Source organism: Novosphingobium sp. BL-A-41-Hi4B-X5A (genome assembly GCF_055521705.1).
This window is the reverse complement of record NZ_JBVFVT010000004.1, coordinates 57672-112562: the sequence shown is the minus strand read 5'-3', so window position 1 is coordinate 112562 and position 54891 is coordinate 57672. Positions and strand designations below refer to the sequence as shown.

At 63.0% G+C, this 54891-nt stretch carries 55 protein-coding genes and 1 pseudogene (2 of these 56 running past the window's edge); 36 read left to right on the top strand and 20 right to left on the bottom strand.

What is annotated here, in order from left to right:
- Positions 1-328, bottom strand: partial view of an AAA family ATPase gene (locus ACZ1JY_RS21155; protein WP_011906626.1) — the beginning only. The gene continues 878 nt to the left of window position 1, outside the view; 328 of the gene's 1206 nt are visible here — the first part of the coding sequence; the start codon lies at positions 326-328; its stop codon lies off the left edge, out of view.
- Positions 329-881: 553 nt separating this feature from the next.
- Between ACZ1JY_RS21155 and ACZ1JY_RS21150 the strand changes: the two genes are divergently transcribed.
- The gene (locus ACZ1JY_RS21150) at positions 882-2186 is read left to right on the top strand and encodes a replication protein RepA (RefSeq protein ID WP_010890897.1); all 1305 of its coding nucleotides are present in this window, start codon (positions 882-884) and stop codon (positions 2184-2186) included.
- Positions 2187-2379: 193 nt separating this feature from the next.
- On the opposite strand, the gene ACZ1JY_RS21145 is transcribed toward ACZ1JY_RS21150, so the two are convergent.
- Entirely contained in the window at positions 2380-2523 is a 144-nt protein-coding gene (locus ACZ1JY_RS21145) for a hypothetical protein (protein ID WP_156135851.1), read from the bottom strand.
- Here ACZ1JY_RS21145 and ACZ1JY_RS21140 point away from each other — a divergent pair.
- On the top strand, positions 2470-3102 hold the full coding sequence (locus ACZ1JY_RS21140; RefSeq protein WP_439822786.1) for a DUF7146 domain-containing protein: 633 nt from the start codon (positions 2470-2472) through the stop codon (positions 3100-3102). The two genes, ACZ1JY_RS21145 and ACZ1JY_RS21140, sit on opposite strands and share 54 nt — an antisense overlap.
- Positions 3103-3115: 13 nt before the next feature.
- Here the strand turns inward: ACZ1JY_RS21140 and ACZ1JY_RS21135 are convergent, their stop codons facing one another.
- Positions 3116-4051 carry an IS110 family RNA-guided transposase gene (locus ACZ1JY_RS21135; protein WP_465129402.1) on the bottom strand — a complete coding sequence of 312 codons (936 nt, stop codon included), beginning with the start codon at positions 4049-4051 and terminating at the stop codon, positions 3116-3118.
- Positions 4052-4304: 253 nt separating this feature from the next.
- Between ACZ1JY_RS21135 and ACZ1JY_RS21130 the strand changes: the two genes are divergently transcribed.
- Positions 4305-8534, top strand: coding sequence for a strawberry notch-like NTP hydrolase domain-containing protein (locus ACZ1JY_RS21130; protein ID WP_427468402.1), 4230 nt, complete (start codon positions 4305-4307; stop codon positions 8532-8534).
- Here ACZ1JY_RS21130 and ACZ1JY_RS21125 read toward each other — a convergent pair.
- The 3 genes from ACZ1JY_RS21125 to ACZ1JY_RS21115 form a co-directional block, all read right to left on the bottom strand.
- Positions 8521-9660: a Fic family protein gene (locus tag ACZ1JY_RS21125; protein ID WP_010890900.1), complete on the bottom strand. Its 1140-nt coding sequence runs from the start codon at positions 9658-9660 to the stop codon at positions 8521-8523. The two genes, ACZ1JY_RS21130 and ACZ1JY_RS21125, sit on opposite strands and share 14 nt — an antisense overlap.
- A 236-nt stretch (positions 9661-9896) precedes the next feature.
- Positions 9897-10487 (bottom strand): PIN domain-containing protein, encoded by a 591-nt coding sequence (locus ACZ1JY_RS21120; protein WP_010890901.1) that lies wholly within the window; start codon positions 10485-10487, stop codon positions 9897-9899.
- Between the two features lie 12 nt (positions 10488-10499).
- Positions 10500-10958: a helix-turn-helix domain-containing protein gene (locus ACZ1JY_RS21115; RefSeq protein WP_010890902.1), complete on the bottom strand. Its 459-nt coding sequence runs from the start codon at positions 10956-10958 to the stop codon at positions 10500-10502.
- Positions 10959-11163: 205 nt separating this feature from the next.
- Here ACZ1JY_RS21115 and ACZ1JY_RS21110 point away from each other — a divergent pair, with 205 nt between their 5' ends.
- The 13 genes and pseudogenes from ACZ1JY_RS21110 (at position 11164) to ACZ1JY_RS21050 (ending at position 26639) form a co-directional block, all read left to right on the top strand.
- A complete protein-coding gene (locus ACZ1JY_RS21110) occupies positions 11164-13236 on the top strand; it encodes a ParB/RepB/Spo0J family partition protein (protein ID WP_011906625.1) in 2073 nt (690 codons plus the stop codon).
- 72 nt (positions 13237-13308) lie between these two features.
- Entirely contained in the window at positions 13309-14976 is a 1668-nt protein-coding gene (locus tag ACZ1JY_RS21105) for an ATP-binding protein (protein WP_010890904.1), read from the top strand.
- Complete coding sequence (locus ACZ1JY_RS21100; RefSeq protein ID WP_427468403.1) at positions 14973-15704, top strand: ArdC family protein; 732 nt, start codon at positions 14973-14975, stop codon at positions 15702-15704. The genes ACZ1JY_RS21105 and ACZ1JY_RS21100 overlap by 4 nt, the downstream gene beginning before the upstream one ends.
- 154 nt (positions 15705-15858) lie before the next feature.
- Positions 15859-17250 (top strand): tyrosine-type recombinase/integrase, encoded by a 1392-nt coding sequence (locus ACZ1JY_RS21095; protein WP_010890908.1) that lies wholly within the window; start codon positions 15859-15861, stop codon positions 17248-17250.
- Positions 17247-19034 (top strand): hypothetical protein, encoded by a 1788-nt coding sequence (locus ACZ1JY_RS21090; RefSeq protein ID WP_010890909.1) that lies wholly within the window; start codon positions 17247-17249, stop codon positions 19032-19034. The genes ACZ1JY_RS21095 and ACZ1JY_RS21090 overlap by 4 nt, the downstream gene beginning before the upstream one ends.
- Entirely contained in the window at positions 19031-21256 is a 2226-nt protein-coding gene (locus ACZ1JY_RS21085) for a site-specific integrase (protein WP_427468534.1), read from the top strand. The genes ACZ1JY_RS21090 and ACZ1JY_RS21085 overlap by 4 nt, the downstream gene beginning before the upstream one ends.
- Before the next feature lie 44 nt (positions 21257-21300).
- Positions 21301-22203, top strand: coding sequence for an ArdC family protein (locus ACZ1JY_RS21080; protein ID WP_010890911.1), 903 nt, complete (start codon positions 21301-21303; stop codon positions 22201-22203).
- Positions 22204-22259: 56 nt separating this feature from the next.
- Positions 22260-22472: pseudogene (locus ACZ1JY_RS21075) on the top strand (zincin-like metallopeptidase domain-containing protein); the annotation flags it as partial.
- Positions 22473-22559: 87 nt separating this feature from the next.
- Positions 22560-23216: a hypothetical protein gene (locus tag ACZ1JY_RS21070; RefSeq protein WP_010890913.1), complete on the top strand. Its 657-nt coding sequence runs from the start codon at positions 22560-22562 to the stop codon at positions 23214-23216.
- An 11-nt stretch (positions 23217-23227) separates the two neighbouring features.
- Positions 23228-23515, top strand: coding sequence for a hypothetical protein (locus ACZ1JY_RS21065; protein WP_010890914.1), 288 nt, complete (start codon positions 23228-23230; stop codon positions 23513-23515).
- Between the two features lie 584 nt (positions 23516-24099).
- Positions 24100-25941: a reverse transcriptase domain-containing protein gene (locus ACZ1JY_RS21060; protein WP_011906624.1), complete on the top strand. Its 1842-nt coding sequence runs from the start codon at positions 24100-24102 to the stop codon at positions 25939-25941.
- 113 nt (positions 25942-26054) lie between these two features.
- The gene (locus tag ACZ1JY_RS21055) at positions 26055-26381 is read left to right on the top strand and encodes a DUF6927 domain-containing protein (protein WP_169495391.1); all 327 of its coding nucleotides are present in this window, start codon (positions 26055-26057) and stop codon (positions 26379-26381) included.
- Positions 26382-26405: 24 nt separating this feature from the next.
- Complete coding sequence (locus tag ACZ1JY_RS21050; protein ID WP_124811518.1) at positions 26406-26639, top strand: hypothetical protein; 234 nt, start codon at positions 26406-26408, stop codon at positions 26637-26639.
- Here ACZ1JY_RS21050 and ACZ1JY_RS21045 read toward each other — a convergent pair.
- A complete protein-coding gene (locus ACZ1JY_RS21045; protein ID WP_169495392.1) occupies positions 26633-27121 on the bottom strand; it encodes a hypothetical protein in 489 nt (162 codons plus the stop codon). The two genes, ACZ1JY_RS21050 and ACZ1JY_RS21045, sit on opposite strands and share 7 nt — an antisense overlap.
- A 108-nt stretch (positions 27122-27229) precedes the next feature.
- Here ACZ1JY_RS21045 and ACZ1JY_RS21040 point away from each other — a divergent pair, with 108 nt between their 5' ends.
- Together ACZ1JY_RS21040 and ACZ1JY_RS21035 are read left to right on the top strand one after the other, a co-directional pair.
- Complete coding sequence (locus ACZ1JY_RS21040; protein WP_169495393.1) at positions 27230-27637, top strand: DUF3768 domain-containing protein; 408 nt, start codon at positions 27230-27232, stop codon at positions 27635-27637.
- 4 nt (positions 27638-27641) lie between these two features.
- Positions 27642-27959: a hypothetical protein gene (locus ACZ1JY_RS21035; RefSeq protein ID WP_169495394.1), complete on the top strand. Its 318-nt coding sequence runs from the start codon at positions 27642-27644 to the stop codon at positions 27957-27959.
- Between the two features lie 71 nt (positions 27960-28030).
- On the opposite strand, the gene ACZ1JY_RS21030 is transcribed toward ACZ1JY_RS21035, so the two are convergent.
- The 3 genes from ACZ1JY_RS21030 to ACZ1JY_RS21020 form a co-directional block, all read right to left on the bottom strand.
- Entirely contained in the window at positions 28031-29533 is a 1503-nt protein-coding gene (locus tag ACZ1JY_RS21030) for a hypothetical protein (RefSeq protein ID WP_169495395.1), read from the bottom strand.
- A 63-nt stretch (positions 29534-29596) separates the two neighbouring features.
- Positions 29597-30223: a hypothetical protein gene (locus tag ACZ1JY_RS21025; RefSeq protein WP_169495396.1), complete on the bottom strand. Its 627-nt coding sequence runs from the start codon at positions 30221-30223 to the stop codon at positions 29597-29599.
- 92 nt (positions 30224-30315) lie between these two features.
- On the bottom strand, positions 30316-31602 hold the full coding sequence (locus tag ACZ1JY_RS21020; protein WP_427468425.1) for a YiiX/YebB-like N1pC/P60 family cysteine hydrolase: 1287 nt from the start codon (positions 31600-31602) through the stop codon (positions 30316-30318).
- Between ACZ1JY_RS21020 and ACZ1JY_RS21015 the strand changes: the two genes are divergently transcribed.
- Positions 31568-33019 carry a hypothetical protein gene (locus ACZ1JY_RS21015; RefSeq protein ID WP_206069775.1) on the top strand — a complete coding sequence of 484 codons (1452 nt, stop codon included), beginning with the start codon at positions 31568-31570 and terminating at the stop codon, positions 33017-33019. The two genes, ACZ1JY_RS21020 and ACZ1JY_RS21015, sit on opposite strands and share 35 nt — an antisense overlap.
- A 128-nt stretch (positions 33020-33147) precedes the next feature.
- Here ACZ1JY_RS21015 and ACZ1JY_RS21010 read toward each other — a convergent pair whose 3' ends face one another.
- Positions 33148-35673 (bottom strand): S8 family peptidase, encoded by a 2526-nt coding sequence (locus tag ACZ1JY_RS21010; RefSeq protein WP_169495398.1) that lies wholly within the window; start codon positions 35671-35673, stop codon positions 33148-33150.
- 6 nt (positions 35674-35679) lie between these two features.
- A complete protein-coding gene (locus ACZ1JY_RS21005; RefSeq protein ID WP_169495399.1) occupies positions 35680-36888 on the bottom strand; it encodes an AAA family ATPase in 1209 nt (402 codons plus the stop codon).
- 340 nt (positions 36889-37228) lie between these two features.
- On the opposite strand from ACZ1JY_RS21005, the gene ACZ1JY_RS21000 reads away from it, so the two are divergent.
- Positions 37229-37747, top strand: coding sequence for a DUF736 domain-containing protein (locus tag ACZ1JY_RS21000; protein WP_169495400.1), 519 nt, complete (start codon positions 37229-37231; stop codon positions 37745-37747).
- A gap of 162 nt (positions 37748-37909) precedes the next feature.
- Positions 37910-38266 (top strand): hypothetical protein, encoded by a 357-nt coding sequence (locus ACZ1JY_RS20995; protein ID WP_039336887.1) that lies wholly within the window; start codon positions 37910-37912, stop codon positions 38264-38266.
- An 11-nt stretch (positions 38267-38277) separates the two neighbouring features.
- On the opposite strand, the gene ACZ1JY_RS20990 is transcribed toward ACZ1JY_RS20995, so the two are convergent.
- Positions 38278-38469: a DUF6771 family protein gene (locus ACZ1JY_RS20990; RefSeq protein ID WP_039336886.1), complete on the bottom strand. Its 192-nt coding sequence runs from the start codon at positions 38467-38469 to the stop codon at positions 38278-38280.
- 97 nt (positions 38470-38566) lie between these two features.
- On the opposite strand from ACZ1JY_RS20990, the gene ACZ1JY_RS20985 reads away from it, so the two are divergent.
- The 6 genes from ACZ1JY_RS20985 (at position 38567) to ACZ1JY_RS20960 (ending at position 41670) form a co-directional block, all read left to right on the top strand.
- Positions 38567-39187, top strand: coding sequence for an SOS response-associated peptidase (locus tag ACZ1JY_RS20985; RefSeq protein WP_039336885.1), 621 nt, complete (start codon positions 38567-38569; stop codon positions 39185-39187).
- 53 nt (positions 39188-39240) lie between these two features.
- Positions 39241-39705, top strand: a complete 465-nt coding sequence (locus ACZ1JY_RS20980; RefSeq protein ID WP_039336883.1) for a hypothetical protein — start codon at positions 39241-39243, stop codon at positions 39703-39705.
- Entirely contained in the window at positions 39692-40033 is a 342-nt protein-coding gene (locus ACZ1JY_RS20975; RefSeq protein ID WP_039336882.1) for a hypothetical protein, read from the top strand. The genes ACZ1JY_RS20980 and ACZ1JY_RS20975 overlap by 14 nt, the downstream gene beginning before the upstream one ends.
- Positions 40030-40521, top strand: coding sequence for a hypothetical protein (locus ACZ1JY_RS20970; RefSeq protein ID WP_039336880.1), 492 nt, complete (start codon positions 40030-40032; stop codon positions 40519-40521). Before ACZ1JY_RS20975 ends, ACZ1JY_RS20970 begins: the two co-directional genes overlap by 4 nt.
- A 45-nt stretch (positions 40522-40566) precedes the next feature.
- Positions 40567-41079, top strand: coding sequence for a hypothetical protein (locus tag ACZ1JY_RS20965; RefSeq protein ID WP_039336877.1), 513 nt, complete (start codon positions 40567-40569; stop codon positions 41077-41079).
- A gap of 87 nt (positions 41080-41166) precedes the next feature.
- Positions 41167-41670 (top strand): hypothetical protein, encoded by a 504-nt coding sequence (locus ACZ1JY_RS20960; protein WP_039336874.1) that lies wholly within the window; start codon positions 41167-41169, stop codon positions 41668-41670.
- Between the two features lie 6 nt (positions 41671-41676).
- Here ACZ1JY_RS20960 and ACZ1JY_RS20955 read toward each other — a convergent pair whose 3' ends face one another.
- Positions 41677-42909, bottom strand: coding sequence for a DUF1173 domain-containing protein (locus ACZ1JY_RS20955; protein WP_039336873.1), 1233 nt, complete (start codon positions 42907-42909; stop codon positions 41677-41679).
- 224 nt (positions 42910-43133) lie between these two features.
- On the opposite strand from ACZ1JY_RS20955, the gene ACZ1JY_RS20950 reads away from it, so the two are divergent.
- Positions 43134-43973 carry a DUF3800 domain-containing protein gene (locus ACZ1JY_RS20950; protein ID WP_465131598.1) on the top strand — a complete coding sequence of 280 codons (840 nt, stop codon included), beginning with the start codon at positions 43134-43136 and terminating at the stop codon, positions 43971-43973.
- A 133-nt stretch (positions 43974-44106) separates the two neighbouring features.
- Positions 44107-44796 carry a pentapeptide repeat-containing protein gene (locus ACZ1JY_RS20945; RefSeq protein ID WP_465131597.1) on the top strand — a complete coding sequence of 230 codons (690 nt, stop codon included), beginning with the start codon at positions 44107-44109 and terminating at the stop codon, positions 44794-44796.
- Positions 44797-44818: 22 nt separating this feature from the next.
- On the opposite strand, the gene ACZ1JY_RS20940 is transcribed toward ACZ1JY_RS20945, so the two are convergent.
- Positions 44819-45007 carry a hypothetical protein gene (locus tag ACZ1JY_RS20940; RefSeq protein ID WP_169495387.1) on the bottom strand — a complete coding sequence of 63 codons (189 nt, stop codon included), beginning with the start codon at positions 45005-45007 and terminating at the stop codon, positions 44819-44821.
- Positions 45008-45320: 313 nt separating this feature from the next.
- Between ACZ1JY_RS20940 and ACZ1JY_RS20935 the strand changes: the two genes are divergently transcribed.
- From ACZ1JY_RS20935 to ACZ1JY_RS20920, 4 genes are all read left to right on the top strand, one after another.
- On the top strand, positions 45321-45665 hold the full coding sequence (locus tag ACZ1JY_RS20935; protein ID WP_169495401.1) for a thermonuclease family protein: 345 nt from the start codon (positions 45321-45323) through the stop codon (positions 45663-45665).
- Positions 45666-46144: 479 nt separating this feature from the next.
- A complete protein-coding gene (locus ACZ1JY_RS20930) occupies positions 46145-46480 on the top strand; it encodes a single-stranded DNA-binding protein (RefSeq protein WP_169495402.1) in 336 nt (111 codons plus the stop codon).
- A 499-nt stretch (positions 46481-46979) separates the two neighbouring features.
- A complete protein-coding gene (locus ACZ1JY_RS20925; protein ID WP_169495403.1) occupies positions 46980-47537 on the top strand; it encodes a hypothetical protein in 558 nt (185 codons plus the stop codon).
- Between the two features lie 117 nt (positions 47538-47654).
- Positions 47655-48170, top strand: a complete 516-nt coding sequence (locus tag ACZ1JY_RS20920; RefSeq protein ID WP_039336863.1) for a Ros/MucR family transcriptional regulator — start codon at positions 47655-47657, stop codon at positions 48168-48170.
- 210 nt (positions 48171-48380) lie between these two features.
- Here ACZ1JY_RS20920 and ACZ1JY_RS20915 read toward each other — a convergent pair whose 3' ends face one another.
- The 3 genes from ACZ1JY_RS20915 to ACZ1JY_RS20905 are packed head-to-tail and all read right to left on the bottom strand — an operon-like array spanning position 48381 to position 52194.
- Positions 48381-48860 carry a hypothetical protein gene (locus tag ACZ1JY_RS20915; RefSeq protein WP_011445585.1) on the bottom strand — a complete coding sequence of 160 codons (480 nt, stop codon included), beginning with the start codon at positions 48858-48860 and terminating at the stop codon, positions 48381-48383.
- Positions 48857-50989 carry a tyrosine-type recombinase/integrase gene (locus ACZ1JY_RS20910; protein ID WP_010890943.1) on the bottom strand — a complete coding sequence of 711 codons (2133 nt, stop codon included), beginning with the start codon at positions 50987-50989 and terminating at the stop codon, positions 48857-48859. The genes ACZ1JY_RS20915 and ACZ1JY_RS20910 overlap by 4 nt, the downstream gene beginning before the upstream one ends.
- Positions 50980-52194: a tyrosine-type recombinase/integrase gene (locus ACZ1JY_RS20905; protein WP_010890944.1), complete on the bottom strand. Its 1215-nt coding sequence runs from the start codon at positions 52192-52194 to the stop codon at positions 50980-50982. The genes ACZ1JY_RS20910 and ACZ1JY_RS20905 overlap by 10 nt, the downstream gene beginning before the upstream one ends.
- A 233-nt stretch (positions 52195-52427) precedes the next feature.
- On the opposite strand from ACZ1JY_RS20905, the gene ACZ1JY_RS20900 reads away from it, so the two are divergent.
- The 3 genes from ACZ1JY_RS20900 to ACZ1JY_RS20890 are packed head-to-tail and all read left to right on the top strand — an operon-like array spanning position 52428 to position 53947.
- On the top strand, positions 52428-52673 hold the full coding sequence (locus tag ACZ1JY_RS20900) for an AbrB/MazE/SpoVT family DNA-binding domain-containing protein (protein ID WP_010890945.1): 246 nt from the start codon (positions 52428-52430) through the stop codon (positions 52671-52673).
- Positions 52670-53059 (top strand): type II toxin-antitoxin system VapC family toxin, encoded by a 390-nt coding sequence (locus ACZ1JY_RS20895; RefSeq protein ID WP_010890946.1) that lies wholly within the window; start codon positions 52670-52672, stop codon positions 53057-53059. Before ACZ1JY_RS20900 ends, ACZ1JY_RS20895 begins: the two co-directional genes overlap by 4 nt.
- Before the next feature lie 15 nt (positions 53060-53074).
- Positions 53075-53947 (top strand): hypothetical protein, encoded by an 873-nt coding sequence (locus ACZ1JY_RS20890; RefSeq protein WP_465131594.1) that lies wholly within the window; start codon positions 53075-53077, stop codon positions 53945-53947.
- Positions 53948-53959: 12 nt separating this feature from the next.
- On the opposite strand, the gene ACZ1JY_RS20885 is transcribed toward ACZ1JY_RS20890, so the two are convergent.
- Positions 53960-54235 carry a hypothetical protein gene (locus ACZ1JY_RS20885; RefSeq protein WP_010890948.1) on the bottom strand — a complete coding sequence of 92 codons (276 nt, stop codon included), beginning with the start codon at positions 54233-54235 and terminating at the stop codon, positions 53960-53962.
- A 19-nt stretch (positions 54236-54254) separates the two neighbouring features.
- Positions 54255-54891, bottom strand: partial view of a Fic family protein gene (locus tag ACZ1JY_RS20880; protein ID WP_010890949.1) — the 3' end only. 851 nt of this gene lie beyond the right edge of the window; 637 of the gene's 1488 nt are visible here — the last part of the coding sequence; its start codon lies off the right edge, out of view — the gene reads right to left on this strand; it ends in the stop codon at positions 54255-54257.

Genomic DNA, 54891 nt, shown 5'->3' with positions numbered 1-54891 from the left:
TTGGTTCTCGCCAGGGGCGAGTTCCGAAAACGGCGCGCATTTGATCGAGCTCTTCCAAGGTGTACTGGACCCGATGGCCGGACGCAGTTCGATCGCGTTGCGGCAGTCGCCCATCGCGCTCGGCCTCACGGATTGCAGAGGCAGTTCGGCCGACGAGCGCGGCCGCCTTCGAGATTGAGTAGCACGGCCCGACCTTTTGGCCGGTCTCCGGATCCAGGGCTCCATCGCGAATACGCTTAAGGATGGTGAGGGCCTTTCGATGTAAGGTCCCCAAGCCGTCTTCCAGGAGTTCATCGGTTTGTGCGTCGAGCGCTGCTTCGCTGGCCATGGTCACCGCTTTGTGAGATTGAGCGGGCGAATTAGCACTCTTGGCAGTTTTGAGCAAACTTTGGCCACCAATCTTACAAAGTGACCGATGATCTCCGTGCTCTTTTCAGGCTAGCGCCGAATCAGAGGGGTAGGACGGATCGAAAAGTCACTGGTCGCCAGGGAGCAGGGAGTTCAATCTTGTGACGCGCATCGGCGGTCGCACAAGGACGTGTGTGCCTAGTTTGGCCCCCTGTGGACAATCACCGATGATCTCGGTGCAAACCGATGAATTCAGTGCATTTAAGCGATGATCTCGGTTCTCTTGAGACCGATGATCTCGGAGCCCATACCTACTAAAGGAATCTCCTAAGAAAATCCGATTCGCGAATCGTTTTTGAATTTTGGTCATTGGATTTTGTTGTGCGCCGACAAACCGCTCCGAGATCATCGGCGTGTTTGGAGGTTTCAGGCCCGGAAATCCGTCAAAACTGCCAATGGCCTTGCTTTCGAAGATCAAACCTGTTGATTAACGACCAACCCGGGGCTCCAATGAGTCGGGAAGGGACGGTTCAATGAGCGGAGACACACTGCGTCCAATCGGACATCAATACGCTCTAGCAATGCTAGGCGGTGGTGAAGAGCGAGTCAGGTCACTAGCGCAGTCTGCCGGCACTCAGCTGACCATGGATGCGTTTCTCAGGGTTCAGGATGAAGAGCCCGTACCGGCATTTCTGCATTCAGCGCTTTGCGCGATGTCCCTGCCCACGAAGCGGCCGAAGGATGATACGCAACCCATCCTTCGCGAAGACGGAAAGTATGCGCTGGCGATCAACCCCAGGCCCATATTGCAAACCGTCGATGGCAAGCCGACACTTCGAAGCCTCGGAGTACCGTATGGGGCCTATCCGCGCGTCGCGCTGATCTATCTGCTGTCGCAAGCAGTCACGAAGCGTTCGCGCGACGTCTACTTGGGTCGCAATTTCACTGAGTGGATGCGCCGTCTTGGCTATCAGACAGTTTCCTATGGACCTCGCGGTACCGCCAATTTGATGAGGGAGCAGGTGGACCGGCTGCTTGCCTGCGAATGGCAAATCCGCTGGGAGGGTAACGAGGGTGGGGACAACGCATTCGCTGTTCGGGATGTGAAGATTTCCAACGAGTACGCCGGATCGCTTGAGAAAAACGGCGCATTTGCGCGTGAAATTCGGATGTCAGAGGCATTCTACAGCCACCTGCTTGATCATGCCGTACCGCTTAACGAGGTCGCTATTCGAGAGCTCAAGGGCACCCCAACTGCGCTCGACCTCTATACCTACCTTGCGTATCGACTGCCACGGATCGGCAGTGACCGGGGGCAAGTAATCTCCTGGGATCAACTGGCCAAGCACTTGGGCAATGACGCCGACAGCAAGCGTTTCCGGCAAACCGTGCGAGAGACCATGCAGTTGGTTTCGGCGGTGTATCCCAACGCAGATGTCGATTTCAGCGGTCGCAAGGTGGTGTTGCGACCTTCGCCAGCCCCATTGGAGCGAAAGCTCGTCGGTCCGCACCTGCGTGTCATTGGTGCACCAGCGTTGGAAACCGCACCGAGATCATCGGTCCCGAAGATGGCTCGCACGCCCCTTCGCGAAACGAAGACCACCGAACCTCTGCAGCATTTTCCGGGCGGTAGCCTGACATACGGCGACCGAGAGACGAAGTTTCGGGCGATCGGTCTCGATAAAGGTAAGCCGTGGTGTGTTGATACCATGGCAAACGCTTTTCGTGCGGGCTTCCCTGGCATCAAGCAAGCGCGCACTGATGCCGAGTGGCTCAGGGTCTGGGAGGCCTTCGTTATCAAATATGCTGACCGGCGCGCTCAGGCAGGCGCAAACTGACCGATGATTTCCGAGCACATCGCCGACGGCTGATTCGCGTCGGGGGAGGGGAGTAGGGCTGAGCTGGGCGGTTATGCCCCTCATCAGCAATCACCCTACATCGGATCTCCGAACCCTCGTCGCCCGCCTAGGTGGCAAGTGGACGGGCTACACCGCGATGTGTCGTTGCCCGTCCCATGCAGACCGAACGCCGTCACTGGCGATCAGGCAAGGCGATCGCAGCATCCTCGTGACCTGCCATGCCGGTTGTGATGCTACCGATGTTCTTCGAGCGCTTCGCAGGATCGCCGACCTGCCAAGCGTTGGCCCCGCTGAGGTAGTTGGCAGACAGGCTCACCAGCCATCAGCCTTTCTTGCGATTTGGCAGGCAGCTCGTCAGATCGAGGGCACGCTGGCCGAGCGCTATGTCCGCGAAGTCCGCAACGTCTGGGCACCGCTTGAAGACCTGCGATTTCATCCGCGCTGTCCGAAAGGGCAGGGGAGGCTCGTTCAGTTTGAGCCAGCCTTGCTGGTCGCGATGCGCAAGGCGGGCGAGATCGTCGCGATCCAGCGGATATTCCTCGATCCAACGACGGCCCACTACACCGAGAAGCTCGTCCTCGGGCGAGCGATCGGCGCTGCCTGGACCAACGGACCACCGGGCAAAACGATTGGCCTCTGCGAGGGCTTCGAGACTGCCGCGGCATACACCTCACTGACCGGCATCCAGGCATGGGCCACCATGGGCGCCAAGCGCTTCCACCAGGTCGAGATCCCGGCCAGCGTTGAGCGCGTGTTCCTGCTTGCTGACAACGACCCTGAAGGCCGCCGCGCCGAAGCCCGTGCGCGGCAAGCATTGGCCCGACCGGGCCTTGCGATCAACACCGAGTGGCCACCGGGACGCATGAACGACTGGGCGCAGCTCCTGAAGCGCTGAGGGGAGCAACCGTCTATGTGGCAGCCCATTTCTGTTTGTTTCGGATCATGGCGTTGAGAGCTGTGATGAGTTTTCGCATGATCGCAACGAGGGCGACTTTTGCTGGTTTTCCGGCGTTTTTCAGATTGTGGTATGCGACGGCCATTGTGGTGTTGCGCCGACTTGCGACGAGGGCGGCCATATAGAGTGCATCGCGGGGAGGTTTGCGCCCTCCGGCGATGCGTCGCTTGCCCCTGAAGGCCCCGCTTTCGCAATCGAAAGGCGCGACGCCGACGAGCGATGCGGCCTGTCGGGCGCTCATTGCACCGAGTTCCGGCATGAACGCGAGGAGCGTTGCCGCGGTTGTCGGCCCGACGCCTGGCACCGAGCGCATGATTGCGTTGCGCTCGGCAAGTTCGGGGTGATCCGCGATCAGGCGTGCGATCTCTGCTTCAACCAGCGCGATCTCGGCTGACAGCCGTTTGATCCGCTGTGCAGCGATCCGCCTGAGCAGCGCGCTGGCAGTCTGCTCGGCCTGGTTGGCGCAGCGGGTGCGCTCCTCGCACAGCTGGCGGCGTGCCGTGACGAGTTCGCCGAGCATGGCGCGGGCAGGATCGTGGACCACCTCGCGCTGGGGCAGCGCAGCGCAGAAATGCGCGATCGCTGCAGCATCGATCCTGTCGTTCTTGGCCAGAATCCCGGCAGCGCGGGCGAACTGGCGCACGCGCATCGGGTTGACGCGTCGAGCGGGCAGGTCTGCCTCGCATAGAGCCGTCAGCAGAGCGCGTTCATAACCACCCGAAGCCTCGAAGCCGACTGCGTGGGGTCTGACGCGGCGAAGCCACCGGATCAAGGCTCGCAAGCCATCCCGGTCGTTGGCAAAAGCGCAGGCCTCATTCTGCGGCCACAGACAGACATCAAGCCGCGCCTTGCTGACATCGATACCGACAAATTGATCGTGCTGTGCCATATCTCCGTTCCCATCCTTGCGTGTGCGGGGTCAACGCCCCGTGCAACCGTTCGGGTTGATGAAGATCCGTCCGGGCCCAAGCTCCCCAGCGGGCTGCTACGACCAAGGGGGACACGGGCTCGCGAACGGGCGGGAGGCTCCGCTAGCGGAGCCTCCCGCAATCGCATCATGCACCATTTTCAAGATACAAGGGGGGCTGCAGGGGATGTGCCGCCGGTCGGCAGCAGACCTCACAATTCTCCCGGAGACCTCCATGACCGCTACGATCTCAGGCAGCAGCGCCATTCTCGGCGCTGCGCGAACGCTTGCTGCCAAGCTCCTGCTCGCCATTCCCATCGATCGAGCGGCTCTCACGGAGGCCATGACCGAGAGCTCGGGCGGCAACGATGCTGCGGGAGCCTGGACCCAGCGCGAGAGTTTCGAGGCGCTTGAGGTGGCGCTGGCCATGGCAATTCCGGAACTGGTCGGCCGAATGGACGCCGGTGCTGCCATCGGCACGCTCGAGGCGCTTGCTCGGGAATTACCGACCCACACGGTGCGCAGCGAAGACCAGATCGCTTTCCAGCAGTTTTCTACCCCGCCGGCGCTGGCGTGCCTTGCCGTCCATCTCGCGCGCCTCGGGTCCGAAGATATCTTCCTCGAACCGAGCGCCGGCACCGGGATCATCGCTGCGCTGGCAAGAGGCGCGGTGAAGCAGTTCCTTCTCAACGAACTCGAACCTACCCGCGCTGAGCTGCTCGAAGGCCTATTTCCGGGCTCTTCAGTCTATCGCCACGACGGCGCCAAGATTGCCGCGCTGCTCGCCGGGACCGCTCGGCCGAGCGTGATCGTGATGAACCCTCCGTTCTCGGTGTCGCAGTCGCGCGGCGAAGATCAGAACACAGCGGCACGGCACCTGCGCGCAGCACTCGACCATCTGTTGCCCGGCGGACGGGTGGTGGCGATCATGCCGGACTGGTTTGCTGAATCCGCACGAGGTGGCGAAGTCTATCGCCGTACTCTGGAAGGCGCACGGGTCGTCATGTCGCTGCGGCTCGACAAGGGCGGCTACGCCAAGCACGGCACCGGCATTGCGGTGCGGTTGCTGGTAATCGACAAGGTTCCGGGCGAGACCTCGGTTTCGACGATCAATCGAGCGTCCGTAAGCGAGCTGTTCGCGGCGCTAGGACCTATTCCTCCACGCGCTGCGCTGCGCGTGGCCAGTCCGGCTGCCGTGGTTCGGCCCAAACTCAGCTTGTTCCGATCGGTGAAAAGCGGCCCGGCGCGTCCGGTGATCGTGCGGGCACCGCAGACCAACGAGGTCAGGCCTGTCGCCTACCAAGTGCTCGAGGAGGCCGCGGCAATGGGCGAACAACGCGGGGTCTATGCCGACTATCGCCCCTCGCGCGTCGTCATCCCCGAAGCAGGTGAGCATCCGTCCCATCTGGTCGAATCCGCCGCCATGGCGTCAATCGCCGCGCCCAAGCCCGGCTACATTCCGTGCCTGCCCGAGCGGACGGTGACCGCGCGGTTGCTCTCGGCGGCCCAGCTCGAGACCGTGATCTACGCGGGCGAAGCCTGGAGCCGCGATCTCCACGGCCGCTTCAGCCAAACTGCTGGCGAGGTGGCGCTCAAGGAAGACCCCGAGGGTCAGCTCTACCGCACCGGCTTCTTCCTAGGCGACGGGACCGGAGCGGGGAAGGGGAGGCAGGCGGCGGCCTGCATTCTCGACCAATGGCTGAAGGGCAATCGTCGGCACATCTGGATCTCGAAGAACGCACCGTTGCTCGAGGATGCGCAGCGCGACTGGACCGCGATCGGCGGGCTGCCATCGGACATCATTGATCTCGCGCGCTGGAAGATCGGCGAGGAAATCACCGCGCCCGAGGGCATCCTGTTCGTCCCCTATGGAACCCTTCGCTCTGCCCGTGTCGAGGATACCCGGCTCGACCAGATTGTGCGCTGGGCCAGTCCCGCATTCGAAGGCGTGATCGTGTTCGACGAAGCCCATGAAATGGGCGGTGTCGCTGGCGGGGAGGGGGCTCTCGGTCAGAAACAGGGTTCGCTCCAGGGGATCGCTGGAGTGCTGCTGCAGAACACCCTGCCGCGCGCCCGCGTGCTTTACGCCTCGGCCACCGGTGCTTCGGACGTCAACAACCTCGCCTATGCGGTGCGGCTTGGCCTGTGGGGACCGGGCACGGCCTTTGCGAACCGCGAGCAGTTCATCTCCGAAATCCGCGACGGCGGCATTGCGGCGATGGAACTGGTGGCGCGCGACCTCAAGGCGTCGGGGCTCTATCTCGCCCGCGCGCTCAGCTTCGCCGGGATCGAGTACGACATCCTGCGCCACGACCTCAGCATCGACCAGATCGCGATCTATGACACCTATTGCGAGGCCTGGACGATCATCCACCAAAACCTTGAAGCCGCGCTTGAACTGACGGGCGTGGTCGACGGCCTCGAGAACCGCACGCTCAACAGCGGCGCCAAGGCGGCGGCGCGCAGTCGGTTCGAAGGCACCAAGCAGCGCTTCTTCGCGCAGGTGCTGCTCTCACTGAAGCTGCCTTCGATCTTCCCGGCGATCGACGAACACCTCGCCCAGGATGAAAGCGTGGTGGTGCAGCTGGTCAGCACGGCGGAATCGATCCTCAATCGGCGGCTTAATGAGCTCGATCCCGAGGAGCGCGAGGCGCTGGAATTGGACTTGTCGCCCCGCGAGGCCATCGTGGACTACCTCACCCGCGCTTTCCCGACCCGGCAGATGGAGGAATACGTCGACGAACTCGGCGACGTTCGCTCTCGGCCAATGTGGGACCAAGCCGGCAACCCGGTCCACAACCCGCAGGCCGAGGCCGCTCGCGAGCAGCTGATCGAGCATATCTGCGCGATGCCGCCGATCCCGACCGCGCTCGACGCTTTGCTAGAGCACTACGGGGTCAGCGCGGTGGCCGAAGTTACTGGGCGCTCCAAACGCCTGGTCCGCGATGGCAGCGGCCAGCAGCGCCTCGAAAGCCGCTCGCCGCGCACCAACCTTGCCGAAACCACCGCGTTCATGACGGGGGCAAAGCGTATCCTGGTGTTCTCCGATGCCGGCGGAACGGGCCGCAGCTACCATGCGAGCCTCGATGCCAAGAACCAGCAGCGCCGCGTGCATTTTCTGCTTGAGCCGGGCTGGCGAGCCGACCGCGCGATCCAGGGGCTTGGACGAACGCACCGCACCCACCAGGCCTGCCCGCCGCTGTTTCGGCCGGTCACCACCGACTGCAAAGGCGAAGCCCGGTTCACCAGCACGATCGCGCGGCGGCTCGATGCGCTCGGTGCGCTGACGCGCGGCCAGCGCCAGACCGGCGGGCAGGGGATGTTCGATGCCGCAGACAACCTCGAGAGCGCCTACGCCAAGCACGCGCTGCACGACTGGTACGGGCTGCTGGCCACCGGCAAACTCAAGAGCACGTCGCTGAAAGAATTCCAGGCCATGAGCGGGCTTGAACTCACCGACCAAGACGGAGTGCTGCGCGAGGACCTGCCGCCGATCCAGCGCTGGCTCAATCGCATCCTGGCAATGAAGATCGCCGTCCAGAATGCCATCTTCGACGAGTTCTTGACTCTGGTGGAGACGCGGGTGTCGGCGGCCAAGGAGGCCGGGACTTTCGATATCGGCGTCGAGACCGTCGCGGCCGAGACCTGCGAGGTGCTCTCCGACACGGTGATCCGTACCGATCCGGTGACGGGGGCGACCTCGCACCTCCTCGAACTGTCGCTGACCCAGCGGCGTAAGCTGCTCGCGCTCGAGCGCGTGCTGAAAATGGCCTCATACGAGAACAAGCCGCTGTTTCTGCGCAACGCCAAGTCGGGCAAGGTCGCGCTCGCGATCCCTGCGCCGTCGCACATGGACGAGGAGGGCGAGCTTATCCGCCGGTTCGAACTCGTCCGCCCGTTGCGCAGCGAATACATCCTTGCGGGCAGGCTGGACGAGACCGCCTGGGAGCCTGTCGCCCAGACCAAGTTCAGCGCGCTGTGGGAAGCAGAATACGCCGCTGACGAGAACCAGCTGGTGACCGAGACGGTGTTTCTTGCGACCGGGCTATTGCTGCCGATCTGGGGCGCGCTTCCTAAAGAGGACCTGACGGTCAACCGCATCGTCGACAAGTCCGGCGCCTCGTGGCTCGGTCGGCACGTCCATGACCTCTACGTCGATGCGACGCTCGAGAAGCTTGGCGTCTCGCGCAAAGCGCAGACTGACCCGGCCAAGATCGCCCAAGCCATTCTCGGTGGTGGCACGTGGAAGGCGCCGCATCCGCTGAACTTCACCGTTCGCACGTCCCGGGTGAACGGGGCGCGCCGGATCGAGATCGTCGGCGCCGAGGCGGCCCGCATCCCCGAGCTCAAGGCTATGGGCTGCTTCACCGAGATCATCGCCTACAAAACCCGGGTGTTCGTGCCAACCGACAAGGCCGAGGCCATTCTGCAGGCGATGACGGGCCCTGCGACTACGCCTGATTGACCGGCGGGTTTGTCCCGGCAACAGCATCGAGGATCAGGTGGTAACGGGTGGCCTTGAGCGTTCCCGTTTGCCCCATCGCGCCGAGCGCGACCAGCTCCTGAAGATCGCGGGTTGCCGTGGCCCGCGAGGTGTCGGCGATCGTGATGTAGTTGGCAGCACTGAGCCCGCCCTTGAACCCGTCGAGCCCCTCACGGAACATGCGCGCAATGACCTTCTCCTGCCGCGGGTTGAGCTTCCCCCGGTACCGGTCGTGGAACCGGGTCTTCTCCAGCAGGAAGTCGATCAGCGCCAGGCTGTGGGTCTGCGCATCAAGGACAGTCTCAGCCCAATAGGCGAGCCAGTCGGAGATCTCGTTGGACTTGTTCGCCGCTTCGAGTGCGTCGTAATAGGCCGAGCGCCGCCGCTGGATGGTCTGCGACAGCGCGATCAGGCTTGGCTGCCCGATTGCCTGCGACAGTGCCTTCTCCGCGATCGCGCGCCCGATACGGCCATTGCCGTCTTCGAACGGGTGAATGGTCACGAAGTAGAGGTGCGCGAGGCCAGACCGGGTTAGGCCGGGTAGGGGCGTAGCGCCGCCAGGGCCGGTAGCCGCGAACCATTCGAGAAACCGCGCCATTTCCGCCGCCATTTCGCGCGACGGTGGTGCCTCGAAATGGACGGTGGGCTTGTGCAAGGCTCCCGAGACGACCTGCATCGCATCTTCGTGCTCACGGTAACGGCCAACGACGTCGATGTCGCTGCGCCCACTCAGGACCAGGCGATGCCAGTCGCCCAAGACCTCTTCGGTCAGTGGAGCGGCGAAGTCCCGGAAGAGCGCCATCATCATTTCCGCGATGCCGCGTTCGGCAGGCGGGATCCGGCGGGCTTCGGTTTCGAGACCGAACTCGCGGCGCAGCGAAGACTGGACACTGTCGCGATTGAGCAGTTCGCCTTCGATCTGCGAGGTCTTCATCGCTTCGTCGGTCATGACGTCGAGCACGACGCTGGTGCGGTCCTCATCGCCGAGGTGCTTCACCACGCCGATCATGATCCCGGATTGCTGCAGGAAACGGGCCTCGTGCACGGCCAGGGCTTCGCTATTCCAGCGAAAATCAGGCCAGTCCGGCTGCTGCCAATTCCACTTCATGAGGCATTCGTTCCCGCTTTATAACTCACTCGATAGCTCATTATGAGGCATAAAGCCATGATTTATGCCTCACGGGGCGCTTGCCGCCGATTTCCGAGCGCAAGTGCTGGGGGCGCTTCACCGAGGCCTTGATCGGCGCAGGGGTGCCTTGAGCGCATTTAACATCAGCGATGTTAAATAGGACTGTGCTGTTAGACCGGCCTACCTCACGTCAGCGATCGAGACGCGAATGGACCTCAGATGGATTCGATGTGGTTGTTGAGCAGTGAGGCAGTGACGAATAGCCCATGCGCCTCTAGCGACCTCAGGTAGCCCTCTGCAGACATTTCCGGTCGCGTAAGCCGAGTGCGCAATGTTCGGATCGCGGCAACCGCCTTGCCTTCATCAAGAGCAATGGTGTCGGCGATGAACTCATCTGCAGTTCGTGCTTCGATGTTGAGCGGCGTCAGGACTGCCTCGGGGAAATCCGCGTTGTTCTCCGTGACCACCGCTTGGGCCTGTGTCTGGACGGCTGCCGCCAGCACATGTTCGTCGTTCGCATCGGGAAGACCGAAGGTCATCGACGCAAGCGAAGTGGGAGCCATTACCAGCGCTTCCGGGAAGGCGCGGTGCATGGCCCCGACCGAGCGCGCCGCGCGCGAGGCAGAATCTTCGATGCCGCGCTCGGCGAAAATCCTGCCCAGTGCGTTTTGCGTTTCATCGAGAATCCGCTGCGACCATCGCACCCGGAAGAACTCCGCTTCGGCCAGCGTGAGGAGCAGGTCCCGCCTAGGGGCGCTGACCAGTGTGCAGGCATCTACCAGAGCTGTGTAGCGATTGGCGAACATGGCGGCCGGAGATCAATAAAGGTCCGCGTCGCCCGAAAGCAGATCGTCCATAGCCTTGGCGCGCGTTTCATCACGCTTAGCCTTGTAGGCGAACACATCCTCTGCCTTGAGGCGACGATGCCTACCAACCATGCTATGGGGGATATCGCCCTTTTCGATCAGCTTGATGAGGTAGGGCCGCGAAATATTGAGCAGGTCCGCCGCTTGCTGTGTGGTCAGCATCTGCTGAATCGGAACGAGCGTGACGGCATCGCCGCTGCCAATGTGACGCAGCAATTCCAGGAACAGATCCGACATCGCCGGTGTGAGGGCGATTTCAACGGGTTTTCTGGTTTTCGGATCGGGCACGCGCAGCTTCGCCTCGCCGGCCTTCTGGGCGGCAAGAATTCGGCGAAGCTGGTTGGCGATCTGTCGGTCATCGGCCGAGGGCAGCCTGTTGCCAAAGGGCAAGGCGTTGGCTGGCAGGGTCATTGGCTCTCTCCGTGATGGCCATATTCACTATCGAATATTCGCAATAAACGCAACCAAATTCTCCGCTCCGGGTTCCGCAGCTCTGGCATATCGCCGTAAACCATGGGCCTGAAGTCCCGGGGCCGTTCCTGAAATGTCGAGGGGAGGGGGGCTGGAAGGGGTGAGCCGAAGGGCTCGGTCAATCCAGCTTTCAGGAGCACCCCCCATGAACGACATCGAGATGATCCCGCTTGGCAAGCTACGCTTGTCCGAGGCCAACGTCCGCAAGAATGACAGCAACCTCTTCATCGAGGAACTCGCCGCCAACATCGAGGCCAAGGGCCTCCTTCAGAACTTGATCGTGGCGCCAGCCAAGAAGCGGGGCATGTTTGATGTGACCGCCGGTGGTCGCCGCCTGCGAGCACTGAACTTTCTCCTCGAGGCGGGCAAGCTCGCCAAGGATCACCCCGTCGCCTGCCGCGTGCTCGACATCGATGCCGCCGAGCAGTCCGAACTCTCGCTGATCGAGAACGTCATCCGGCTCGACATGACCCCGACCGATGAAATCCGGGCCTACAAGCACTTCGTCAATGAGGGCAGCGACCTCGACGCGATTGCCAAGCGGTTTGGCCGCACCCGCCGGTTCATCGAAGGCCGCCTGCGCCTCGCCGACCTCGCTGATCCGATCTTCGCCGCACTCGAGGAAGGCAAGATCACCCTGGATGTCGCCAAGGCCTACGCAACGACCCCCAACCACGAACGCCAGATGCTGGTGTGGAACGAGCTCTCGAACTCCTGGCAGGGCAACCAGGCAGATTCCATCCGCCGGATGATCACCCACAGCGCGATCCGCTCGTCCTCGCCGATGGCGAAGCTCGCAAGCGAAGCAGATTACCTCGCCGCCGGCGGCAAGATCGAGCGCGACCTCTTCACCGAGGATGGCGGCGAGACCTGGATCGATGCCGAGATTGCCCAGCGCATCGCGGGCGAGAAGCTGCAGGCCTTCGCGACCCAGATCGCCGAAACCTCGGGTTACGCCTGGGTGCGGCCGATCCTCGAGACCCGCGTGACCTATGGCGCAACCGAAGACCTCCACCAGGTCCACCTCGAACCCGCACCGCTTTCTGACGAGGAACAGGCCGAAGCCGACCGCCTCATGGAGACGATCTCCGCGCTGGAAGCGGAAAGCGACGGCGTCGACGAGGACGATGAAGCGGCTGCCGCCGAATTCCAGGCCCGCTGGGACGCCGCAACCAATGCCTACGATGCGCTCCACGACAAACCGCCGGTGATCCCCGAGGAGATGAAGGCCAATGTCGGCTGCTTCGTCATCATCGGCGCCGACGGCGAACCGACCGTGGCCAGCGGCCTCTACAGCGACAAGCCGCTTGAGAAGCGCAAGGCGCGCGGCGGTGCAGATACGCAGGGCGGCGCAGACAGCGGGGCAGGGGAGGGCGCAGGCGCCGCCTCGGCACCCAAGCCGTTGTCGCAGAAGCTGGTCGAGGAACTCGCCGTCCAGCGCCGCGACATCCTCGCGATCAACCTCGCCTCCAACCCGGCGATCGCGCTCGACTACCTGATCTTCGCGATCGCGGATTCTCGCGCACTCTACAGCGCCCAGGCTCTCGGTACGACACTGCGCGCCCCGTCGCCCTCGCTCTATCTCACCAACTATCCTGAGAGCCCGGCGCACACGCTGATGGCCGACATGCGCGAGACGCTCGATCTTTCCTGGACCGAGCACCGCCGCACGGTCGACAGGTTCGCCGCGTTCAGTGCGCTCGACGATGATGCCAAGGCGAGCTGGCTTGCCTGGTGCATGGCCAAGACACTCGAAGCGAGCTTGGGCATCGACAAGAAAGTCGGCCAGTCCGGTCCCGAACCGATCGACCTCCACGATCACCTTGCGACGCTGATGGGGATCAATGTCGCCAGCCATTGGCGGCCGACCTCGGCCAACTACTTCGACCGCGTCAGCAAGCAGACGCTGCTCGCCCATGTCAGCGAAGTCGGCGGTCCAACCATGGCGGCGAGCTTCATGGGCTCGAAGAAGGGCGACCTCTCGGCGTCGTGCGAGAAACTGTTCGCCGGCGAGACCATCGTCGCGCCCGAGGTCAAGGAAGCTGCACTCGCCTGGGTACCCGAAGCGATGCGGTTCCGCGCCATCTCTCCCAGCGAGACCGACGACGAGCAGGCGCCGATCGAAGCTGGGGGCGAACCCGCGCCGGAAGGCGAGGGCGATGAACTGGAGGCCAGCGAAGATCAGGACGCCGAAGCGGCCGAGCCTGTCGACGCCTGATCCAGCCCCCACGAAGCAGCCGCAGGCCGATGCGCCTGCGGCTGCACGTCTCCCGCATACAGGACATGCCTAATGACCACGCTGACCAAATTGCGCGCCCGGGTTTCACCGCAAGCGATCACCAAGGTGACCCGTATCTTCAACGGGACCCTCGACGACATCTTCGCCGAACTCTTCCAGAACGCCCGGCGCGCCGGCGCCACACGCGTCGCGGTGACGGCCGAGCACCTGGACGATGCCTGCCTGATCACCGTCGATGACGACGGCGCAGGTATTGCTGATCCCATCGATCTCGTCTCGCTCGGCCAATCCGATTGGCCCGGTGAATGCCGGTCACGTGAGGACCCTGCCGGCATGGGCTTCTTCAGCCTCGCCGGGCTTGACACGGTGGTCAGTTCCACCAGTGCTGCTGGCTCGTTCTGGCTGGCGATCGCAGGTGATGCCTGGACCGGCGAGGCCGACATTGATGTGCTGCCGTGGGATGGTCCGCGCGGCACGGCAATCGCGTTCCACTTTCCGCCCGGACCGGATGGCAAGCTCGAGCGGACCGTTGAGGCAGCGGCGCGGTTCTTCCCCCTGCCGGTCACTTACAACGGCAAGGATATCGCCCGCGCCGACTTCCTCGCCGATGCCTACAAGATCATCGAGCGCGATGGCTTCCGGATCGGGGTGTTCCGCGACCGGCATTCGCCGCACGTCGCGACGCTCAATTTCCACGGGGTGACGCTCAAGCACGCGTTCCCGGTGATCAAGGAAGTCCACCACACCCAGTGGAGCGTCCAGGTCGATATCGTCGATGCCCCGGACCTTGTTCTCGTCCTGCCCGCCCGCAAGGAGATCTACCGCAATACCGCGCTCGACCATCTCGTCGCGCTGTGCCGCCGTGCGATCTTCTCGGTCATCTACGCCGAGCCGCTGCACAGGCTGAGTTTTGAGGACTGGCTCGAGGCACGGTTCTACTCCGACGATTTCCCTCAAGCGGCGCGGCAACTGCCGCTCTGGTCGCCGTCCACCGCCCGCGAAGACTATCGCCAGGTCCCGGCCTTCGCCGATCTCGAGCCGGGCGCGACCATCTACGATGACACGGACTCCTATGATTCCGTGACGTTCGGCCGCGCGCTCCGGCGCTCGAATGGCGGGGAACCACACAAGCTCGGCGGACCCGACCCCCGTGCGTTCCATGAGCCGATCACCAATTTCATCGGCTATCCGTGGTATGACGCCCTGTCCTGCTTCATCCGCACTGGCGAGTGCCTCACGCACGACGGCGATCAGGCGGCCGCGAGTGAGCCCGATGCCCTGACCCAGAGGCCGGACGCTATCCGGATCGAACTGACCGATCAGCACGGCAACCGCCTCGACGTCGAGACCGACTTCGTCATCCAGGAGGGCGACGATTCCTGGGGCGATCCCGACTGCGCGGTGATTGCAGTTACCCGGGGCTCGGAACTCGATCCGAACGATCTCACCGACCTCATCATCGATGCGGTGTTCTCGCCTTCGGACGATTCCGATGCCGACAGCTACGACACCCAGGAGACCCGCTTTCGCCACGACGCTGCCGTGCGGGCCCATGCCATCCTTGAAGGCGATGACGCCGCCATTCTCGCTGGCATCCGCATGGCCTTCGCCGACCGTGTTGCCTGGCGCATCCCGCATGGCCGCAAGCTGCAGCTGACCTGGTCGAGCAGCGGCAATGACCTCACCCTTGTCGTCGCGGGGGAGGGCGCCAACCAATGACTCGTCACCCCAAACCCGATGTCGCCCAGGTCATCACCGACCTGATCCTTGAGAAGATCGCCGCCGGTACCGCGCCGTGGCTCAAGCCTTGGTCTGCGACCACCACGCGGCCGCTGCGCCATAACGGACTTTCCTACACGGGGATCAACACCTTCTTCCTTTGGGCCGTCGCCGAGAGCCGCGGGTTCACAAGTCCCTATTGGATGACGTTTCGGCAGGCAGCCGAACTCGGGGCGCATGTCCGCAAGGGCGAGAGCGGCTCGTTTAGCGTGTTCTATGCCTCGGCGCGCAAAACCGACACCGATCGCCTGACCGGTGAGGCCACCGAGAAGACGATCCGGTTCATGAAGTGGAACCACGTCTTCAACGCGTCGCAGATCGATGGGCTGCCGGCGCACTACTACCCAGAGCCTCCCGATCCGACCGCGATCGGCGAGCTGTCGGTCGGAGTGCGCGATTTTCTCGATGCGATCCCGATCCGCGTCGTCCATGGCGGCGATAGCGCGCACTATTCGCCGGGGACCGATACGGTCACCCTGCCTAACCCTTCCGCGTTCCACTCGATCGAGGCCTACTTCTCGACCCGTTGCCATGAGCTTGGCCACGCCACCGGCGCTGCCAAGCGGCTCAACCGCCAGTTCGGCAAGCGCTTCGGCGACGATGCCTATGCCTTCGAAGAGATCGTGGCATTATCTGGACAGTCTGCACCGTGCCTGACGCACCATTGAATGGTATGTTCTTGGCACAACGCAGGGGGTCATCAGGCCGGATGAAGCGCTATCCATAAGCTGGCGTAGTCCGGCCTGATGGCCACCGTCCCGCAGACGCGCAACGTGCGCGATCTGGATTCGGGAGGGGGTCCGGGGGAGGGACTGGCAAGCTGTGGATACTTCAGAGACGCTGATCGTCATTCAGGAACGCCGGGCGGCGGATGGCCTGGACTCCTACATCCCGGTAATCCTGCGAGGTGGAGAGATCTACGATCCAGACCTCGACCGCTACTTCCTCGATCTGCCGTTGAACGGGGCGCGTTCGCGCCATTCGCTGCGCGCCCACGGTTATGATGTCCTGGTCTGGGTTCGCTTCCTCGCCTCCGCGCGCGGCAAGTCTGTCTGGCAAGCCGATACCGATGATGTCGGTGCGTATCATCGGGCACGTCGGCGTAGTGACGCTGAGTTCCGGGTTTCGGCGTCGACATGGAACCGGGCGATTGCCTCGCTCGACAAGCTTTATCGATGGGCCGAGCGGGAAGGCCTGATCGAGCGCACACCATTTACCCACCGTCAGGTCTGGCGAAGTTCGCACGGAGGGCGTCGAGCGGCCGTCACGGGCCGCAACGACGCCTATGAACGCGCGGCCCGTCGGTCCGATGTTCGCTTCATCGATCTCACCGATTACCGCGCCTTCCGCGAGGTCGGCCTGCGCGGCCTGACCGTAGAGGGAACCGAGCGTCCTGGAGCACGTGACCGCAATGGCGCGCGCAATGCGCTGTTCGCCGATCTGCTGGTCACCACCGGCCTGCGCCTCGAAGAGGCATCCTTTCTGCTCGCCGCCGAGATTCCGGTTGGCGGCGCCCGCGCGGAACGGCAGCGGCGGGTCGAACTTCCGGCGGCACTCACCAAGGGGGACAGGGGGCGTGGCATATTGCTGCCGCGCCGTTTGTTGCCGATGTTTGACGCCTATATTGCCGTGGAGCGAGCCGCAGCCGTCGCCAAGTTCGCAAGGCGCCGTGGCTGGGAAGCCATCGACCGCCCGATCTTCATACACCGCCCCTCATTCGGGCTGCGCGCATTGCAGCTGGTTGGCGGTGGCACGATGGATATGGAGGTCGTCACACCGGATGAACGCGCAAGGCTTGTTATTTGCGCTGACGATGGCACGCCCTGCGAAGCAGCGGTGCTCTGGCTGACCGAGGTCGGGCATCCGGTGCTTCCCAACTCGTGGGAAGCGATCTTCGCGCGGGCGAGCCGCCGCTCCATGGATGCCGGCATCCCCGTCCGGGTCAGCCCCCATCAGCTCAGGCATTCGTTCGCGGTCCACATGCTGGCCATGCTGATCCAGCGCCGCCTTGCCGAGGCGGCGGCACCGGTGGGCGCTATGGAAGGTTATCGCCAGTTGGTCGGCGATCCGCTTCAGCAAGTCCAGCGACTGCTCGGCCATTCAAGCCTCGCCACGACCTCGATCTATCTCGATCACCTCGCCACGCGTGCCGATACCATCGATGCGGCGGTCGAAGAACTGTTGGCACTCGTACCGGGCTATCTTCCATCATGACCGCTGCTCCACGCAAAGGGCGCAAGGTCAGTTTCGAGGCCGCCGCGACTGCGCCCGAGGCCGATCCATGGTCGCAGATCAGCACGCTGCGCTTCTTGATCGATCCGCCATACGGCGGCGAGTTGCTCGTGGATTTCACCAGCTTGCGGCCCCGTGGCCTGGCTCTCGCCTTTGCACGGGGCCTGTTCATGCTGGTCGCTCCGCGTGGCCCCATCATGGTGCGTTCGTCGATCAAGACATACGTCACACAGTTGCCGAGCTTCTTTGCCTATCTTGCCGGGACAGGCGACCGGATCAACGGCCCGGCAGACCTTCGCGCCGACCATATCGACGGGTTCGAGAGGTGGCTCGCCGCGAAGGGCAAGTCGCGCGTGCACGCGCCGACCTATGTCGCCAAGGTCGTCTCCGTCCTTCGCCGCATTGCGGCCGATGGTCCGGAGCTTGTCGATCCTGGCTTGCGGGAACGGCTGCGCTACATCAGCTCGCACCCCCACGTTCGCCCCCGTCCACGCGATGCCTACAGTCCGTATGTCGCTCGCCAACTCCGCGATGCGGCACGCGCCGATCTTGTTGCGATCGAGGCGCGCTTGCGGTCGGGGTCGCGTTTCGATGAGGTGCCGGAGATAGAAGGCGCTTACCGCCAAGCCCACGCTGCCATCGAAGCGCGCGGCGTGCTGCACCACCGTGATCCCGCATGTCAGAGTCTGTATAAGCTGCGGTGGATTCGCGAACTGAGCGGCGCAAGGTTCAACCTGGGCCTCCATGCTGCCCACTACCTTACTGCACGCGACGTCGTGCCGCTTCTCGTTCTGCTCTCGCTGGAGACGGGGCTTGAGCTGGAGTGCTGCAAGTCGCTCACCATCGATTGTTTGCGCAACGCTTCGGGCGGCACCGTCGATGTCGCCTACACCAAGCTTCGCGCCCACGGTGCCGAGCACAAGACCATCCGGGTCCGTGATGGCGGCTCATCGACACCGGGCGGCCTGATCCGGCGGATTATCGCACTCTCCGCCAAGGCCAGGGTGCATAATTCCAGCGACAACCTTTGGGTCTATTATCAGACCAACGAGATCACTGCTGGTATCCGCCATCCGCGCACGACGATCGACGCGTGGACGCTGCGTCACGGCATTGTCGATGACGCCGGTCGACCGCTACTCCTGCGCCTTTCGCAGCTACGCAAGACCCACAAGGCCCTGTGGTACCTCAAGACCGAAGGGCACATGGCCCGCTTCGCTGTTGGTCATACCGTCGAGATCGCGGCACGACACTACGCCGATATTCCGGCACTCAGACCGCTGCATGAGCAGGCCGTGGCGGACGCCCTCGAAGAAGCGCTGACCGGCCCGAGGATCCTTCCTCCTCCCGACGAGGAGCGTCTGCGCGGCGCGTTGGCGAGCCCCGCGCCGGATGATGAAGGCGTCTCGCGCGCACTTCTCGACGGCGAACAGGACGTCTGGCTTGCCAGCTGCGGCAACTTCTATTCCAGTCCCTTTGCATCTGCCGGTACCGCGTGCCCCACACCCTTCTGGGGTTGCCTCGATTGCCGCAACGCGGTCATCACCGCGCGCAAGCTGCCCGCCATCCTCGCGTTCCTCTCCTTCGTCGATGATCAGCGAGCCGGCCTGAGCGCGGCCGACTGGGCAGCCAAGTTCGGCCATGCCCGTGACCGGATTGTTCAGCAGATCCTGCCTGCCTTCGGCGACGACGTTGTGGCAAGGGCCCGGGTGCAGGTCGCGGCCGAACCTCCCACGGTCTATCTGCCGCCCGAGGCCCGCGCATGACGGCTCTTCAGCTTCTGGCGGAGGGCGGCGATGAACGTAATGCCCTCCCGGTGCTCCTGTCCGCACCGCTGCGCACCGGCTTCGATCGCGCGCATATCTCGCGATACGGCGATCCGGTCTGGGATCTGGCTCCCGGCGTGTTTCGCGACAACGCCCGGCGCTGCCATATCACGGTACATTTTGACGGTATCGACGACCCATCCATCGCCGATGCCCTGCGCCAGATTCTTCATGCGCGTCTCAATGTCGATCTACCCGGCCACCGTTCACGGCTTGAGCCGGCGGGGGTGCGCGGCGAGGCCAACCGGACCTTGCGCTTTTTCGACTTCGTGAAGGCAGAGCTGGGTCGTTTCGATCTCGGCCGGGTCGATCAGCCTTTGGCCGATCGGTACGCCCGCTCTTTGCGCCTTGCCGGGCTGCGTCCGGCTGCAGTCGCTACCCGGCTGCGCGTGATCTTCGACCTGCACGAGTTGCGCCACCATCTGACGACCGCACGCCTATCCTTTGAGCCATGGCCCGGCCGCAGCCCGTTTTCGGTGGCGGGAGCAAAGCATATCGCCGGAGAGAACCGGACGCCGCGCATTCCGGAAGCGATCATCACCCCGCTGCTCGCCTGGTCGCTGCGCTACGTGACCTGCTATGCAGATGACATCCTCGCCGCGCGGGCGGAACTCGATCGCCTCGAAGCAACGCGCGACCGTCTGGTTGCCGCTGAGGCGGGTCTTGATCATGCGGATCGACGGTCGCGGCAACGCCAACGCCTCAACACCTATATTGCCGCCTTGCGGCGACAACGGCGCGGGATTCCGATCTGGACCACCCCACACAACGGCACAACGCGGACAGATCTGCAAAGCAGCGAAGTCACGCCGCCGATCAACTACCACCTGATCCACCTCCATGCCGGCATCGATGCGCAGGCCGAACCTGCCATGCACCTTGGCCTCACCACCGGCGCGCCGGACCTCATTGCCGCCGTCATCGCAGAACTCGGCACCGAGATCGGCGGGATGGATACGCCCATTTCGGCCGATCCCGATACTGGCCTGCCCTGGCGCACCCGCTTCGATGCCAAGGTCCTGGCTCTCGAAGAGGTCATGCTGCAGTCGGCAGCCTACGTCGTTTGTGCCTATCTCTCAGGCATGCGGGACAGCGAGATCCAGGCGATGAAGCGGGGATGCCTGTCCGTCACCAGATCAGAAGACGGTGCGATCTTGCGGCATCGCATCAAGTCCACCGCTTACAAGGGCAAGCGCGGAGGCGGCGAGGAGACCGAGTGGGTCACGATCGCACCAGTTGCCGAAGCCATCGCCGTCCTCGAACGGCTTTCCGCGCGGGCGAGCCTAGCGCGCGGGACAACGACTTTGTGGCCGGTCCTCGCGCTTCGGGTAAACACCAAGACGCATGTTTCTGCGGAGATCGTCCGGCAACTCAACCGATTTCGCGATCATCTCAACGACCGGTTCGGAACGGCGCAGGCACCGATCATTCCTGCCGGCCCCAATGGCGCGCCCTGGCGTCTGACCACACGCCAGTTTCGCCGGACCATTGCCTGGCACATCGCCAACCGGCCCTTTGGAACGATTGCCGGCATGATCCAGTACAAGCACGCCAGCGTTGCGGCGTTCGAAGGCTATGCCGGCAGCAGCCGGTCCGGATTTCGGGGAGAGATCGAAGCCCAGCGCGCGCTTGGCCAGATCGACGATATCCTCGTCTACTTCGACGATCGGCAAGGTGGTGCGCGCCTTGGCGGACCTGCCGCGAACAGGATCGGAGCCGCACTCGATACTGCCGCCCACGAGTTGGCGCCGCTACCCGCCATGATTGCCGACCGGCCACGCCTACGGACGATGCTCGGCAGTCTCGCGCGGACATTGCATGTCGGCCCGCTGGCCGATTGCTTCTTTGATCCGGCAACTGCCCTGTGCCTCAACCGCATTTCGGAACCGGGTGCGACCGGCCCAATGATCGCCATGTGCGAGCCGGTCCGCTGCCCCAATGCCTGTATTGCCGAACGGCATCGCCCGGCCTGGCAGCGCGGAGCTGACGAGGCGCGGCTGTTGCTGCGCGAGAAGCGGCTTCCAGAACCGCAGCGGGTAACGCTTCAGGCCGAGGTGGCAAGGATTGAGCGTGTCCTCGAACAGATCGCGCCCAGTGCCGCCACACCTAGGACCGGTGTGGCAGGAGAGGGAGAGGAGGCCGGTTTTCGGGTGACGGGCTGAAGGTGCGGAAGAGAGTTTCCCTCCGCCCGTCGTGGAGACCCGCCATGTCCCGATCCCACCCTGTGACGCCGCGAGCCGACGTCTATTCGCGCATCACCACCGAGATTGTCTCTGCCATCGAAGCAGGCGCCGACGACTGGCGCATGCCTTGGCACCATGATGGCGCTGCCACGACCAGGCCGCAGAACGTCACCTCCCGCCGCCGCTATCGCGGTGTCAATGTGCTGGCGCTTTGGATTGCCGCTGAAGCCAGCAGCTATTCCAGTGGTCTTTGGGGGACCTATCGCCAGTGGGCAGCTCTTGGTGCACAAGTCCGCAAGGGTGAGCGCGGAACCACCGTCGTGTTCTGGAAGCAGGCTGCATCGCGCGCCGTTGATGATCATGACGACGGCGAAGCCGGCCCCGGCCGCATGTTCGCCCGGGCCTTCACCGTGTTCAACCTCGCACAGGTCGAGGGCTATGAGCCCGCTCCTGTCGCGGTATTGACCGAGAGCGAGCGGTTCGAACATGCCGAGGCATTCGTGGCGGCTCTGAAGATTCCGATCACCGAAGGCGCCTACGATGCGCACTACCGGATCGATCTCGATCACATCTTCATGCCAACCTTTTCCGCGTTTCGGGATGCAACGGCGCAGATGGGCACCCTTCTGCACGAAGCCGGCCACGCTACGGGCGCAAAGCACAGGCTCGACCGCAATTTTGCCGAGAGGTTCAAGCGCGACAGTCTGGCGATTGAGGAGATCTGCGCCGAACTGACAGCTTCGTTTGTGCTCGCCGACCTCGGGATCGCCCACCATCCGCGCGCCGATCATGCCGCATACGTGGCATCGTGGTTGCGCGTGCTGAAGGACGACCCTCGCGCCATCTTCACCGCCGCAAGCAAGGCACAGGCCGCAGCCGACTGGATGCACGCCCAGCAACCTCAGCCCGAGGAGCTGGCGGCATGACGTGCGTCCGGAAAATTGGCGGTGGAAGTCAGATTAGGGCTGGACTGTCAGGATATGTCGCCTCACTTTGCCAGGCAACGCTGTGCGCCGAATACGGCCTGCCCAACGAACTCCACGACAGCCACGCTTCGTACATCCATCACTGGATGAAGATCCTGCGCGGAGACAAGACCGCGATCCTCCATGCCGCAGCCAAAGCTGAGCAGGCGGTCAAATGGCTGCGCCAGTTCGATCCGGCCCTGACAGGCGAGCTCAAGGAGGCGGCCTGACGGTGATCTGGGGCCTCTCGCGCGGCGAGCGGGAAGGGGAGGGGGTGAGGACCCGGCGCGCCATGGGGCGCGATGGAGACTACGCCCATGAACTACGATCTCGACTTCCGCTATCGCCGCGCGTTGCAGCCCGACGGGCTCGCGACCATCCCGACCGCGACCCAGGCCGTGGTCGATGCCATGCAGGACGCCCGCAACGCCGGTATCGATCCCGCGACCGATCCGGCCACCATCCTGCTCGCCCGCCACGTTGGCCGCCTCGCGCTTGGTCATGCTCCCGATCAGACGTTCACTGAGGACACGGCCCTTCGCCGCCAGTGCATCGCCAAGATCGATGAATTGAAGTCCAAGCCGGCAATGGTCGCGCTCGCCCGGCGCGGGATCGGCTATGACCCCGAAGCCAAGCGCGCCTTCCACCGCGAGGCCCGCTCCGCGCTCCGGGTCGCTGCCCGCCATCTGGGCCTCGACCCGGACCAGTACGACCTGCGCAGCAATTTCGCCGGGCCCGCCGTCTCCGGCGAGATCACCCTTCATGGTGACGAGATCTACGTTCAGGTCTCGATCCCCTGCATCCGGCCCGGCCGCGAAGTCATGTTCCGCCGCTGCAAGGGCCGTCAGGACTACCTCGGCGACCGCAATCACTTCTGCGACATCGCCGTCCTTGCCGCTCCGCATAGCTTCCGCGCGCTGGTCGTCCGCGAGACCGGCCTTTCCATCAACCCACGCAGCCAGGCGCTGCTCTAGGAGAAAACCTCATGGGATGGCTGTTCATGTCACGCGGCGGGATGTCGCCTTTCGCCACGCCGAAGGCCTATCTCGACAACCAATGCACCTATCCGCCCGATCTGGACAAAGGCCGCGAGACCGGCCTGCGGGTGCTCAAATCGACGGTCCGGTCCGGTGCCTATTACGCCGCCTGCCAGAGCTACGACGCCGAAGGTCCAAAGGAGACCTTCGCGATCATCTGCCTGGTCAAATGGAACCCTGGCGCGCGCAGCGGCGAGAACTTTGGCTACAAAGACAGTGCGCCGTTGCGGCGCTGAAACGGAGTATCAAAGATGATGAGGTGAGTTGAGATACCTCTGCCCGCCAAGCTTACCTCGGACCCAAAAGGTCTGAAATTCCGAAAGGAACGGGGGACCATAGCATGCTTGGAGCAAGGCCGAATGCATCCCAGTCGCAAAGGGATGATGCCGGTCAGGGCAAGACGCGCATGGTGAAAGCTAAACTGCTTAAATCCTAGTCTGCAGCATTTTATGTACGCGAAGCTGGCGAAAGCGACTGACACGCCAGATCCGGACGTTGGCAACGGTCTCATGTCTTGGCCGTTTGTTCTCAACCCGTCCGGTGCGCCCCTTGTCCAGGGGTTCAGCAGGCGAAAGGGACACCTAAACGCGTCGCATCTCCGTTCAGCGTAACTACGGGATGCCCTAAACAGGCGGCTTCGGCTGACCTGCATGGGTACGGAGCCGCCATAGTATTCAAATGCCCGGGGTAATGCCCGGGACAGCTCCCGGAAGGGAGACGGTGCAACCGCATAAGGACCGGGCGACCGGGCCGAAACCGGCGACCACCGGGAGAAGGGCGGCAGTTGCGATACTTCAACCGCAAATCATGGGGTGTGCTGATGCTACCAGATACTGTGATGGCCCGGTTGGAGGCCATTCCGACGATCTCTGCGTCGGGCAAACGGGTAAATGGGCTTCATCGTTTGATGAGGTCCCCGCTTCTTTGGGAGCAGGGACTTCGGAAAATTGCCTCCAATCGGGGGGCGATGACGCCGGGCATCGATGGCAAGACATTCGAGGATTTCGGTCCCGACCGTCTCGCTCCGTTGATCGCCAGCGTTGCGACCGGAGCCTACAAACCAAAACCTGTGCGTCGGGTGTTCATCCCGAAAGGCAAAGGAAAGCGGCGTCCGCTGGGGATTCCCACGCGAGACGACCGCCTCGTCCAGGAAGTGGCACGCCAACTGCTGGAACGAATCTATGAGCCGGTCTTCTCGAAGGCCTCGCATGGATTTCGACCGGGAAGATCGTGTCATACGGCCCTCGAGCACGTGAAGGCTGTCTGGACGGGCGTCAAATGGCTTGTCGACGTGGATGTCGCCGGGTTCTTCGAGAACATCGACCATGACATTCTGCTGAAGCTGCTCCGGAAAAGGATCGATGACGAAAGGTTCATCGACCTGATCCGCGACATGCTGAAGGCAGGAGTCATGGAGGGAAGGGCTCACACCCAGACCTATAGCGGCACACCACAAGGCGGGATCGTCTCCCCGATCCTGGCCAACATCTACCTGCACGAACTCGATGAGTTCATGGCGGGTCGGATCACGGCCTTTGAAAAAGGGAAGACCCGCGCCACGAACCCGGAATACCGGAGACTGGCGGGCCGGATCGCCAAACGGCGAGAACGGCTCAAACGACTGGAAGCCAGTGACAACGCTGATCAGGTAACGGTGAAGGCCATCTTGGCCGAAATCAACACCTTATCAAAGCAGATGCGTTCGTTGCCGTCGAGAGACGCCATGGACGCCGGGTTTCGCCGACTTCGCTACTGCCGTTACGCCGACGATTTTCTTATCGGTGTGATTGGCAGCAAGGACGATGCGAGAGGGGTCTTCGCCGAAGTCAGGACCTTCCTGACCGAGGTACTGGCCTTGACCGTATCCGAGGAGAAGAGCGGAATTCGAAAAGCAAGCGATGGTACCAAATTCCTCGGATACGAGGTGCGGACTTACACGGGACGCCAATGGACAGTGCGAAGCCAGAACGGCACACAGCACTTCAAGCGGCGCCCGCCATCGGAAGTCATGCAACTCAATGTTCCGTGGGATAGGGTCACTGCGTTTGTTGCCCGGAAGGCATACGGAGAATGGTCCCGATTGAGGGCCAAACACCGCAACCACCTTCTAAGCTGTAGCGATGTCGAGATTGTCCTTGCCTACAACGCCGAACTGCGAGGGTTCGCGAACTACTACGCTCTGGCGCGCGATGTGAAATTCAAGCTCAACCGGCTTGAATACCTTCAGCGCTGGAGCATGTTCAAAACCTTGGCAAGCAAGCACAAATCCAGTGTGCGAGTTGTTGCCGCCCGCATGAGGCAAGGGCTGGAATACCTCGCCGGCTATGAAGTCGGCGGCCAGCCCCGATCAGTCAAAGTCTGGAAAATGACCGATCTGAACCGTGACCGGATAGACCCGGACAAGGTGGACGTCCAACCTTGGACGCAAATCTTCTCCGGCTCGCGAACAGATTGGGTCGACCGGCAGAACGCCACGCAATGCGAAGCGTGCGGCCGATCCGACCTCCCCTGCCATGTTCATCATGTCAGGGGAATGGCCGATGTTGCGCACAGAGACCAAGCCACGAGGAAAGCCATAGCCAGAGCGCGCAAGACGAAGGTTCTGTGCGTCCCTTGCCACAAGGCGATCCATGGTGGCCCACTACCGGAGCAGAGAACATGAATGGTATTATCGCAATGGAGAGCCGCATGCAGCGAAAGCTGCACGTGCGGTTCGGTGGGGGGAACAGGGCTGACTCCCGGAGCAGCACCACTCCTACCCAACTGAGTGAAACGATGGGGCCGTATAGCTACGACTGCCCGGCCTCGATTCTCGACCTCCTCGGGCCGCCCGGCAACGAATATGCCGCGCAGTGGCGCGAGCAATGCCGCCAGCGCCTCGCCCTGACCACGCGCCGCAAGCCGGCGCCGGGCGACATGCTGGTTTTGGCCGAGCCGCTGACCTTCACCGACGGGCAGAGCGAGCGCAGCTTTCGCGTGGTCCGGTCGGGCCGCAAGACTACCTTACGCCGGGTTAGCGACGGGGTCGGGGTGAAGATCAGCAAGCTGATGAGCCGGGCGTGGACGATCGTGCCGCCGCCCGCAGCGCCGTCAGCCTCGTGACCCGGCACCCAAGCGAGTAGCGCCATGACCGACCCCGCACCGCCTCAGCGCTCGTCCAAGCGGGCACGCCTTTGCAGTATCGAGAACGCCAACCGGATCGCAACCCGGGTCGCCGAGCACGTCCAGGGCGACACTGCCGTGGTCAAGACCGGCAACCCGCTGCAGCCCTTCCGCGTGGTCCTGGCGAGCAAGGCGGCGCCGGGGCGCACGGTATCGCGGGTCGTCACCTGCAACGATGACGACCCGGATGATCAGTAGGGCTCCGGTCCGCGCTCGACGAACCACGATTGCCCTAGCTCGAAGTCGGCGCTGGCCGACACCACCGGGCCGTCGGGCGCTTCGCTGACATAGGGCGAAACGAGGTCCTTGCGGCGAACCCGCATGCGGCTGAGCCAGGCCGCAGTCCGGCCGCGCGCCTTGAGGATCGTTAGCAGCCAGTCCATCGCCTCGGCCATCTCAACCACGCCGCGACCCGCGAGACAATAATAGATCGCCCGCTGGAAATCGTCGCACTGGGTGCTGAGAATGCCGGCGAGCTTCGCCCGTCCGCCGGAGGCGTTCTCATGAACGAGGGACACTGCCTCGCGCAGTTCCCGGACCGACAGGTAGGCGTCATCCACACCGACCCCGATGCACAGCGCCGCGATCGCCCGCCGCACCGGCGGCAGGTTCTCGTCGCACGAGGCATCGCGCAGGCCGATGTCGAGATCGAAATGGTCGAGGTGGCTGGGAGCGGGCATGGCGAGGTCCTTTTCAAAAGAACGTAGCGTGAACGTTCAGACCCCGTCAACCGGACAGCGGAGGGGAGGGGGCACTCGGCGGGGGATCAATCTTGGAAGGAAGAACCCATGACTCAGCTTGCTCAATCCACGCCTGTCGCTGTCGACCACACTGCCGAGATCGCCCGGCTCAACGACGCGGCCCGCGCAGGTTCGCTGCCGACGTCGCGCATTGTGTTCACCCGGGCACTGGCCGACATGCTTGCTGGTGACGCCGAGGACCCCGGCGCCCGCCAGGCCAGTCTGATGCTGGGGCAGGCCGCGCTGCGCAGGCTGATCAACGAGACTCCGATCGAGCCGGGGAACGACCCTCACGGCGAGCGCGACTTTGGTGCCGTCGAGTTCCAGGGGCACAAGATCTTCTGGAAGATCGATGTCTACGCCAATGACGGGACGCTCTCCTGGGGGTCGGAGACGCCGTGGGACGCGCAGCAGAGTTTCCGCGTGGTCACGATCATGCTGGCGAGCGACTGGTGAGCCGATGAGCCGGTATTCGTTGAAGCCGCATCCTAAGCACTCGGACATTTTCGAGGTTGCAGTCGGGTGGGACGTGGGGCTGAGCTCGTTCTTCGTGATGGTGTTCGGCGTTGCCGATGCGGGCCGCGATCCCGATTTGTGGCACTGGCGTGGTGGCCAGCCCAGGCAGATTGCTTCTGTCGAGGCGCTACAGACTGAGGTCTTGCCATATGCTGAGCTTCCGGTGGAACTGGTTAGCCGACTTAAAGGCGACCAGCGCAACGGCGGCGCGAACCCTTCACGGCGATTAAGCCGGTTCATTTCGCACCTGCTAAATTTCTGATCGACGGTTTAATTAGAAAATCAGAGCTGCCTTCGGCGCAGCCGCTTCACCGCTTGAATATTTCCGTTCGTTCAAAGGCCCTGTTTGTCGAGTCTTTTACGCTCTTGTATCAGCCAATCAAAGACTTCCTCGGCATTCGAGCCTGGAAGATCTCCCGATTGCGTCAAGTCCGTGATCGCGTGCTGCCTGGCGAGAGCGAAGGGCATCCCTCGCCCATCGACATATTGCGAAAGGCGCAACGAGGCTTCCCCCGCCTGCCGGCAGTGAGTCCAAAAATCGTCAGCGCCGCTCGACCATGAACGGCTCGTCTCGATCGCTTCTCGCAACTGCTGATCGCTGACATCATGGCGGCAATTCGGCCTGGCCTCTCGAACCAGCGATCGGACGACGTCCGGCGACAGGCAGTTCTCACCCCCGCGACCATCCGCTCTGAGCTTGCCCGCATCGGTCATGACTAGCCTGCAATCCTGGCAGATCGTGACCTTGACGTATGACTCGAAGATCGGCCTTTCAGCCCTGTAGGCTGAGCGAAACTGCAGGGCGCGCTCATCCGTCACTTCGCGATAGTCGCAGATCTCGTGAATGTGCCCAGTCCACTTTCCCTTCCCGGAAGGGCGAATGATCTCCTGTTTTGAGCGCGAGCAGCAGGCGCAGCGCCAGTCCGCAGCGGTCTTGCTCCAAGGCCCCGGCTTTTGCATGGCGCGATCATATTCCGCGAACTCCTTCGGTGTCGGGACCCGAACCCGCGGAGCAGTTGTTTTTGTTTGTGCCGACCTATGGCCGTCACTGGCACATGATCTTGCTCGTAAAGCCTCCCACAATTGTGGCAACTTGCCTCTGGCACCAAGCTGGCTGGTTGCAAGACTCAGAAACATGCGGGCATCCTGGTCGCCGACCAGGTTGTATGAATCGTTGTATTGTTCACGGTCGTGCAAGCCGAGGGTCAATCGCCCCGCTATTTGCTCGATAAATACGAGGCGCTGCTGGAAGTCCGCGTCGGCCTTCGCCCAAATCGCCAAGCCCTTTTCGAAATTGAGTTCGTGGGCACAGTTGGGACGGGCATCGACAAATGCGCCAATTTCGCCGGGGCTAAAGCTGAAGTCGGGGTGGACGCGACGACCGAGATCCTTTTGCATCGCTGCGTCAGCCGCATTGCAATCCATGCATACCAGGGTCTCGGCGAAGCGCTCGACCAAGGGCAGGACCGCAGCGCAAGCGCGTTTGCGCTGTGTATAGAGGGGGTCTGTGTTGTCCAACCACGCGGTCTCCCGCAGAATTCTTGCGGCGAGATCGCCCAAATGATCGTGATGGCGTTCAAGCTGGCACAGAATGACGCCGCTTTCGGTTTTCCTGGCAATGTCGATCTTTTTTCTGCTGCAAGCCGGGCAACGCCACGCAAGCGAGGTCATCGCCCATGCTTCGTTGATGTTCATTCGCTCAGTTTCAAAGTCGCTTTTCAACACCTGCGACAATGCACTCCACTTGCCATCGCTATGCCTGGTCAGTGGATGTTGGCGAACCTCGTCGTCTTCCATCGAGGCAAAATCAGGAACGTGAACGGTGATCTCAGGCATGACCCTTCGTGATCGGAATCGCTGTACAGATCAATCGATGCGCGCCCATTTGACCTAAGTCCTTCACCGCAATTTCTTGAACGCCCAGAGGTGCATATAGATCTCGGCCAGTTCCACCGCCCGTTGGGTTGAGAATCCTGCCTTGGTCAGATGGGACCGCAACAGGTAATCGGGGATTTCCTGTCGGCTTTCACGAACCAACGCATAGAAACGCTGCCAATCGTAGAAGTGGAGCGACGATGTGTTCGCGAGAATGGTGAAGCGCTCGAGCAAAGTCGTCGTTAGCTCACTCATTGCAAAGGCCTTGCCATGGCGCGCACCTATCCGCAGGCGATATCGCGAGCCGAACTCTCGATTGTACTGCCTGAGCAATTCGCCAGCTAAACCGCGCGCCGCCTCGATATAGACCGCCTTGGTCGGCGGATCCGGCAACCATCGCGCCGCCCGCATCTCGACGTTCACCCGACCCGGCCGGTCATCGTATGCAATCAGTTGAAAGCCATGCCCCTCGTGAATGCTCTCGCCGATGAGCCGGAAATTCACGATGTCGGTCCGGCGTTGTCCTGGATGAATACAGTGGCGTTCGACTTCGAATTTGTCGGATTCTTCACCCAACCTTGCCATTCGTTCGAGGAATTCGACCAATTCAACGGACACTGCGACATCAATGTTGGGGAGTAGCTCAGCCATAACGGCACTTTGCATCGAGAAATCGCCGGCATCCAGCTTGCATTGAACCAGTGACCCGACCCCGAATATTGACGGGAAACGAGAAGGCCGATCTAGTCCATAGCTTCCAATATCTCGCCGAAAACCGTCCGGATCACCACGCAATCATCGCACAGCCGTAAAGACGGTACGCCCGGCATCGCTTCTGCAGCATTCGCAATCCGGTAGTCATTTGCGGGGTCGCCGCACGACGAGCAGACTTCAACTGATTGCTCACTGCTGATCGACATACGTGCGATTGCGCCAAGACGCGGTTCGACCCGATCTACGATTGAAAACCAGAGCGGTGTGTGCGGTACAATCCTCTCGAGGTGTTGATCGACATCTTCCGGGAAATGCTTTGCCAGCCATTGCCGCGCTGTCTCAACGCGCCGATCGTGGTCACGAACAAGGGTCTGATAGAGATCGATCAACAAGCCAACGGCCTCGCGGGGACTTTCCTGCTGTGACGCTTCATAATGTGCGAGATTGACCGAGAAACGTACTCCGCCGGAGTAGTACTCGCGGATTGTGCCGACGCAGTACGCCCTCATATCCGCTAAGAGGCGCGGTTCTGCGACCTCCTCCATCAACGCCAGATCATATCGATAAGGGTGGGCTGACAGTTCGTGTCCCCAAAGGTCAAGGTAGCCTGATTTACGATATGCATCGGCAATCGCCGCATCCCACTCGGGGTGGTCCCGCACCACCCGATCGACGTCGGTGAAGTTTTCCACTTCCGGGTCAAGCGAACGCACAAAGGCCAAGATTTCATTTTGCGCCTCGCGCATCAGCTGCAGGGGATTTGACCGCTTCGACATTGCGGCAACCTCTTCGGCGGACACCGGGACAGTAATGTCGTCCAATTCCTGCAGTAAACCGCTCTTTCGAAGCTCTTCAGGCGTGCAATAATCCTGATCTGCGACGAGAAGGATCCCAACACTGGCATAAGCTCTGGCTACCAGCCGCGAGCAAAATTGCCGTCTGCCGCGAGGCTTCCCAATAGGAGCGACTGAACGCGCAGCTTCGATTTTGGAGTATCGTGTTCCGATCTCGGACCGCGCGAAGTCAACGACTTTCTGGATTTCGAGTGACGGCAGGGCCTCGCGCAACCGGAAAGCGCTCACCTGCTCATCGTCGCTGAAGAACTCGCGCTGAAGATTCCGGGCCTGCACGCCCTCTGACGTTGAGTCGATGATCGACCCATGTTGAACGCAGATCATCGCGTGCGACACGTCACCTTTGCTTGCCAATCTGACCAGCTTTCCGGTCGTGCTCTTGCTGGCAGTAAGAACAATGTCGCCAGGTTGCAGCCTGTCGATATCGATGCACTTCATATTCGCTGGAACCGCGTCTGTCATCGCGGCACTGGACACAAAAACACAAATTACTGCAATTGCTCAAATCATGATTGCAATCAGCCAGAAGCGTTTTGACGCGCTTGCGGGATACACTCGCCTGCCAGCCATTGTCCTGATCATCCAGGAAGCCGGCTGGTTCGCCACCGACGACGAGCGCTTGCTTGGCCTTGTTACCTGGGACCGGTTCGATAGGGACTACGGGTGGATCGTATTGGGCCGAGACGGTCGCGGGCGGTTCCGAGCAATCGATCAGAACGTATCTTTCCCGAGCTTCGATGACGCAAAGGCTCGGCTTGGAGCTGCACTCGAGAAGCATGCTGCGCTCCCAGACGAAGCATTTCATCAGGGCGACGAACAAGGTGCGCTGGTGGATTTCTTCACCCCCATTGTCCCGGAGAACCGGATCAACAGCACCTTCAAGACGCTGATCGGTGAAGAGCGATTTTCGCCCGCGCGCGAACTCATTGGCGCGATGATGCCATTCTTCGAAGACGTAGATGGAAACTTCATCGAACAGTTTCAGACGACTGGCTTTGATCCGAGATTGTGGGAGCTGTATCTGTTCGCAGCCTTCACCGAGCTCGGATACGCACATGAAGAAGGCGTAGTGGTGCCGGATCTGCTCTTGTCGAGCCCAGCGGGCCGCCTTGCCATAGAGGCCACCACCGTAAACCCACCGCAGGTCGGCGCCGTCCCGGACCCGCAGACTGATGCTGAAATTCGGGCCTACCTTGAGAATTATGTTCAGATCAAACTGGCCCGCTCCCTCACTCGCAAACTCTACCACAAGCAGCGCTATTGGGACGCGGCCGGAATAGACGGTGCTCCATTTGTAATCGCTTTGCAGGATTTCCATGCCCCCGCAGCCATGACGCGCATTGTGCCCCTGGCCACCGAATATGTGTTCGGAGTGCGCCATTCGATTGTCGATGGCGCGCGCAAGATCGAACGCATTGTCGAACATGTCTATGGGGAAGCCCGCGTGGCCTCGAACTTCTTCGGGCTGCCCGAAGCCGAGAATGTCAGCGCTGTTCTCCTCAATCCGCAGGGCACAATCACCAAATTCAATCGCCTTGGCTACATCGCTGGCTTTGGCAACCGGGATGTCCGGATGGTGCGCTCGGGGATCGCAAGGGGAGAACTCAATCATGGGGATCCACGCCCGACAGAATTCCGGCATGACGTTCGAGATCCGAACTATTCAGAAAGCTGGATCGAAGGGGCAGTCGTCCTTCACAATCCCAACGCCCGCATACCGCTCGACCCGGACCTTATCCCCGGCGCCGCCCATGAGTTTCTCCAGCCCGATGGGAGCATCATGTCGCTCTTGCCTGAGTTCCAGCCTTACATGTCCAGGACCAGTATTACGTTCGGGATCCAAACGAAGGATTTCGATGACGTAAGTTCAGATTCCTGAGCTCAAAAGCGGCTCGCCGCACATCGGGGAGGCGAACCTTGTACCGGACCTGGCCATGCTTGGTGGAGTGAGTGGCAGTTTGTGAGGCAAGCGCGCCTGAGGACCGCTTAGCGGAGTGGTGCAATTTATTAGCGTCGCTGACGCGACCGGATCCGCACCGCTGTCCGAATGTCGTGGAGGTCCACACGGTTTGCCACGAATTGTCGGCGCATCTCGTTGAAAATAGGGTTATCTCGTTCAGGGTCGTCAATGCTTAGGATCAACGAGAACGGTACGCCCTCGGGCGGGAACTCCGCTTCAGCCCGCACGATGCTTTCAACTTGTAAACGCCATTCGGTACTAGCGCCCACGCCCGTGATGAATTCCTTTTCGTAGCGCTTGGTGGGCCACCATTTCAGACCTTGAGATATGAGGGCCTTTTCTGGTGCGGTCAGCCCGGCTGCACGGGGGAGAAAGCCCTGTTCGATTTTGTCGTTCCAACTCGGCATGCCGTCTCCGCGGTCAATGGGTTGGCGCTGCTGGAGCTTTGCGTCGAGATTGACCCGGACGAATTCCGTGCCAAAGGCCTGATCGATCGGTGGGTCATAGACCAGCGTCATTCGGACCTTACCCCGGCAAGCCCGTGTCTCGGGATCGACCATCGACGCAGGCCAGGCGAACGGGAATCGCAATACCGCCGGGCGGCGCTCGCCGACGGTGAGGCGGCTTTCGAAGACCAGCGTGATGGCGTGATCGTCCGTTTCCAGCATGGTCGCTGCGTCGATCGGCTGACCGAAGCCCACGAATTGCCGGGCGACCTCGCGCAGCGACCGGTTCTGCAAGCAGTCAGGTACGACCGCATTGTGCACCGCGAACGCCCGCAGCGTGCGTACCGTCAGCTGTTCGCTGGTCATAACATCAAGTGACGCGATGGTCTTAGCGACCAGGGGGGCAGCGAAACTGGTCCCTCGCGTTTCGCAGCTGAAGCCGTCATGCGCGCAAGTGGTGAGCGCCGTCGCCTGATTAGTCAAATCGCCAACACCGCCGTAGTGAGCAAGGTCCGGCTTGATGCCGACACGCAGACCAGGCCCCCGGCGCGTGTAAGTCGCCGGTGCGCCCGGGATGTGCGCGCCATCTGGGGGATTGAGCGCGCCGACCGAGAGCATCCGAACGCCTTCGCTCGGCATGAAAATGGTGTCGGCATTGGTGCGCGTAGCAAGGGCTGCCATGGCCTGTTGCGGCCTACGCGGCCATGGGGCTCGCCATTCGGCACCTTGCAGGTTCCCGGCAGAGTTAATGATGACGACCCCGTGCCGGTCCTGGATCTCATCAAGGCGTGCCGCGTAGACGCTGTAGAGGTTTTGCTCGACGGGAGAGGTGATGTTGAGCGACATATTAAACACGCGCACGTTGTGCGTGTCTCGCAGTTCGACGATCGCCGCCTCCAGTTCCTCGAGGAAGGCCTCGAACCCGCGCTGGCCATACACGTCGAGGAACCGATCACGCGGCATAAGCGGAATATCGAAGATGTCGCAACCGTCCGTTTCCCGGCCGACCTCTTGGCCGTTCGCACCCCGAGCGCCGATCAGAATGCCCGCGACCATCGTGCCATGGCTCGCGTCGCACTGGGTTTCCGCGAGGAAGTCGTACCTTGAGTGCACCCACCCGTTCAGGTGCGAACTTACGCCAGTGTCGATGACGCCGACCTTCGGATAGATGCCGCCCGCGACCCTAGGCGGCACCACGAACGGCTGCGGCATCGGAACTGTTGGCGCGTCAGATGCTTCGAGAAGGACGGGGAAGCGAATGCGCCGCACCAGCGGGTGCTTGGCCAGGACATTCAGCACTTCCTCATGGCGCTCAACGCTCGGGTCAACCGACGCCACCCCCGGCTCCAATGTCAGGTCCCCCTTGATGGCGCGGCGGTCTTCGATCAGGGGGAGGTTGCGCGAGTTGGTAACGAGTACTTCCAGCGACGGAACTCCCCCAGGGCTGGGGAGAAGTGCTGCATACATGCCCTGACCGAGCGCGCCGATCTCGCGCTGCAGCGTTTCGAAACTTTGGCGCAGGCCGAGGACATCATCACTGAGCGTCGGATCGAGCGGACGCTGCTCGAACAACTCGACGACATAGCCGCTCGCCGCCGATGGCTGCAATAGTGCCTGCACTGCCTGCGCAGCAGAGAAATTGCGCTTGCCCGCGATAGGCGCGATGTCGATCTCTTCGATCGCGCCGAGTTCCGAGCGCGCGCGCGATACAAAGCGATAGGGCTGGCCATTGCGGCTGACCCGGTCCTCACCTTGCAGTTCCGCGCTATCAAAACGAGTTCGGAGGCGGTGGATATAGTGGCGAGGCAAACGGAAGAAGAGTTCCCCCGGAGCACCGGCTCCAACGCAAGGGAATTGGTCTCGCACGAACAGGAATTTATTGGGACGATACGACTTGGCGATCGCTTCTGTCCGCATCTTCACCCGCACGTAAGCAAGGGGTCCGAAACGGGATTCGGCAAGCTCCGCGTCGATGCCCTCTAAGCGTTCGATCATCGCAGCCTTGTGGGCAGCAAATCCCCGGTCATTCCCGTCGAAGAAGTCCTTATCCGGTCCGGCGCGACCAGGTTCAGGCGCGCGGATGTAGGACTCGTCGTTCAGGACAATTTGAACCGGATTGTTTGGCATTAAGCGTTACCCCGCATTGCTTTGGGCCACTCGGGCTTCCCATTCGCTCGAAGAACGGGAGACTTTGCTTTGGCTGCATTCAAGCATCTGAGCCAAGCTTTCCTGTCGGATGCCGAGATCTGCATGCAGGATGGCACCAATGAAACTGGTCTCGTCCTTTACCAGCAGATAGCCTGGCTCCAGATCATCTGAACCAAGTCCCAGCCTTGGTAGGATGGCTTTAGTGGCCTTTGTTACGGTCGCGGGTGAGACTTCGTCCCCCGAAAGCGCGAGGTTTCTTCTCAGGCTATCTGCGAATGTCCTCAGATCCGAGCCCGAGCGCGAGCCCGCAACGAAGCTCAGCATCTTGAGCACGTCATCGTTTAACTTGAGCGATGCAAGGAAGGTGCGCAACATGAGGAGACGTGTCTGCGCATCCGGGAGTCCGATATGGATGTGGTTCTCGAACCGCCGCCAAACGGCTGGATCGAGCAGACCGTCGTGATTGGTGATGGCAATCGTTAGCCCACGGTCGGCGCGCGCATCGAGATTTTGCAGGAGCGTATTCACCACTCGCTTTAACTCGCCTACTTCGTGCGGGTCGTCGCGCATCTTCGCCAAGGCATCGAACTCATCAAGCACGAGCATGCAACGATAGCGGTTCGCGAACTCGAAGAGATTCGCGATGTTCCGGGCGGTGGTGCCAAGGAACGAACTGACAAGCCCATCAATCCGGGCGTTGACCACGGGCAACCGCAACCGAGCTGCCAGCATAAATGCGGTCAGGGTCTTCCCGGTGCCGGGAGGACCATAGAACAGGCAAGACCGGGATGGTTCCACGCCCATTGCTTGCAATGCGGACGTGCGCTCCCACTCGGAAATAAGTCCTGCCAAGGCAAGGTGAAGGGTCTCGTTGTAGATCGGCTCGGGTTTACCAAGTCCGGGCTCGAGGACGATCTCGGCAAGCGGAACGCTCGTTTCTCTGTCAACGGGGGCCTGCACATTAGCGGTCAGCTCGTCACCGGATACTAGGCTGCGTGAGACCTCGACGATGCTGGGCGCAAGTGAAGCCTCGCCGGAAACACTGTTGAGCAAGCCGCCAAGCACATCAGCGTCGCGCTCATCGCCCGCCTTTTTCAGACGGTCGCGCAGACGCTCGACTTGACGACGGAACCGGGCATCTCCCTGTTCAAGCCCAACACGGCAGAGACTTTGGATCGCTGAAAAATGCTCCATTCCACTCTCAAATCTTTTTTACCGGCCGATTTATTCTCTAAAGCCATATATTATGCGTCTTGGCAACCTCTAAATGCGATGATTGGGGCAATTTATGCAAGGAGCAAGAGGCGCGAAAGGCACGGCGTGTGACCCTAAGTCCCCATTAAAACGGCGGGGCTCCCACCCTCTCCGCTTCGCACCTGCAGTGTCTCCTGCGAAGTCGGTTATTCGGTATCGGATCGACACCCCTGCGGGCAGTGCCCGCAGCTTCGGCCTGACGGCCGGGAGGGAAGGGGGGTGGGAAGAGAGTGATCGAACAAGGGGTTCGATCGCAATCGATCCACCTAGGAGAACGTCCATGAACATCGGTGAAATCCGCAAGAACGCCAACGGCCAGCTGATCGGCTCTGTCGAAACGCTCACCATCACTCGCACCATCGGCCTGCGGCCGGTGACCTCCAGCAACCCCCGCGCGCCCAAGTTCGAGATCGTCGCGCTCAACGACCAGCGCCGCTGGGTGATCGTCGGCGCGCTCTTCGAGCTCTCCTCGAACTCGACCGGCGAGAGCTTCTACCAGGGCAAGATCGACGATCCGTCGATGGCGCAGCCGCTCTACATCGCCGCTTTCCCGCGCGAGGATGGTACCATGGCGGTGGCCTGGCAGCGTCCGCGCCGTCGGAGCACCCAGCTCGGTTCGGCCGAATACGGCGAGAGCGACATGTTCCCGGCTGACGATGCCGGCGGCGACCGCAGCGAAGAACAGGCCGGTGACGGTCTGGGCGACAGCACCGCGACCCCGCCCGCCAAGCGCGGCCGGGTGGGTGCCAAGGACGGCGCCGAACACGATGGCGCGCTGCCGGCGCTCGTCGACGCCTGATCGGCTTGTCCCAACTCCAACCGGCGGGGACCCCAAGCGGGTCCCCGTCCACGTGCAAAGGCCGCGGATAAGCCCCCCGCGCGGCCTGAGGCGGAACGTCGGCACTGCCCCCCGCCCGGCGTTCCGCCTCTTCATTTGCATTGGGATACCCGGAGACCAGACATGCTGACCGACAGCGAACGCTTCGCCTTTACCACCCGGCGCCACCACGCCTTTGCCAGCACTGGCAATGCCTATGACGCGGTCCAGTGCGACGAGGCCATCCGCACCGGCGACACGCTGGTCGTGCTTGCCGAGGAGGTGGTCGGCGTCGCCATGACCTGGCCGTTTGCCGTGACGCACACGCATGGCCATCTCCATGCCCTCTCCGCGCCGCGCGAGGGTGAGACGCTCGCGGATCTCGCCCGCTCGCTCCACGTCAGCGCTGCCGACTTCGAACACGCCGCCGAGATCGCCCGGCGTTTCGGATTTCCCCTCGACCCGCAAATCGAGGCGCTGCTGGCCCGCCCGGCGGGCTGAGCAGGCGCGCGTCAGAGCGGCAGGGTCGACTGCTCAGATGAGGACGCACTCGCCGGCGCGTCGACCGCATCGGCGATCACGCGGGCGAGTTCGAGCGCGGCATCTTCGCGCAGGCAGGAGCTTGGGGCCGTGATCCCGACCCGCGCCCAGCCCGGGGCGTCCAGGATCGCATGAGCGACAGCCGACGTATCGATTCGTTCCATGCGCGCAAGAGAACATAGAGGGAACACATTTGCAAGATGGCGGGCGCTGCTGCTCGTGCCGATTGACAGGGCAGGGCGGTCCGCCGAGCATCAAGGCATGTGCAACTTGTACCGCATGACCAAGGCCCCTGCGGAAATCGCCCGGCTGTTCGGTGCGCGCGGCGGCGCAGGCGCGAACTTCGCCGCCGAGGTCTATCCGGGCTATCCCGGCCTGGTTGTTGCCGAGGGCGAGACGCAGGTGATGACCTGGGGGTTTCCGCTTGTCCTGAAGGGCAGGAACGGTCACCCGCTGAAGCCCAAGCCGGTCAACAACGCGCGCGAGGACAAGCTCGGCACTGCATTCTGGCGGCCGAGCTTTGAGCGCCGCCGCTGCCTGATCCCCGGCACCGCCTGGGCCGAGGCCGAGGGCGTCAAGGGTCAGATGACCCGGACCTGGTACTCACTGGCGGGCGAAGAGGTCTTTGCCGTTGCCGGCATTTGGCGCCCGACCGAGGAGTGGGGCGCAGCCTATTCGATGGTCATGGTGGATGGCAGCGCGCAGATGGCCGACGTACACGACCGCATGCCCGTCGTCCTCGCCCGAGAAGACTGGGAGCAGTGGCTCGCGGGCACATCCGCCGAAGCCTTCGCGCTGTGCCAGACCTGTTCCAATGAACTCGTCGTCGATCGCACGGCCGAGCGCTGGGGGGCAGGGAGGTCCGCGGCGACGTCAGGCTGAGGGGAGGGGGGCTTCGCCGGTCGGATCAGACCCAAGCGAAAGGACCCAAGCCTATGGGCGACCGAGCCCCCGTCCACATCACCATCGGCGGCGCACTGCCGCGCGAACATCTCGAAGCCTTCGCCGCGCACGCGGCCGACTATGACCTGCGCACCGAGTGGGATGGCGAACCGTTCGATCCTGCGGCACTGCCCGGCGGCGAGCCGCTCGAGCTCTATGGCACCGAGCTTAATGGCGGACAAATCCCCGCGATCGATGCCTTCTGCGCCGACCATGGCCTGCCGTTCCGCCGCTGGTCGGGTGGGGGCCTCGGCGCCTTCCTCCCCGAAATTGTCCTGTTCGATGGGCAAGGGCCGATGCGCGACTACACCGCGAGTGAAGACGAATACGTCCTCTTCCCGCCATCATGGATCAACGGCTTCACCCGGCTGCGCGATCTCAAACGCGAGATGGGCCGCGCCGAGCTGACCATCCCGGCCTTCGTGGTGACAGGAGGTGCGAGCGATGACGGTAGCTGATGCCTCCCTGCTGGCCTCCTCACGCGAAGCCGTGCTCGCAAGTTTTCCGCTCTCGCGGGTGAGCGAGGCCTTTTTCGACGAGATGCTCGGCGTCCTGCCGCCAGCGCATATCGCCGGCGTGCCGGGCTTCTTCGTCACCGAGGCGGTGTGCGACGACGTCCACGCCCAGTTCGTCGCTGCGGGCAGCCGCTTCTACGGCGGCTATGTTGGGCTGAGGGACCGTGCGGGTCTCATCACCCATGCGCGCATCGCCGAATTCGAGCCTGCCCATCCGCACGCGGCGGAACTCGCCTGGTATCCGGACGGCCTCGAGGGGGCCGCGTCATGAGCCGGCACCGGATTCTCGAACTCGGCGCAGGTCCCGCCGACGAGCGCTGCGCGCAGCTTGGGATATGCGCGGACTTCGCCGCGGCCAACACGCTCGAACTGCTCGCCTACAAGGCCGCGATCATTGCCCTCAACGCCGAGCCGCCCCTGCCGCTCGGCTTCGCCCTCGTCGCCAATGTTCATGATTTCGGGACATACCAGACCTTGTGGCTGGTTTCGGCGGAACTGCCCTTGCCCGAAGACGCGCAGGTCTGGATCGACGACCTTGTGGAACCGGTTACCTGGATCGCGGCGGGATTTCCGCAGCCGGTGACCTACGAGGGCTCGCGCGCAGTCATGCGCCCATTCCGCGAGGTTATCGCCGCCGCGCTCCAGATCACCCGACCGGGCGCCGACGGTAGCTTCTTTCCCGTTGAGAACGCGGTGCTCCACCGCAATCTGCTCGCCGCCTACGGTCCAGCCACGGTCGCTGCGGCTGACAGCGGGTAAGGGGAGGGGGCTGGAGCTGGGCGTTCCTAAAGGGAGTCCAAGCCCATGCCTCGCTTCTATGCCGGGATCGGTGCGCGCTCCACGCCGCCCGTGATCCTCAGCCTGATGACCCGCGCCGCCTTCGCGCTCACCAAGCGCGGCTATGTCCTGCGCTCGGGCCACGCGATCGGCGCCGACAGCGCGTTCGAACGCGGGGCAGGCCGCGATGCGCAGATCTTTCTGCCGGAGGCGGGCTGGCGTGGTTCGGCAAGCGAATTCCATCCCGACACGCTCGGTGACGAGCTCTGGGGCAGGGCGCGTGCCATCGCGGCGGTGCACCATCCGGCCTTCGCCGGGCTCTCGGCCTTCGTCCAGGCGCTCCACACCCGCAACGTGTTCCAGGTGCTGGGCCCCGCACTCGATCGCCCTGCGGAATTCGTGCTCTGCTGGACCGCCGACGGCGAGCCCTCGGGCGGCACCGGCCAGGCGCTGCGCATTGCCGCCAGCCACGGCGTCCCCCTCTTCAACCTCCAGAGGCCGCGGACACGCGCCCACGTCGAGCGTCACCTCGTTCTCTGATCCGTTCAATTCCGCGCGCGTCCGCCGTTCTATCCCTTGCCTTGGCAACGGGACGCGTTGGCGCGCGGCAACGCGAAAGTCCCAGCCATGTCCTCGATCACGCTCACTCTCGAACTTGCCTGCACCCGCGAGGAAGCCGCGCGCTTTGCCGCGGTCGAACTGTTCCTCGCCGAGGTGGCTGAGAACGCTGAGGCTCAGCCGCCCGCCGAGCTCGAGGCGGTCTTCGGGGCTCGGCCACGCGAGACGATCCTCGGCCTTGCCGGGCACCCGCAGCCGCTCGGGTTCACCTGCCGGTACGATCGGGACAAGGGCGTGATGACGCTCGCCGTGATCGACGGCAAACCAAACCTCGCCGCGCTCCCGGTGCTGCTGCTCTGGCTCTATCCCGAGAAGCTCCCCATCGCCTACTCGGTCCACGTGACCGAGCGGCCCGAGCTCGCGGTCTGGACGATCGTCGGCCTCAACCGCATCGAGATCACCCAACACGAGGGCGAGGTCGCGGCGCGGCTCGAAGCCCTGCGCGCGGCTAGCGACACGCCCCGGCGTCTCGATCTGCTGCCGTTGAGGCCGCTGCCTCGCGCGGGCGACTGACGCCGCTCAGGCGGCCTGCTGCGCCTGCCAGCCTCGCCGCGGCGGCCGGCTGACGCGGGCCGGGAGCGGCTCGCCTTCCTTCCACAGCAGGTGCGCGACGCCTTGCCCGGCGAGCAGGGCTTCCAATGGCTCGGCCAACTCGTTGTCGCGGTCGTGGATGTGGATGGCGCTGGCTTCCTCGCCGGTGTCCTTGAGCACCAGGCTGGCGATCGGCGTATCGTGATCGAGATTGACGCGCAGGCCCTTCACGAAGCGCCGCTTCTCGGCGACTGCCTTGCCGACGAGGTAGCGCTCGTCGCTGGTCTCGTAGGGCAGCCACTCTCTCGTCACCGGCATCAGCGCCACCTCGATGAGGTCGAAGGTGCCCTCGCGTCGGCGCGCGAACGAGCCGGCAAGAACAAGGTGGCCGCACTTGCCGTTCGGCCCATCCTGCGCCTGCCACAGCGCGAGCTCGCCCGCGAACCGCTTGTGGAAGCGCCTCGCCATGTCCTGGTCCATCACGAAGGGCATGTCGCCGACATGGCGCAAGACAATTCTTTCGGCGCCGTGCGCGGGAACGATCTCCTTGATCTCGCCGACCACCACCATCATTTCGTCGCGCGAGGCATAGACTCGGGCCAGCGCCGCGCGGCGCCGGGCCCGGATTTCTTCCTTTTCCTCGACCTTGAAGCTCTCGGGCACAAACAGCACGTGGGGCAGGGCTTCCTGCTTCGCCCGGCAACTGGCCGCCGCCTCGAGCAGCGCGCGGCGCACCACGAACCAGGTCCGCTTGCCCGCCATCTTCGGATGCCAGTGGCTGAGTTCGGCCCGGTCCCAGAGGACGTGGAGCAGCCCGCGCATCGACAGTTTCTGGCCCGACGATTTCACCGTCGGCTTGTCGTTGGTCAGCGCCGCCGGCGCGAGCCGCGCGGCTCCGCGCGAGAGCGGGAAGCCGAGCTTCAGGCTGGTCTCGCCGCTCGCCTCATCGTCGATGACCGCGCTCCCGCGCACCTGGCCCATGCCGGTGAGGTAATCGGGCGCATCGTAGTGATCGCAGGCGGTCGCATGGCGCGCGCCCGAGCCCGGCCAGCGCGCGAGCACGTAGCCATTCTGCCGGTGCGAAATGTAGAGGGGGAGTTCGTTTCCCTTGCGGCATTCGCAATGGACCGGGCTTTTGCGCTCGTAGGCTTCGCGCAGCACGTGCTGAAGTTCATCGCCTTCGACCACGCTGCGGCCGAGCACACGGTATCGCTGGATCATTGGGGTATCTCCAATTTCTCGCGATCGACGCTGCCCGTTCGACCTCTCGCGCATCTCCTTCGTTTTACGCGGCCCCGGGTGGGCTCGCGTGAGTCAGTCTATGCTGGCCTTAAGGGCGCGGCAAGGCTTGCTATGCACGGGGGTGGTGTGTGGAAAACCGCGCTCCGGCTTGGCTTGCACGGTCCGCGCTGGCATCACTGCGCGATGACGGCATCCGACCAGCAATTTCCTTGTTCGATCTCGATCTCGACCCGGTGGTCGAAGACCGCAAGAGCGCCACTACGCCTGCCGGGCGCTTCAGCAATTTCATCGTCTATGTCGACGAAAGCGGCGATCACGGCATGCAGACCGTCGATCCCAACTATCCGCTGTTCGTCCTCGCATTCTGCGTCTTCTACAAGAAGCACTACAGCGAGAAGGTCGTCCCGGCGCTCGAGAAGTTCAAGTTCAACCATTTCGGCCACGACATTGTGATCTTGCACGAGCGAGAAATTCGCAAGGAAACCGGCCCCTTCAAGTTCGCTAACGAAGCCGAGAAGCTGGGTTTCATCGATGGCCTCAGCGGTATCATCGACAAGTCGAACTTCATCCTGATCAGCTGCGTGATCGACAAGCACCGGCTCGGCGCGCGCGATGTCGAACGCGACAACCCCTATCATCTCGCCCTCGGGTTCTGCCTTGAGACGCTCTACGAGTTCCTCATCGAGAAGAACCAGAACGCCAAGAAGACCCACGTGGTCTTCGAGTGCCGCGGCAAGAAGGAGGACAAGGACCTCGAACTGGAGTTCCGCAGGATCTGCGACGGCGAGAACAAGCTGGGGGCGCCCCTGCCATTCGAGATTGTCTTTGCCGACAAGAAGGCGAACTCGTCCGGGCTCCAGCTCGCAGACCTGGTGGCGAGGCCAATCGGCATGAGTGTGTTGCGGCCGAGCCAGGACAATCGCGCCTTCGAGGTCCTGACCCGCAAGTTCTATTGCGACGGCGGGCGCGAGAATGTCGGCAGCGGCTATGAAAACTGGGGGCTCAAGGTTTTCCCGCCCCAAATAAGCGAAAAGCCCCGATGAAACTCACCGAGGCTATGACGCCGACCGGGAACCCCCAGTCCACTTGTGCTCCCTATATGCGCACTCCCGGCCAATTGACAACGGGAACATTGTGCCAACCCGCCCGAGCTGGCGCGTGGCGACCGGGCGCGTGATGGATGACCTCTTCGCTTCGCAGCCCATCGCCGGCGCAACGCTAGCGCGCAGCGACATCGAGCGTCTGATCGGCAGCGCCCCGCGCACACTCGTCGACTGCGACCTCGAGGAGGCCGACCTCTCCGGGCTCGACCTTACCCGCTGGCGCTTCGAACGCTGCAACCTGCGGCGCAGCGATCTGACGGGAGCAAAGCTTGAAGGTACGGTCTGGCAGGGCTGCCGGGGACCGTTCGCCAATTTCTCGGGCGCCAACCTCAGCGAAGCCGAGTTCGTCGGCGGCGACTGGAACAATTGTTCGATGCGCCGCGCGAGCCTGACTTCGAGCCGGTTCACCGGCTCCAAGCTTACCGGCGCCGACTTCACCGAGGCGCGCGCCATGCACATCCACTTCGAGGAAGTGCTGCTGGTCTCTGCCAAGCTGCCCGGCTTCTTGTTCCGCAAGGAGAGCCTGCGCCGGGTCGATCTGTCCGGTGCCGATCTGCGCAAGGGCGATTTTCGCATGACGGCGTTCGAGGATTGTTCGCTGCGCGAGGCGATGGTGGCGGGATCGCGCTTCGACGGCTCTGACCTGCGCGGTGCCGACCTCGGCGGGCTGCGCCTCGTCGATGCCGGGCTGTTTCGCGGGGCGACGATTTCGCGCGAGCAGGCCGGGCAATTGCTGGGCGAACTGGGGCTCAACGTCCGATAGCAGCAGGGCGGGACCGTTTGCCTCAGTCCGCGGCGCGCTCGTCCTTGTCCAAGTGCTCGCTTACGCCTTCGGCAAGGCCGAGGCACAGCGCGGCTTCCTCGCGCGTGAGCACGATCTCTTCAGCATCGAACACCGCAAGCTTCGTGCGCAGGACCTGCGCCATCGCGTGCGCCACCTGCAGGGCGCTTGGCATCATCTGTGGGTCAGTCATGGGCCGGGAACCTTTCCCTTCGGCGGCTCTGCCTGCGGCAGCGGGGCCGGACAGGTCGCGTTGGAGCGCATTCATAATGGATTTGCTGGGATGTGGCGAGGTGGAGAGGGGAAAGGGGCACCCCGGCGCCCGCGCCCCGCGCGGGCTGGGGGCAACCCGCTCTACTCGCTAGGGCGCACGTCGGCGCTGTCGCACCGCCGCCCACCCAAGCTCGCCGGCATGGATGCCAGCCCTGCGGGTGACGATCGGGGCCAGCGGGAAGATGCGGCAAGGCTGGTTGGCGCGGGCGGGCGAGGGCGCTAGGTTCCGGCCCATGCCGATTGTTCTTGCTGCCGCCGCCCTTTGCCTCGCTCCTTCCGTCCACGACGGCGACACGATCCGCTGCGGTCGCGAGCGTGTCCGCATCGCCAATATCGATGCACCTGAACTGCCTGACAGCCCCAAGTGCCAGGACCGGAGGCGGTCCTATGCCTGGTGTGACTTTGCCGCGGGCGAAGCCTCGCGCGTCGCTCTGACGCGGCTGCTGTCGCGCGGGCGGGTCATGATCACGCGGCTTGGTACTGACCCTTATGGACGAACACTTGCGACGGTCTCGGTGAACGGCTTGGACGCCGGTGACTATCTGGTCGCGCAAGGCCTCGCGAGGCCCTGGCGCTGAGCTTCCTTTTCGAGGGGGGCGAGCCTTGCCCGCCTGTGGGTGCCAGCTTGCGCATCTGACCAAGACCCTTGCCGTAGCGCATGGCGCTGGACGGAGAGGAGCTGGTTGCGGCCTCGTGTGACCCCACGCGTCTCTGACTCGCATGGAGCGGGGGCTTAGGAAGGCAATGCCTGCTGCCGCGGGCGCTGGCGGGTGAGAGCAGGGTCTGGCGAAATGGCTGAGGCTGACGGGTCTGACCTTTGCGAGGATCCGCTGGGCCTGACCTGACGAAACCGCCCTTCGTTTGCCGATGAACCCTGCAGGGCAAGTCCCTGGCCGCAACCCAAAAGCAGCGGACCGTGAAGCCCTGCGGGCTTGCCGCACCACTCCTCGCTTTTGGGTTCCCCTCACATGACGTTCGGTGCGGGCCCGGGCCTTTGGCCCTGCCTGTGGTGTTCATCGGCGGGCGGTTCCGCCGAGTTCAAGCCACGGAGATACCCATGAAGAACCTCGTCATCCTGATCGGCCGCATCACCGCCGCTCCCGAAACCCGCCACGCCGGCGAGACGGCGATCACGTCGTTCACCCTCGTCACCGACCGCCCCAGGCTGGTCGACGGCAAGACGGTCAAGAACGAGGCCGGCTACACCGAGACCCTCGCCGAGTTTCACCGCGTCACCGCCTTCAACGGCCTCGGCACCTCGGTCGCCAAGCACAAGAAGAAGGGCGACCTGGTCGAGGTGCAGGGCCGGCTGCACTACTCGAAGTGGACCGACCGCGAGGGCGTCGAACGCTACGCGGTCGAGATCGTCGCCGAGGAAGTGCTCTTCCTCTGAACCCGAGCCCGGGAGGCGGCACGGCCGCCTTCCATCGGGCTTAGGCCCCCCAAGCACGCATGCTGTCGCTGCGACGGGCGAAACACCAGTTGCGAAAAAGGCAACCCGCAGCGTCTGTTTCGCACTTGCAGCATGGTGGGTGCCGGCTCATATCGGGGGTGCCTTTTAGGCATCCTCTCCCAAAACTTTCCAAGGGGTCGGCGCAAGCCGGCCCCTTTTTTTGCCAACCGCGTCGGCAGCTGGCGCCCTTTCGGGCATGGCATCTGTGACACTCTGCCCGAGGGCAGAGTGTCACGTTGCGCTGCGCTCGTGACATGCGCAGACGGGCGCGATCATCGATCACGCTTATACGATCACGAACGTGGTTGCGGGGCAAGGGCAGCACGCTCGGCCGCACATGTCACGAGCGGGCTCCGGGCGAAGTGTCACGGGCGACAAACGACAGGGCAGGGCACAAAGGGGATTCACAGGATTCACCTTTTGTGCTCAATACTGATCGATGGAACGAGCCCAAGAAATCACTGGCGTCGGTGGGATCTACGCGGTCCTGGTCGAAGCCTCGAACCGCCCCCGCTACGCGTTTCTTGTCCTCCAGCTGGTCGCTGAGATTGCCGACAGGCGAGGCCAAGCCGGACCCTTCGTGGCGCTAGGCGGTGTGCCGGTGCTTCTGCGCGAATGGCTCTGCTCCCAGCTCTTGCCGATGAGCGAACAGCCCGCACGGCGGGCGGCGCTGCGCGCGCGCGTGGCCGCTGCGCTGAAGCACGAACTGACCGGTGACGCTGTTCGTGATGCGGTGCGCATCGAGGCCGCGGTCGAGGAGCAGGTCCAGGCGGTTGGCCGCGCCAATGTCAGCCGCGCGATTTCCGATCTGGTCCGCGCCGGGCTGATGAGCCGGCACTATGCGGGCTACGCCACCAACCACAAGAACCGCGGCGGCGGACGCCATGCGGTCTATGTGATCAAGCCGGCTGTGCTTGCGCTGCTGCGCAAGCCCGCGCCGCTGCGGCGTCAGGGCCCGGGCGCTGCCAATCCCCAGGGCGAACTCTTCGCGGCCTGAACCTTCGCACTTCGAGCATCAGGTCAGGCCTGGCGCACCCCGGCGATGCTCCTATGGCGTGGTGGCGAACTATCGCCTAGGAACCCACGATCCGTGGATTGGAAAGGTCTCGCCCGCATGGAAAACGAAGCACTGCTGGATCATGTCGCCGATATCGTGTCTGCCCATGTCAGCAACAATGCGATCGCGGCCGCGGACCTGCCGGGCCTGATCCAAGCGGTCTACGCTTCGCTTGCCGCGCTTGGACGGGCGCCGGAACCGGCTCAAGAGGAGCTGAAACCCGCCGTCTCGGTGCGTGCCTCGGTCAAGCCCGACGCAGTCACCTGCCTCGAATGCGGTGACAAGATGAAGATGCTCAAGCGCCATCTTGGGACCGAGCATGGCCTGACGCCCGCCGAGTACCGGGCGCGCTGGAGCCTGCCTGCCGATTACCCGATGGTCGCGCCCGACTATGCCGCCAAGCGCAAGGAGCTTGCGGTCAGGATCGGCCTTGGCCGCAGGCCCGGCCAGAGCCCGAAGGCTGAGGCCAATGCGACGCCCAAAACGGCACCCAAAGCGCGGCCCAAGGCCGACGCCGCGCCGGCAAAACGCAAGAAGCTCGGCGTTGCCTGCGGCTCGACAGACGCCAGCTGAGCCGCTGATTTCCTCCAAGTCTTTGATTTAATTTTACATATATCAACACCAATTCGTGTCTTGTGTCCTAGTTTCAATGGTTTGCAGGCGATAAACCTGTCCATTGTGTTTCGCTCATAATTTGGACGATCAAGGGAGTTGGAAGTGCAAGACGCCGTAGGCGGCTCACTTCCTACTCGCTTGATCGTAACCCGATCGCAGCGTGACGGTTCAGTCTTCAGAGGAGGGCAGCGGCTCGGGCGACTGTCCCGGTGATACGCGAGCTAGGACAGCCGTGTAGAGCTGACGCCAGTGTTCCGCCTTACCGCGCTCACGCTCGGCCGTTCGGTCCGCCTTAGCCCTTTCGGCACGGGCATCCCGGAGCTCGGTCTCAAGGCGCTCGATCTTGTTGCGGAGTGCCGCTTCGATGTGCCGATATTCCTCGGGCGTTCGCAGCGGGACCTTCTTGCCGTCTATCACCTCGGTTTCCGCGCGGGTTTCGACGCGTTCCTCGCCGATCTCGTCGGCGAAGTTGTTGTAGAGGTACTGGCGGCTGACCTTTGCTTCACGTGCCACCGAGACGAACGTCACAGCCTGCCTGGTGTCGCGCAGCCGCATGATCGCATCCTCGACTGCAGCGCGCTTCTCTGCGCTACGACGGCTGCGGGCATCGTTGAGTGTTGCGATCCGCAGATCCGGTCCCATGGTCATGACGTCGCTTCCTCTCGAGCAGTGGCCGGCCTGTAGCGCTGCTTTTCACCCTTGTAGAGGCCGTGCTCCTCGATGGAGCGGATGATGGTGTCGGTGTTGTGGACCGCATCCTTATTGCGTTGCAGGCGCTTGCGCGTGATGTCGGCCATGCGGGTCTGTCCGCCTTCCTCGTAGTTCTGCGCTTCCTGCTCGAGCCCTTCGATCGCGGCGTAAAGTCCGGCCCGTTCACAGCGGAAGTGCTCCACGTCGCCGCCATCGGCGCGGAAGAACCGGCAGGTCAGGCAGGCGTGGGCGTGCTCGCACCATTCGCCGAGTTGCCCTGGCAGCGTGCAGGCGCCGCCGCAGACCCGCGTGGCCAGCATGGTTTCCTTGCGCAGCAGGAGATCGCCGACCGCTTCGTCGACCTTGCCCGCGATTGTGAAGAACTGGCCGCCACCCTTTCGCAGCAAGGCGTTCTTCTTGAGATCGAGACGCTTGTTGACGTACATCGACGCCATATCCGGCGAGGCATGGCCGAGCTCGAACATGATGCTCAGGATGTCGTGGCCTTCGGCCGCCATTTGTGTCCCTCGATGGTGGCGCAACGGATGCCATGAGAAGTCGAACGGCTTGCCTTCGCCATCGACGATCCCGTGCCTGAGGCACAGCATCCTGAGCTCCTGCAAGGTCCAGTTGTAGCCGAGGAACGATTCCCGCTTGCCGTAAAAGACGGGGAACAGGTATTTCGTGGCGCGCCCGTAACGCTGCCGGACGCGATCCTGCTGGGCTTCGATCAACTCGATCATGGCCCGGTGCGCGGGATCGGTCGCCAGCAAGGGCTTGGTGTTCCAGCGGCTGACCTTGTTCTGCCAGAACGTGAACAGCATGAACCGCTTGTCGTGCGGATCGGGCCGCAGGCAGTCGAAGAGCAAGGCATGCAGGTCTTCGGCTCGCGCACCGGTGGTGATCCCGATCATGAAGATTACCGGGATAGGGGCAGGCAGTTCATCGAGCCTGGCCATCATCGCGGCCAAGGCCTCAGGAGGCGCCGCCCGGTTGGCGCCCTCTCGCGAAGCGTAGAGCCGGTTGCGCGGGTCATCCGGTGCCTGCTTGTAACGGATGCGCCGCGCCGCGCGCTTGTCGAGCGCGATCCGCGGCCATTCCCCCGGCAGTAGCACCGGTGCTGCCCGCATCAGTTGGACGATGTCGGTGTACCAGTTCTTGCCGGCGGCATTGCGCGCGTTTCCCCATGCAAGATAGCGCTCCATCGTTAGTTCGTTGATCTTCGCAGGACCAGCGACGGATTCTTCGTGGAGGAACTGCGCAAACAGCCGTAACCGAGATCGCATCGCGATCACCGTTCTTGGCGCAAATTCCCCATGTGCGACCTTGTCGAGCAGGAAGCCGCGCATCAGCGGGCGCAGCCACGGCTCGAAGTTCAGGAAGTTGATATAGGTGTCGCTTCGCCGTTGCCGATCGCGGAAGCGTGTGTCCTCCTCGCTGTAGAGATCGTTGAGCAGGATGATGTCGCGGTCATGCATCGGTGCCATCTGCGCCCGGTTGATGATCGCGAAGCGATGGATATCACCGAACAGCTGCACTTCCGGTGAGCGGAACTCGCTGGTGACGATCTTGCCGCCCCGGATCCACTGGCGGGTCTGGCTTTGCCTGCGCCGTCCATAATTCGCGCCATACCAGGCGGCGTAGCACTCCAGCACTGCATCGTTGTGGTGGTTCCGTTTGCGCGCACCCTCGTCATCTGATGGCGCGAAGCCGGGGTGAGGGATGTCGGCAAGGCAGCCCGCCTCAAAGTGACCAAGCAGGTCCGCGCCTTCCTCTACCAGATAGCGGATCACCGGGATCCGGCGCTGGAACCAGTGGGCGTCCGCCTTGCGATCGTCGAGAACGGATACCGCCAGGTAAGCCTTGATCTCGTTGGTGAGTACCGGAACCGCAGCCTGAAGCGGCAAGCTTGCGTATGTCTGGCTCAGCCAGGGATGGCCGAACACCTCACCCATCATGGCGTCCGACCAAATGGGATTGGCGACGAGGAGGGGGGATATCTCCGCGAGGCGCCCCTCAAGCCAGTTGTTGTAGCGATCGGTATCGTGCGGCGTGCCGCCGACGAGCGCCAGCGGCGTCAGGCCCATCGCAGATCCTTTCCGAGCAGCTCAGCCTCGCGAAGTTTCTCAAGCCTTTCATGCACCTCGTCGGGTCCTGTGAGGTAAAGCCTGCGGATTTCCGAGGCGAACAGGTGCTGATAGAACGCCGCTGTCGTTTGCGGGCTGGCATGCCCGAGCCGGTCGGCCACTTCGAGCAGGCTGTATCCCGCCGCGATCGCCTCGGATGCATGGCTGTGGCGGAACATGTGCCAGCTGAAGGCGATATGGGTGCGCTGCTCCAGCAGGCCCGCGAGCTTCTGCGCGTAGGACAGGCTCATGGCGTGCCCGATGACGCCGGCTTTGACATTGGTGAAGACGTACTCGGCGCCGGACTCGAAGGCTGGCAGATATTCGTCGCTGGTGATGTAATCGACGTACATGTTGAGCACGTAGTCGTGCACCGGCACACCGCGCGTCCGGCCCGATTTCGCACGGGCCTCATTGGCATTGTCTTCGCGCGGAACGACCCAGATGACCTTTTCGGCGAGATCGATATCGACATGGCGCAGGCCCAGCGCTTCACCGATCCTAAGGCCGGTGTTGTAGAGCAGCACGACCAGGAAGGCGTCGCGCGCGAGCCCGCAGGCCTCGATCAGCCGCAGAACCTCGCTCGGCGTCAGCCGCTTCTTGAGCACCTGCTGCTGGACCCGGCCGGGATCGCCCGAGAGATAACGGTCTTTGCGCCGTGTCGTCCGTCGCTGGCTGATATGCTCAAGGAACGGCTTGTAGATCCGGTGGCCGTCATAGGCCTTTGTGACCTCGGTCGTATCGACCGCGAAGTCGTCAGTGCCGTTGTAAAAGCGGTAGAACGATTTGACCGCGAGCTGGATCTGGTTGCGCGTCGATGGTGCCAGAATCCGCGTTTCCTGCTTGCGTAGCAGGATCAGCCGAGGACTTGGCAGCGCATCCTTTCGGCGGGCAAGCCGCCAGGCAAGGAAGCTGTCATACAGCGCAACCGTGGCTTCATGGATGCCGGCGCCGTTTGCGCCGAGGAAGCTAGCGAAGTCCACAACGTGGCGAACATAAGCGCGGATCGTGTTTGGTGACGCATGGGTCTGTTCGAGATGGACGATCCAGTGACGAAGGCACTCGACGACATCGCCGTCATCATCCAATACCGTCCACGACCGGCGACCGCCGGGCATTTCGATGCGCGCAGCCTGCCAGGGCGTCGTAGCGAACGGAGTGGACACGGTCGCTGATACTGTTGAAAGACCCCCGTGACTGCAAGCCTTTCGCCATCACACTGGACACAGTTTACATGGACAGTTATGGTATCGGTATTAACATAAGAAATATTATCAATCCGGACGATCGTGCCATAATGCGGTGCATGTGACACGTTTTCTGTTTTATGGCATAAGATGCAATTCATGTCCGAACATTGCCTCGTGTAGGGGCATGCCAAGCGACCTGGAGCACTGCCATGACGGTTCAAGTGACGATCACGCCAAACGGCCGGATGAGCCTGCCTGCCGATATCCGCAAGCGGCTCGGCCTCGCTGGTGGCGGCGCCTTGCTGGTCGAGGAAACCGAGGACGGCGTCATCTTGCGAACGGTCGCGCAGTCCATCGCTCACGCGCAGGCGCTCGCGAAAAAGTACACGGGCGGCAAGTCCGAGGCCTCGGTCGATGCCTTCCTTGCCCGCCGCCGTGAGGAATCCGGCGAATGAGCGAAGTGGTGCTCGATGCCTCAGCGCTCCTTGCCTTGCTCCGGGACGAGCCCGGAGCCGACAAGGTTGCCGACGCCATCGCGGATGCTCGCATGTCCAGCGTCAACTTTGCCGAAGTCGTCAGCCACTTCATTCACGCCGGCATGCCAGCGGGCGAAGTCGATGCGATGCTGAAACCCTTGCCGATGGCCATCGTCGATGCGGACCACGGCCTTGCCACGATCGCCGGACGCTTGCGCGCCGCGACGGCCGAAGCCGGCCTGTCGCTCGGCGACCGGTTCTGCCTTGCACTGGCCCGCCGCGATGGCCTCCCAGCCCTGACTGCGGACAAGCAGTGGCGGACCGTTGCCGCCGCCGCCGGGGTTAGCGTCGCAGTCATTCGCTGAGGGAAGGCAATTGAGATGACGTCCAAGCAATCCGGCTCCGACCTCGAGCGCTTCCCGGATTGCGATGGACTGCGCAAGCTTTCCAGCAGCGGCGGCGGCGGCAGTTCCGACGATATCAACGAAGCGCAGCAGTTTGCCTATGACGCTTGGGACGAGCCTGACCGGACGCGTCGCAATTTGCTGGCCCGCAAGGCCCTCGCCCGGTCGCCGCTTTGTGCTGATGCCTGGCTGCAACTCTCCGAGCTTCGCAATCTCTCGGACTCGCAGCGCCGCGAATATCTTTTGCGTGCGGTTTGCGCCGGTGAACTCGCGGTCGGCGAACGACGATTTGCCGAGGTCAAGGGCGATTTCTGGCTGGTTCTCGATACCCGCCCTTATATGCGCGCGCGTTTCGCGCTGGCTCAGGATCTCTGGTATTCTTGTGACAAGGGTGAGCGGATCGCCGCAATCGCCCACTTGCACGAGATGCTCGACCTAAATCCGAACGACAATCAAGGTCTGCGCTACGTCCTTCTGATATGGCTAATCCGGTCGGATGCCTATCAGGCAGCGGAAGACTTGCTCGACAAGCACCGTGATGAAATCTCGGCCTTCATGGAATTCACCCGCGTGCTGCTTGCCTACCGGATGCAAGGCGACTGCGAGCACACGCGCGACATGGCGGCGAAGGCCTACCTCGCCAATCGCCACATCCCGCACTATCTCGCCAACTCAGGGCTTTGGCACGAGGGATCCGGCACCTATTCGCCCGGCCGCGAGAGCGAAGCTGCATGGTATGCTCAGGAACTCGGGATCGACTGGTACTGCACCCATGGTGCCATAGAGTGGCTTGCTCACTGCACGGACAGGGAACCCGTCCGCAATCGCGATGGCGAAACGCTCCATTGAACGGTTAGCGCCTTAGCGCGGTCCGCTTGCGTCCTCATTCGCCTGGTCCAGCAGGTCCATGAACGTGCGTGCCGCATCGCGGTCGCGATCGTCCTTGAAGGCAACATCGAGGTCGGGTGCCGAGCCCAGCATGTAGAGCAGGGACCACATCGCGAATCTGCGGCCCTTGTCGGGCTCGAGCCCGAACTCGACCTGCATCCGTTCGACGCCGCTGGCCATTGCTGCGGGTGAAACCGCTCCGAGATCATCGGTCCCAAAGAAGCGCCGCATCTGGTCGTCGAATTCCATGTTCAACCTTCCTGCCTGATCATGTGCGGCCAAGTCCGATGGCTACGGGCCGAAGCTTTGCGTCCTCACCCTGATCGAAGGCGTTGCTGGCCATCAGCATGGCCCGCGCCGATTCCAGGGTGCTCCAGTCAACGGCGTGCGTGAATGCTTGCGCGACATCGAGCATGCGGATCAGCGGCGCTGTCTGGCGATTGTGCGAGAATGCCTTGAGGGCGCTCAGGTAGTCGGTGCGATAGGCCGTCGGGATGATGATGCGCTCTTCGCCATGCGCCAGCAGCTCGGCGTTCATCATGATCCGCGCGATCCGGCCATTGCCGTCAGCGAAGGGATGAACTTCGCTGACCAGCGTCATCATGAAAATGGCCCGTTGGAAGGGTTCGCCTAGGGCCTGCAAGAAGCCGAAGCCTCGATCGAGCGTACCTTCGACCAGATCGGGCGCGACGAACACTGTCGCGCCCGCTTGATTGCCGCGTTGCTTGAAGGCTCCCGGCAGCTTGTCAGGGCGCGCTTCCATAACGGCGGCATGTCGGTCCATGAGCAATTCGCGCAAGGACGCATAATCGCTTGGCAGAACCTTCATGCGGACCAGGTCCGAAACCACTCGGAAGGTGCCAAGTACGTCATGCGCGTCCGCGGGCCGTTCGGTCGGTATGACA

What these genes read in the sequence shown, in the direction of transcription:
- ACZ1JY_RS21150 (WP_010890897.1), top strand. Translation starts at nt 882, where the DNA reads ATGAGCGGAGACACACTGCGTCCAATCGGACATCAATACGCTCTAGCA.
- ACZ1JY_RS21135 (WP_465129402.1), bottom strand. Translation starts at nt 4,051, where the DNA reads ATGGCACAGCACGATCAATTTGTCGGTATCGATGTCAGCAAGGCGCGG.
- ACZ1JY_RS21130 (WP_427468402.1), top strand. Translation starts at nt 4,305, where the DNA reads ATGACCGCTACGATCTCAGGCAGCAGCGCCATTCTCGGCGCTGCGCGA.
- ACZ1JY_RS21125 (WP_010890900.1), bottom strand. Translation starts at nt 9,660, where the DNA reads ATGAAGTGGAATTGGCAGCAGCCGGACTGGCCTGATTTTCGCTGGAAT.
- ACZ1JY_RS21120 (WP_010890901.1), bottom strand. Translation starts at nt 10,487, where the DNA reads ATGTTCGCCAATCGCTACACAGCTCTGGTAGATGCCTGCACACTGGTC.
- ACZ1JY_RS21115 (WP_010890902.1), bottom strand. Translation starts at nt 10,958, where the DNA reads ATGACCCTGCCAGCCAACGCCTTGCCCTTTGGCAACAGGCTGCCCTCG.
- ACZ1JY_RS21110 (WP_011906625.1), top strand. Translation starts at nt 11,164, where the DNA reads ATGAACGACATCGAGATGATCCCGCTTGGCAAGCTACGCTTGTCCGAG.
- ACZ1JY_RS21105 (WP_010890904.1), top strand. Translation starts at nt 13,309, where the DNA reads ATGACCACGCTGACCAAATTGCGCGCCCGGGTTTCACCGCAAGCGATC.
- ACZ1JY_RS21100 (WP_427468403.1), top strand. Translation starts at nt 14,973, where the DNA reads ATGACTCGTCACCCCAAACCCGATGTCGCCCAGGTCATCACCGACCTG.
- ACZ1JY_RS21090 (WP_010890909.1), top strand. Translation starts at nt 17,247, where the DNA reads ATGACCGCTGCTCCACGCAAAGGGCGCAAGGTCAGTTTCGAGGCCGCC.
- ACZ1JY_RS21085 (WP_427468534.1), top strand. Translation starts at nt 19,031, where the DNA reads ATGACGGCTCTTCAGCTTCTGGCGGAGGGCGGCGATGAACGTAATGCC.
- ACZ1JY_RS21080 (WP_010890911.1), top strand. Translation starts at nt 21,301, where the DNA reads ATGTCCCGATCCCACCCTGTGACGCCGCGAGCCGACGTCTATTCGCGC.
- ACZ1JY_RS21070 (WP_010890913.1), top strand. Translation starts at nt 22,560, where the DNA reads ATGAACTACGATCTCGACTTCCGCTATCGCCGCGCGTTGCAGCCCGAC.
- ACZ1JY_RS21065 (WP_010890914.1), top strand. Translation starts at nt 23,228, where the DNA reads ATGGGATGGCTGTTCATGTCACGCGGCGGGATGTCGCCTTTCGCCACG.
- ACZ1JY_RS21060 (WP_011906624.1), top strand. Translation starts at nt 24,100, where the DNA reads ATGCTACCAGATACTGTGATGGCCCGGTTGGAGGCCATTCCGACGATC.
- ACZ1JY_RS21055 (WP_169495391.1), top strand. Translation starts at nt 26,055, where the DNA reads ATGGGGCCGTATAGCTACGACTGCCCGGCCTCGATTCTCGACCTCCTC.
- ACZ1JY_RS21050 (WP_124811518.1), top strand. Translation starts at nt 26,406, where the DNA reads ATGACCGACCCCGCACCGCCTCAGCGCTCGTCCAAGCGGGCACGCCTT.
- ACZ1JY_RS21045 (WP_169495392.1), bottom strand. Translation starts at nt 27,121, where the DNA reads ATGCCCGCTCCCAGCCACCTCGACCATTTCGATCTCGACATCGGCCTG.
- ACZ1JY_RS21040 (WP_169495393.1), top strand. Translation starts at nt 27,230, where the DNA reads ATGACTCAGCTTGCTCAATCCACGCCTGTCGCTGTCGACCACACTGCC.
- ACZ1JY_RS21035 (WP_169495394.1), top strand. Translation starts at nt 27,642, where the DNA reads ATGAGCCGGTATTCGTTGAAGCCGCATCCTAAGCACTCGGACATTTTC.
- ACZ1JY_RS21030 (WP_169495395.1), bottom strand. Translation starts at nt 29,533, where the DNA reads ATGCCTGAGATCACCGTTCACGTTCCTGATTTTGCCTCGATGGAAGAC.
- ACZ1JY_RS21025 (WP_169495396.1), bottom strand. Translation starts at nt 30,223, where the DNA reads ATGGCTGAGCTACTCCCCAACATTGATGTCGCAGTGTCCGTTGAATTG.
- ACZ1JY_RS21015 (WP_206069775.1), top strand. Translation starts at nt 31,568, where the DNA reads ATGCACTTCATATTCGCTGGAACCGCGTCTGTCATCGCGGCACTGGAC.
- ACZ1JY_RS21020 (WP_427468425.1), bottom strand. Translation starts at nt 31,602, where the DNA reads ATGACAGACGCGGTTCCAGCGAATATGAAGTGCATCGATATCGACAGG.
- ACZ1JY_RS21010 (WP_169495398.1), bottom strand. Translation starts at nt 35,673, where the DNA reads ATGCCAAACAATCCGGTTCAAATTGTCCTGAACGACGAGTCCTACATC.
- ACZ1JY_RS21005 (WP_169495399.1), bottom strand. Translation starts at nt 36,888, where the DNA reads ATGGAGCATTTTTCAGCGATCCAAAGTCTCTGCCGTGTTGGGCTTGAA.
- ACZ1JY_RS21000 (WP_169495400.1), top strand. Translation starts at nt 37,229, where the DNA reads ATGAACATCGGTGAAATCCGCAAGAACGCCAACGGCCAGCTGATCGGC.
- ACZ1JY_RS20995 (WP_039336887.1), top strand. Translation starts at nt 37,910, where the DNA reads ATGCTGACCGACAGCGAACGCTTCGCCTTTACCACCCGGCGCCACCAC.
- ACZ1JY_RS20990 (WP_039336886.1), bottom strand. Translation starts at nt 38,469, where the DNA reads ATGGAACGAATCGATACGTCGGCTGTCGCTCATGCGATCCTGGACGCC.
- ACZ1JY_RS20985 (WP_039336885.1), top strand. Translation starts at nt 38,567, where the DNA reads ATGTGCAACTTGTACCGCATGACCAAGGCCCCTGCGGAAATCGCCCGG.
- ACZ1JY_RS20980 (WP_039336883.1), top strand. Translation starts at nt 39,241, where the DNA reads ATGGGCGACCGAGCCCCCGTCCACATCACCATCGGCGGCGCACTGCCG.
- ACZ1JY_RS20975 (WP_039336882.1), top strand. Translation starts at nt 39,692, where the DNA reads ATGACGGTAGCTGATGCCTCCCTGCTGGCCTCCTCACGCGAAGCCGTG.
- ACZ1JY_RS20970 (WP_039336880.1), top strand. Translation starts at nt 40,030, where the DNA reads ATGAGCCGGCACCGGATTCTCGAACTCGGCGCAGGTCCCGCCGACGAG.
- ACZ1JY_RS20965 (WP_039336877.1), top strand. Translation starts at nt 40,567, where the DNA reads ATGCCTCGCTTCTATGCCGGGATCGGTGCGCGCTCCACGCCGCCCGTG.
- ACZ1JY_RS20960 (WP_039336874.1), top strand. Translation starts at nt 41,167, where the DNA reads ATGTCCTCGATCACGCTCACTCTCGAACTTGCCTGCACCCGCGAGGAA.
- ACZ1JY_RS20955 (WP_039336873.1), bottom strand. Translation starts at nt 42,909, where the DNA reads ATGATCCAGCGATACCGTGTGCTCGGCCGCAGCGTGGTCGAAGGCGAT.
- ACZ1JY_RS20945 (WP_465131597.1), top strand. Translation starts at nt 44,107, where the DNA reads ATGGATGACCTCTTCGCTTCGCAGCCCATCGCCGGCGCAACGCTAGCG.
- ACZ1JY_RS20940 (WP_169495387.1), bottom strand. Translation starts at nt 45,007, where the DNA reads ATGACTGACCCACAGATGATGCCAAGCGCCCTGCAGGTGGCGCACGCG.
- ACZ1JY_RS20935 (WP_169495401.1), top strand. Translation starts at nt 45,321, where the DNA reads ATGCCGATTGTTCTTGCTGCCGCCGCCCTTTGCCTCGCTCCTTCCGTC.
- ACZ1JY_RS20930 (WP_169495402.1), top strand. Translation starts at nt 46,145, where the DNA reads ATGAAGAACCTCGTCATCCTGATCGGCCGCATCACCGCCGCTCCCGAA.
- ACZ1JY_RS20925 (WP_169495403.1), top strand. Translation starts at nt 46,980, where the DNA reads ATGGAACGAGCCCAAGAAATCACTGGCGTCGGTGGGATCTACGCGGTC.
- ACZ1JY_RS20920 (WP_039336863.1), top strand. Translation starts at nt 47,655, where the DNA reads ATGGAAAACGAAGCACTGCTGGATCATGTCGCCGATATCGTGTCTGCC.
- ACZ1JY_RS20915 (WP_011445585.1), bottom strand. Translation starts at nt 48,860, where the DNA reads ATGACCATGGGACCGGATCTGCGGATCGCAACACTCAACGATGCCCGC.
- ACZ1JY_RS20910 (WP_010890943.1), bottom strand. Translation starts at nt 50,989, where the DNA reads ATGGGCCTGACGCCGCTGGCGCTCGTCGGCGGCACGCCGCACGATACC.
- ACZ1JY_RS20900 (WP_010890945.1), top strand. Translation starts at nt 52,428, where the DNA reads ATGACGGTTCAAGTGACGATCACGCCAAACGGCCGGATGAGCCTGCCT.
- ACZ1JY_RS20895 (WP_010890946.1), top strand. Translation starts at nt 52,670, where the DNA reads ATGAGCGAAGTGGTGCTCGATGCCTCAGCGCTCCTTGCCTTGCTCCGG.
- ACZ1JY_RS20890 (WP_465131594.1), top strand. Translation starts at nt 53,075, where the DNA reads ATGACGTCCAAGCAATCCGGCTCCGACCTCGAGCGCTTCCCGGATTGC.
- ACZ1JY_RS20885 (WP_010890948.1), bottom strand. Translation starts at nt 54,235, where the DNA reads ATGGAATTCGACGACCAGATGCGGCGCTTCTTTGGGACCGATGATCTC.